Here is a 57671-nt window from a genome sequence, read left to right as displayed (position 1 = left end):
TGGTTCTCCTGCCAGGCGGCGTCCTTGAAGCGCTTGTCGGAGCGCGGCGTGGGCACCGCGTCTTCGACCTCCTCGCCCATCATCTTCTGCGCCGCATGCTGCCAGAGCTCCATGTAGCCCTTGAACAGGTTCATCTGCGCGTCGACCAGCTTGCCCGGGTCGGCCATCATCCGCGAGGTCATCTCCATGAACGCCTTGCCGACGTTCATGGGATCCGCCGGACCGGGCGCCGCCGACGCATGTTCCTGATGGCGCTCCAGGAAGTCGGCCACCAGGCGCTGGCTCTGCGCCGCCACCCTGGACATGTTCAGCGAGAACTCGTTCAGGTCGGGTGTCGGGAATTCCTCATTGGACTTCTCTGCCATCGCCTCCTCCCATGGTTCATGGCGGATCTGTCGTCCGTTGCCGCCATTGTGGGTGCGGCGCGGCGGAATGAACAGGGGGAGGTTAACGCAGCGTCGCTTTTGCTGCACCGCACAATTTGACGCAAGCCCTTCCTGCTGCCTCTTCTGCACATGCCCGATCGCCGGCCATTCCGGGGCAGACAAATCAATTCCGGCCCGCTAGATTGCCCGGGAATCTGCAAACCTCGGTCTCGTGGAGGAGATGGCGAGATGTCCGCATCGATGTCCGCGACAGCAGCAACCCGAACGCATCTGGCGCGCGCCGGACGGTTGGCCGCCGTCGCCGCCGCGCTTGCGCTGGGCGCCTGCTCGCTGCCCGACTGGGCCGATCCCGCCGGACTGTTCGAGCCTGACTACGGACCGGCGCCGCAGCCGGTGGCGCGGGCCGCAAGGCCGGCCTCGGCAATACCGATGCCCGCGGCCGCTCAGGACAAGGAGAAAGCCTCACCCGAGCGCGATGTCCAGATCGTTGCCGCGCCCCAGCCGCCGCGCCGCGTCGCTGCAGCCGAGCCTCGCCCTGTCACGCCCGCCAGGGCAGAGCCGCGCCGCGCGCCCGACCCGTCACCTGCCCGGCCCGCCGCCGAGGCGCCTGCCCAGGGCGAACGCGTGCGCGTTGTCCAGGCGCCCCGCGACGAGTCGCCGACGCCGATGATCGCGGCCATGACCCGCGGCGAGGAACCGCCATCCTTCTCGGAGGAGGGCACCCTTGTTCCCCGGCGCACCAGCATTGCCGCCGATCCCGAAGTGGAGCCCCGCAAGGAGGACTCCAGTCAGGGCGTCATCACCGACACCCGCACCAGCTTGCCTGCGCAGACCGCCATGGTCACGCCCGCGCCCACGCCCGACAGGACCCCCGATACGCCACAGCGGCGGCCGGCGGCAGTGACGCCGCAGCAGTCGCCGTCCTACAGCGAACGTCTGAGAGAAGCCGGCATCGAGCCGCGCAGCGCGGCGTCGGCGGGCGGTGGCCGGGTCGCGCCCGGACAGTTCCCGAACAGCGTTTCGCCGGTGGTACAGCAGACCTATCACGAGTCCCTGAACGCGCCGCGCACCTATGAGGAAGCGATCGCAGGCGCTCGCGGCGGCGGCGTGACGCGGGGGTCCGCCGCGCTCGGCGAACCCGTCGTGATTTCCGGGGAGGGCGTCTACCAGCCCGCGGCCTACGCCCCCGCCACGCGTGGTGGCCGGGCCCCGGACGAGGTGATCCTTTTCCGCCACGGTTCGGTCTCGCTTTCGTCCGATGACCACGCGACCATCCGCCGAATCGCGGAACAGGCGAAACGGACCAATGCGCGCATCCGGATCCAGGGACACGCTTCCAGCCGCACCGGCGAGATGGCGGTGGACAACCACCTGCTGGCCAATCTCAGGGTATCGGCCGCCCGCGCTGACGCCGTCGCCGACGCGCTGGCCCGGGAAGGCATCCCTTATGAGCGTCTCTATATCGAGGCAAAGGGAGACAACGCCCCCATCTACAACGAAGCCATGCCCAGCGGCGAGGCTGGCAACCGCCGCGCCGAAATCTATCTCGAGTACTAACAGCCCTGGGTTTGCTCGCCGCGTCGCGGGCGACAACCCCGGCCCGCAAGAGTCCCGGTAGCACGTCATGCAAGTCGACTTTCACCTGATCAAGCGCCTGCCCCCCTATGTCTTCAACGAGGTCAACCGCCTGAAGGCGGAAGCGCGCGCCGCCGGCCGCGACATCATCGACTTCGGCATGGGCAATCCCGACCAACCCACGCCCCGGCACATCGTCGACAAGCTGGTCGAGGCGTCCGCCAATCCGCGCACCCACCGGTACTCCGCCTCCAAGGGCATCCCCGGCCTCCGGCGTGCGGTCGCCGCCTATTACGAACGGCGCTTCGGCGTCTCCGTCGACCCGGAGACCGAGACCATCGTGACACTCGGCTCGAAGGAAGGGCTGGCCCATCTCGCCATGGCGATCACCACGCCCGGCGACACCATCCTGGCGCCGAATCCCTCCTATCCGATCCACCCTTACGGCTTCATCATCGCGGGCGCCGTGATCCGCCATTTCCCCGTCGGTCCGGAGCATGACTTCCTGGCCAGTCTGGAACGCGCGATGAAGCACTGCGTGCCGACGCCCGAGGTGCTGGTGCTCAACTTCCCGTCCAATCCGACGGCGATGGTGGTGGATCTCGATTTCTACCGGGAAGTGGTCGACTTCGCCCGGCGGCGCGGTCTCTACATCCTTTCCGATCTGGCCTATGCGGAGATCTACTTCGACGGCACGCCGCCGCCGTCCATCCTGCAGGTGCCCGGCGCGAGGGAGCGCGCCGTGGAGTTCACCTCCATGTCGAAGACATACAGCATGCCGGGCTGGCGCGTCGGCTTCGCCACCGGCAACAAGGACCTGATCGCGGCGCTGACGCGCATCAAGTCCTATCTCGACTATGGCGCCTTCACGCCGGTCCAGGTCGCCGCGACGGCGGCGCTGAACGGTCCGCAGGACTGCGTCGACGAAATCCGCGATCTCTACCGCTCGCGCCGCGACGTGCTGATCCGGGGCTTCGCCGACGCCGGCTGGGAGGTGCCTTCGCCGGCGGCGACCATGTTCGCCTGGGCACCCATCCCGGAACCTTATCGCAGCCTGGGCAGCCTGGAATTCTCCAAGCTGCTGCTGGAGGAGGCCGAAGTCGCCGTCTCCCCCGGCGTCGGCTTCGGCGAGTACGGCGACGGTCATGTCCGCATCGCCCTGGTAGAGAACGAGCAGCGCATCAGACAGGCGGTCCGCAGCCTCAAGCGCTTCATGCAGTCAGGCGACGAGCCCCTGGAACGGCGTCAGCGCCAACTCGCGGCCGAATAGCCGCCAACAGACACAAGACCAGGAACCAGACGATTGACCAATGACTTGCGCATTGCCGTCGCCGGTGTCGGCACGGTCGGCAGCGGGCTGATCCGGCTGCTGGAGGAGAACGCGGACGTGATCGAGGGCCGCGCCGGGCGGCCGCTCGTCGTCCGGGCCGTATCGGCGCGCAACCGCGGACGCGACCGCGGCGTCGACATCGACCGCTTCGACTGGGAGGACAACCCCGCCGCCCTCGCCCGCCGCGACGATATCGACGTTGTCGTGGAGCTGATGGGCGGCTCGGACGGCCCGGCGCGGCATCTGGTCGAGACGGCGCTGCAGAACGGCAAGCCCGTGGTCACCGCCAACAAGGCGCTGATCGCCGAGCACGGCGCGGCGCTGGCGCGGCTGGCCGACGAGAAGGGCCTGCCCTTCGCCTACGAGGCCGCAGTGGCTGGCGGCATTCCCATCATCAAGGCGGTCCGCGAGGGTCTGTCGGCGAACCGGATCAGCCGCGTCTATGGCATCCTGAACGGCACCTGCAATTACATCCTGACGGAAATGCGCAATTCCGGCAGAGACTTCGACGACGTTCTGAAGGACGCGCAGGAACTCGGCTATGCCGAGGCGGACCCGAGTTTCGACGTCGGCGGCGTGGACGCGGCCCACAAGCTGGCGATCCTCGCCTCGGTCTGCTTCGGCTCGGAGATCGACTTCGCCGCCGTCGGCATCGAAGGCATCCAGCGCATATCCTCGGTCGATATCGCCTATGCGGACGAGTTCGGCTACCGCATCAAGCTGCTGGGCGTCGCCGAATGGATCGACGGACAGGTGGCGCAGCGGGTCCAGCCCTGTCTTGTCCGCGCCGACACCCCGATCGCCAAGGTGGAGGGCGTCGACAACGCCATCGTGACGGAAGCGAATCACGTCGGCCGCACGATGTTCGAGGGCCCCGGCGCCGGGGCCGGACCGACGGCCTCCGCTGTCGCCGCCGATCTGGTCGACATCGCCCGCCGGCGCAACACACCGATGTTCGGCCTTCCGTCCCGCCGGCTGACCGCCGCGTCGGCCTATCCGCCGGAGAAGCGGCGCGGGCATTACTATATCCGTCTCAACGTGCTTGACCGGCCCGGCGTGATAGCGGATGTCTCGGCCGTGCTGCGGGACACGGAGATCTCGATCGAGCAGATGCTGCAGCGCGCCGATCACGACGATGGCGGCACCGCGCCCGTGGTCGTCATTACCCATGAGACGACGGAGGCGCGTATCATGGCGGCGCTGCAGCGAATCGAGGCGCTCGATTCCATCGTCGAGACGCCGCACCTGCTCAGGATCGAGAACTTCTGACCGCCGGAAGAACGGGTCGGAGGGAGCCGGAGGGAACCATGTCGAAGACCACCAAGCTGGACCGCAATCTGACGCTCGAAGCCGTCCGAGTGACCGAGGCGGGCGCCATCGCGTCCTTCGACTGGATCGGCATGGGCAACGAGAAGCAGGCCGACCAGGCGGCTGTGGACGCCATGCGCACGGCGCTGAACGGCATGGCGATCCGCGGCACCGTCGTCATCGGAGAAGGCGAGCGCGACGAGGCGCCGATGCTCTATATCGGCGAGGATGTCGGCAACGGCCACGCCGACGGCATCGGACCGGAGATCGACATCGCCCTGGATCCGCTGGAAGGCACCACCATCACCGCCAAGGCCGCGCCGGGCTCGCTCTCGGTCATGGCGCTGTCGGAGAAGGGCATGCTGCTCAACTCGCCGGACGTCTACATGGACAAGATCGCCGTCGGCGGCGGCCTGCCCGACGGCGTCGTCGACCTGGACCGCAGCGTGACCGAGAACCTGACCAGCCTCGCCGCGGCCAAGGGCTGCGCCGTGGCCGACCTCATGATCTGCATTCTCGACCGGCCCCGGCATTCGGACATCATCAAGGAAACCCGGGCCGCGGGCGCGCGCATCCAGCTCATCCCTGACGGCGACATCGCCGGCGTGATCGCAACCACCGATCCGGAGACGCGGATCGACATGTACATCGGCACCGGCGGCGCCCCCGAGGGCGTACTGGCCGCGGCAGCGCTCCGCTGCGTCGGTGGCCAGATGCAGGGACGGCTGATCTTCCGCAACAACGACGAGAAGGAACGCGCGCGCCGCATCGGCATCACCGATCTCGACCGGAAGTACGAGATGGAGGAGATGGCCGCGGGCGACGTCATCTTCACCGCCACGGGGGTGACCGACGGCGGCATGCTGCGCGGCGTGCGCCGCCACAGCGGCGTGATCGTGACGGATTCCGTCGTCATGCGCTCCAAGACGGGCACGGTCCGGCGCATCGAAGGCCGGCGCCGGATCGCCAGCTAGATCCCCTGGTGCCGGAGACGGACACCTTCCTTCGGGTCGAGCGCTCGCTGAGCGGCCAGCGCTGGCGGCGCGGCGCGGCCAGCGAACGCACCATCGAAGCCCTGCGCCAGCGCCATCAGCTCTCCGACATCCTGGCCAGCACCCTGGCCAACCGCGACGTGGGCATCGACGACGCGCCGGGATACCTGGAGCCACGGCTGAAGGATCTGCTGCCTGATCCCTCCAGCTTCGCGGACATGGATCGCGCCGCGGAGCTCATCGCCCGGCACGTGGCCGAGGGCCGGCGCATCGCAATCTTCGGCGACTACGATGTCGACGGAGCGACATCCTCGGCGCTGCTGATCCGCTATCTTCGTGCAGTCGGCGCCGACGCGGGCTGTCACATCCCCGACCGTATCGCCGAAGGCTATGGTCCCAACCTGCCGGCGCTGGAGAAACTTGCCGGCGCGGGCCATGAACTGATCGTCACGGTCGACTGCGGCACTGCGGCCTTCGAGGTGCTCGACGCCGCCCACGACCGGGGCATCAACGTCATCGTCGTCGATCACCACCTGGCGGAAAGCCGCCTGCCCAAGGCGGCGGCGGTGGTCAATCCGAACCGGCTGGACTGCACCGGAGGCCATGGCAATCTCGCCGCCGTGGGCGTCGCCTTCCTGCTGCTGATCGCCGTCAGCCGCACCCTGCGTTCCATGGGCTGGTTCCGCGAACGGCCGGAGCCCAACCTGCTGCAGTTCCTGGACCTCGTCGCGGTCGGCACCGTCTGCGACGTGGTCCCTCTGACCGGACTCAACCGCGCCCTGGTGGCGCAGGGGCTGAAGGTGCTCGCCTCGCGGCGGCAGACGGGCCTGACCGCGCTTTCGGACATTGCGCGCATGAACGGGCCGCCCGGCGCCTACCACGCCGGCTTTCTGATCGGGCCCCGCATCAACGCCGGCGGGCGGGTCGGGCTCGCCGATCTCGGCGTCCGCCTGCTGACCACCGACGACCGCGAGGAGGCTGTCGGCATCGCCGTCGAGCTGGACCGGCTGAACGCCGAGCGCCGGCGGATCGAGCAGACGGTCCTCGACGAAGCCTTCGCCCTCACCGGCCGGCAGGACAACCGCGCCGTGGTGGTCCTGGATGGCGAGGGCTGGCATCCCGGCGTCATCGGCATCGTCGCCAGCCGAGTCAAGGACCGCGCCGGCCGTCCGGCCTTCGTCATCGCCCGCGACGGCGAGACGGCCAAGGGATCGGGCCGCTCGATCCGGGGCGTCGACCTCGGCGCGGCGGTCACCGCGGCGCGCCAGGCCGGCCTGCTGATCAATGGCGGCGGCCACAGCATGGCGGCCGGCATCACCCTCCGCGCCGACGGCATCGGGGCATTCGCCGAGTTCATGCACGAACGGCTCGACGCCCAGGTCCAGAAGGCCCGCCAGGACCGCGCGCTCATTGTCGACGGCGCCATCGCCGCCTCCGGCGTGACCCTGGAACTGGCCGAGGAACTGCAGCGGGCCGGACCCTACGGGTCGGGCAATCCGGAACCGCGCATCGCCATCCCGGAAGCGCGGCTGGTCAAGGCGGACATCGTGGGCGGCCAGCACGTGCGCGCCCAGATCGCCGGCCGCGGCAAGGGCTGGGTCGGCGCCATCGCCTTCCGCACCGCCGAGGAGCCGCTGGGCCGCGCGCTTCTGGGCCGCGCCCGCGACAACCGGCCGGTCCACCTGGCCGGGCACCTGCGCATCGACCACTGGCAGGGCAGTCCGCGCGTGCAGTTCCAGATCGAGGACGCGGCGGACGTAGCGTAAGGCCCAAGTCCGCGACCGTGCGGCGAAAAATCCGTTCATCGCAGTTGATTTCGGCGGTGGGGACCGGTAAATGCGGAGGCCGTTCAGCGGTCCCTTCGTCTAGTGGTTAGGACGCGAGATTTTCATTCTTGAAACAGGGGTTCGATTCCCCTAGGGACCGCCACCCCGCCCCCTGTTGCTCCATCTGGGAGGGCGTATTTCCATGAAGATATGCATCTACGGCGCCGGCGCGATCGGCGGCTATGTCGGCGCGATGCTGGCGCGTCAGGGCGTCGACGTCAGCCTGATCGCCCGCGGGCCGCATCTGGCCGCCATGAAGGCCAAGGGCCTGAAGCTGATCAGCGCCGAAGACACTTTCGTCGTACGGCCGACGGTGACCGACGATCCGTCGGAGCTCGGCCCGCAGGATTATGTCCTGCTGACGATGAAGGCCCATGGCGTGCGCGCCGTCGCCGACGCCATGCAGCCGCTGCTGGGGCCGGAGACGGCCGTGGTCACGGCGCAGAACGGCATGCCCTGGTGGTATTTCTTTGGCCACGAAGGACCGTTCGAGAACCGGCGGCTGGAAAGCGCCGATCCGGGCGGCGAGATCTGGGAGAAGATCGGCCCCGAGCGCGCCATCGGTTCCGTCGTCTGGCAGGCCGCGGAAGTGCCGGAGCCAGGCGTTGTTAAACTCGGCTATGGCGACCGTCTGGCGCTGGGGGAGCCCGACGGCAGCCGGTCGGAGCGTATCCAGGCGCTGTCGAAGACACTGATCGCCGCCGGCGTGAAGGCGCCGGTGCGCCCCAATCTCCGCAACGAGATCTGGGCCAAGCTCTGGGGCAATCTCAGCTTCAACCCGGTTTCCGCACTGACGGCGGCAACCCTGGAAGCCATGGCCGGCGACGCCGGCGTGCGCGAGGTCATCGCCGGGATGATGACCGAGGCGCAGGCCATCGGCGAGAAGCTCGGCGTGCGTTTCCCCATGACCGTGGACAAGCGGATCGAGGCCGCCTCGGCCGTCGGCGCGCACAAGACCTCGATGCTGCAGGATCTGGAAGGCGGGCGGACCATGGAGATCGAGCCGATCCTGGGCGCCGTGGCCGAACTGGGCCGCATGCTGGAACTGCCGACGCCGACCATCGACATCGTCTACAGTCTGGTTGTGCTGCGGGCGAAGAGCGCCGGCTGTTATGCCGCCTGAGGGGGAGGATGCGATGACCTACTGGCAGGACTGGTCCGACGAGGAGATGGAGCGGAACTTCAATCCGCGCGTGGCCGCGCCCGATGCGGCGGACCTGCTCGCCGGCTTCGTCGAGAAGGCCGCCCAGGCGCGCCGCAACCTCGATATGCGCCGGAACATCGCCTATGGCGGCCACCCGCGCGAGGTCTACGACGTCTTTCCCGGCATCGTCGGCGGTCCCATGCACGTGTTCATTCACGGCGGCTACTGGCGGGCGCTGTCGAAGGACGAGCACAGCTTCGTCGCGCAGCCCTTAAACGGCGCCGGCGCGACTGTCGTGCTGATCAACTATCCGCTCTGCCCGGAAGTCACGCTGGAGAGCCTGGCGGATTCGGTGATGCGCGGGATCGCCCACGCCGCGAAGCGCGCCGCCGATTACGGCGCCGATCCGGCGCGGGTGCACCTGAGCGGCCATTCGGCGGGGGCACATCTCTCGGCCATCGCCGCCGCCCGCGACTGGACCGGCGACGGCCTGGAAGCCGATCTGATCAAGTCGGCGACGCTGCTATCCGGCGTCTTCGACCCGGCGGTCGCCATGCGCACCACCATCAACGCCGATATCGGGCTGGACGACGCCCAGGCGCGCCGCATGAACGTGCTGCAGGCTGGCTTCCGTCCCCTGCCCCATGTGGACGTTCTTCTTGCCGCCGGCGGTGCCGAGCCCGATGGCTGGATCCGCCAGTCCACCGACTATCGCGACATGTTCGACATCGAGCGCGAGGTGATGCTGCCCGAGGGCGCCAACCACTTCACGCTGCTCGATCACGTCACCGACCCGAAGGATCCCCTCGGCCGCGCGATGCTGGCTCTCATGGACCTCTGAGCACAAGGTCCAGCGCCCGCTCGCCTTCGATGCGCGGCCCGGCGGCCTCGAAATCGCCTTCGGCGGCCAGGGCTTCGTTCAGCCGCACCATGAAAGCGTGCCGCGGCACCGCTTCGACGCCGAACTGCTTCAGGTGGTCGTTGACGAACTGGCTGTCGAGCAGCCGGTAGCCGCCGGCGCGTAGACGCGCGACCAGATGCACCAGGGCGACCTTGGAGGCGTCGGTCTCGATCGAGAACATGCTCTCGCCGAAGAACGCGGCGCGGAGCGCCACGCCGTAGAGCCCGCCCACCAGCCGGCCCTCGCTCCAGCACTCTACGGAATGCGCCAAACCCAGGCGGAACAGTTCGCCATAGGCGCGCACGATTTCCGAATTGATCCAGCTGTCGAAACGCCCGCGGGTAAAGTTGAGCTCGCCGCAGTGGCGGATGACCTCGTCGAAGGCGACGTCCGCCGTGACCTTGAAGCGGTCCTGCCGCACCGTCTTCCGCAGCCGTTTCGGCACATGGAAACCTTCGAGCGGCAATACCCCGCGCTCGTCCGGATCGACCCAGAAGAGCTGGGAATCGTCCCGGGTCTCGGCCATGGGAAACAGGCCGCGCGAATAGGCCTGAACCAGCAGGTTCGGTGTCAGCCGGTCAGCCACCGACCAGTCTGTCGAGGTTCTGTTCCAGCCAGTGGATGTCATAGGCGCCGTCGATGAACGCCTGGTCGTCCACCAGGGCCATATGCAGCGGAATCGTCGTCGAGATGCCGCCGATGACGTATTCCTCCAGGCAGCGGCGCAGCCGCATGAGGCATTCGTTCCGCGTGCGGCCGTGGACCACCAGCTTGGCGATCAGGCTGTCGTAATAGGGCGGCACCGAATAGCCGTCATAGAGGCCGGAATCGACGCGCACGCCCAGACCGCCCGGCGGATGGTAGTCCGTCACCCGGCCGGGCGTCGGCGAAAAGGTGCGGTGATTCTCCGCGTTGATCCGGCATTCGACCGCATGGCCGGTGAACTCGACATCGGCCTGGGCGAAGCTGAGCGGCGCGCCGGAGGCGACGCGAATCTGCTCGCGGACCAGATCGATGCCGGTGATCGCCTCGGTCACCGGATGCTCCACCTGCAGGCGCGTGTTCATCTCGATGAAGAAGAACTCGCCATCCTCGTAGAGGAATTCGATGGTGCCGGCGCCGCGGTAGTTGAGATCGCTGACGGCCCTGGCCGCCTTGGCGCCGATATCGGCCCGCTGCGCAGCGTTCAGCGCCGGCGACGGCGCTTCCTCGAGAACCTTCTGGTGACGGCGCTGGAGCGAGCAGTCCCGCTCGCCCAGATGGACCGCGTGGCCCTGACCGTCGCCGAAGACCTGCACTTCGATATGCCGGGGCTGACCGAGATACTTCTCCATGTACATCCGGTCGTCGCCGAAGGCGTGCATGGCTTCCGCTCTCGCCTGGGAAAGCAGTTCCGGCAGGCGCTCCGCGTCCGGGATCACCTGCATGCCGCGCCCGCCGCCGCCGGCTGCGGCCTTGACCAGAACCGGATAGCCGATCTCGGCGGCGATGGCGCGCGCCTTGTCGATGTCCTCCAGCGCGCCGTCATAGCCCGGCACCACGGGCACGCCGAGTTCCTTCATCGAGGTCTTGGCCGCGATCTTGTCGCCCATCAGGCGGATATGCTCGGGCGTCGGGCCGATGAAGGCGATGTTGTGCGCCTCGACGATCTCCGCGAAGCGGGCGTTCTCCGACAGGAAGCCATAGCCCGGATGGATGGCGTCGGCATCGGTGATCTCGGCGGCCGAAATGATCGCGGGAATGTTCAGATAGCTCAGCTTCGGGCTGGGCGGGCCGATGCAGACGGATTCGTCGGCCAGGCGCACATGCATGGCCTCGGCGTCCGCGGTGGAGTGGATCGCCACCGTCTTGATGCCCATCTCGTGACAGGCGCGGTGGATGCGAAGCGCGATCTCGCCCCGATTCGCGATCAGAATCTTTTCGAACATGGCCCGGCCGTTCCTATTCGATCACGACCAGCGGCTGCTCGAACTCGACCGGCTGTTCATTTTCCACCAGAACCGCAACCACCTTGCCCGACTTCGGCGCGGGCACCGGGTTCATGGTCTTCATCGCCTCGACGATCATCACGGTCTGACCCTTCTCGATCGTGTCGCCGACCGAAACGAAGGGCCTGGCCCCCGGTTCGGGCGCCGTGTAGGCGGTGCCGACCATCGGGGAGAGCACCTTGGTCCCGGCGGTCTCGGCCGCGCCGCCGCCCTCCGCGCCGTGCTGCGCCGCCATCGCGGGCGCAGGCGCCGCGGCCTGGGGCGCGGTCGCCATGACCGGCGCCGGCGACTTGCCGAGGCGGACCTTGACGTCGCCCTCTTCCCATTCGATCTCCGTCAGACCGCTCTCGTTCAACAGCGCCGCCAGTTTGGCCAGCGCTTCCATATCGACGTTCAGTTTGGTCATGAACCCGCCATCTGCTGTTGTTTGGCCGCCTTCAGTTCAGCGGTCAGCGCCTGAATCGCAAGTATATAGCCTAGCGAACCGAAGCCGCAGATCACCCCCTTCGCGGCCTTCGACACCCAGGAATGGTGTCTGAAGTCCTCCCGCTGATGAATGTTGGAGAGATGGACTTCGATGGTCGGAATCTCAACCGCCAGCAACGCGTCCAGAATCGCGACCGACGTGTGGGAGTAGCCGGCCGGGTTGATGATGATTCCGTCCGCCCCCCCCTTGGCTTCGTGGATCCAGTCCACAAGTTCGCCTTCATGGTTCGATTGCCGGAAATCGATGCGCACGCCGAAGCCCTGGGCGATCTGCCTGCAGGAACCTTCGATATCGGCCAGTGTCTCGCGGCCGTAGACCTCCGGCTGGCGTGTGCCCAGCAGGTTCAGGTTCGGTCCGTTGAGTATCAGCAAGGTTTCGGACATGCGTGACGCGCACCCCTTTTTTCTTGATTGCCCGCGCGGTTATAGTGCCTTTACCGATCATGGGAAACCGTCGCCTGCGCGCCGGACGCGCCACGGACGGCCTCACCAGAAAAGACGCAGTGGAACGGCTGAGATGCGGATTACCGTCAATGGCAAGGAGCGCGATTTCGACGAGGGAATCACGATCCTCGACCTCCTGAGCCAGATGCGCCTCGATTCGCGCAAGATCGCGGTCGAACTCAACCTGGAGATCGTGCCCCGCTCCGCCTACCACCGCACGGCGCTGGAGTACGGCGACCAGATCGAGATCGTCCATTTCATCGGCGGCGGCGCCGATACCGCCAGCCGGCGCGACGAAGACAGCTTCACCGTCGCCGGCCGCACCTTCACCTCGCGTCTGCTGGTCGGCACGGGCAAGTACAAGGACTACGAGCAGAACGCCCGCGCCCTCGAAGCCTCGGGCGCGGAGATCATCACCGTCGCGGTCCGCCGGGTGAACCTCACCGATCCGGACAAGCCCATGCTGGTGGATTTCATCGACCCGAAGAAATACACTTTCCTGCCCAACACCGCCGGCTGCTTCACCGCGGAGGACGCCGTGCGCACGCTCCGCCTGGCGCGCGAGGCCGGCGGCTGGGACCTGGTCAAGCTGGAGGTTCTGGGGGACCAGAAGACGCTCTACCCCGACATGCCTGAAACCGTCCGCGCGGCCGAGATGCTGCTCAAGGAAGGCTTCCAGGTCATGGTCTACTGCTCCGACGACCCGATCCAGGCGAAGCGGCTGGAGGAAATGGGCTGCTGTGCGATCATGCCCCTGGGCGCGCCGATCGGCTCCGGCCTGGGTATCCAGAACCCGGTCAACATCCGACTGATCATCGAACAGGCCAATGTGCCGGTGCTGGTCGACGCCGGCGTCGGTACGGCCTCCGACGCGGCCATCGCCATGGAGCTGGGCTGCGACGGCGTGTTGATGAACACCGCCATCGCCGAGGCCAGGGATCCGATCCTGATGGCCCGGGCCATGAAGGCCGCTGTCGAGGCCGGCCGCATGGCCTATCTCGCCGGTCGCATGCCGAAGAAGAAATATGCCGATCCGTCCTCGCCGCTGGGCGGGCTGATCTAGGCACTCATCTGACAAGAAACGCATCCAGAGGGAGGGGTTAGCGCATGATGTTCGACCTGCGCGGCAAAACCGCGATCGTCACCGGTTCGACCAAGGGTATCGGCAAGGCCATCGCGGAGGCCTTTGCGAAGCAGGGGGCCAATGTGGTCGTCTCCAGCCGCAAGGCGGATGCCGTCGAGGCGGTGACGCAGGATATCAACGACAACCACGCCGCCCATGGCGGCCGCGCCGTCGGCATTCCGTGCAACATCTCCTACAAGGAACAGCTCGAGATGCTGGTCGAGGAGACCCGCAAGGCCTTCGACAAGGTCGACGTGCTGGTCTGCAACGCCGCGGTCAACCCGTTCTACGGTTCCTCGCTGGAAATTCCGGACACGGCCTTCGACAAGATCATGGACGTCAACATCAAGTCCAATCACTGGCTGGCCAACCTGGTGCTGCCGGAGATGATCGAGCGCAAGGACGGGACCATCATCATCGTCTCGTCGATCGGCGGCCTGCGCGGCTCCCGCGTGCTCGGCGCCTATGCCATCTCAAAGGCGGCGGACATGCAGATGGTGCGCAACATCGCCATGGAATACGGCAAGTCGAACATCCGCGCCAACGCCATCGCGCCGGGCCTGATCCAGACCGACTTCGCCCGCGCGCTCTGGGAGGATCCGGAGTTCCGCGCCCGCTCCGAGGCCCAGGCTCCGCTGAACCGCATCGGCCAGCCCGAGGAGATCGCCGGTCTCGCCGTCTACATGGCCTCGAAGGAAGGCAGCTTCCTCACGGGTCAGACCATCGCCGTCGACGGCGGTGTGACCATCTCGGGCGGCTGACGGCAGGCGCCAGAGACGCCCCGACGAACAAAGGGCGGCCGCTTCCGGGCGGCCGCCCTTTTTCTTCGCCGCATTCCCCTGACGGTCAGAAGGTGAAGTCGTCGGTTTCGTCGAGCGCCGTCGAGACCACGCCCTGCAGGGTGATCGACTGCCCGTTGAAGATGATCACCGTGTCGCCGCCGGTCTGCTGGATCGACAGATCGCCGAAGCCGATGCCCAGCGCCGACAGATCGATCACGTCCTCCGTGCCCGCGCCGGCGGTGAAGTCCTCGATCACGTCGTCGCCCCAGAGATCGTTGTCGAAGATGAACAGGTCGTCGCCGACCTCGCCGGCCAGGGTGTCATTGTCGCCGCCGCCGGAGCCGCCGTTCAGCGTATCGTTGCCGTCATCGCCGAACATGCTGTCGTCGCCCGTGCCGCCGAAGAGCTGGTCGTTCCCGAGACCACCGTCGACCACGTCGTCGCCCGCATTGCCCAGCACCGTGTCGTCGCCGTCCTCGCCGCGCACCGTGTCGAGGCCGTCGCCGCCCTCCAGGCTGTCGTTGTCCAGCCCGCCCAGCAGCGAGTCGTTGTCCTCCTCGCCGAACAGCACGTCCTGCCCGCCGGCGCCGTTCAGCTGATCGTCGCCGATGCCGCCGAAGATCGTGTCGAAGCCGACCAGCGTGTCGAGCGCCGGATCGTCGCCATTGATCGTGTCGTTGCCGGCGCCGCCGAACAGGAGGTCCAGATTGCCGCCGCCCAGGACCAGGTCGTCGCCGCCATCGCCGTTGATCGTGTCGTCGCCGAACTGGCCGCGCAGCGTGTCGTTCCCGAGGCCGCCGTCGATGGTCTCGTCTTCGGAGCCGCCCAGCACGCGGTCGTCGCCGTCGCCGGCGTCGATGGTGTCGTTGCCGGCCCCGGCGGAGATCGTGTCGTCGCCCGCGCCGCCGACCAGCAGATCGTCATCGTCGCCGCCATTCAGGCTGTCGGCGCCGTCGCCGCCGTTCAGCGTGTCGGCCCCGGCCGCGCCGATCAGCGTGTCACTGCCGCCATTGCCATCGATGGAGTCCGCGCCCGCGCCGCCGTTCAGGCTGTCGGCGCCGAGATCGACGCCGCCGTCGATGGTGTCGTCATCCGCGCCACCATTGATCGTGTCGTTGCCGTCCCCGCCGGTCAGGCTGTCGAAGCCGGAACCGCCATCGATCAGGTCGTCGTCCGCGCCGCCGTCGACGGTGTCGTCGCCGTCGCCGCCATCCAGCGTGTCCGCCCCGTCCCCCCCGGCGATGCTGTCCGCGCCGTCCAGGCCAAAGAAGTGGTTGTCCAGCGTGTCGCCTGTCAGCGTGTCGGCGAACGCGGAACCGATGGCGCCCTCGATCGCGGTCAGCGTGTCCCCCGTGGCGTCGCCGCCATTGGCCACGCCCAGACCGAGATCGATTTCGACCGCCGCGCCGGAGGTCGAGTAGTCGGCACAGTCCTCACCCGAATTGCCCTCCAGGCTGTCGGCGCCCGCTCCGCCGCGGAGCGTGTCGTTGAGCAGACCGCCGTCGACGGAGTCGTTGCCGTCCCCGGCGACAATGAAATCGTTGCCGTCGAGTCCCTGGATGATGTCGTTGCCGGCCGTCCCGTTCAGCGGGATGTCGTCGCCATTGGTCCCCTGGATGATGCTCGGGCCGCCGAATTCGAAGTCATCCGCGTCGAGCTGGCCGACAAGCACCCCGGTCAGGACCAGGCTGTTGCCGCCGCCCAGGTCTATCGTCGTGTCCGCGCCGTCGTCGGTGGCGTTCGCCAGCACGTCGGCGAAGTCGTTCAGCGCCGAGACGCCCTGGACGTCGATCACGTCGATGGTCCCCGCGCCCGGCGTGAAGTTGCCGATGGTGTCCTTGCCGTCTCCGTCGGCGATGACGAAGCGGTCGTCGCCCGCGCCGCCGTCCATGAAATCGTCGCCCAGACCGCCGATCAGCGTGTCATCGCCGGTGCCGCCGCCCAGCGTATCGGCCCCGTCGCCGCCCTCGAGCGTGTCCGCCCCGCCGTCTCCGGTCAGGAAGTCGTCGCCGCCGCCGGCCGAGATGGTGTCCGCGCCGTCGCCGCCGAAGAAACGGTTGGCTGCCGCGCCGCCGGTGAGCGTGTCATTCGCCGCTGTGCCGATGGCGCCTTCGAAGTTCGAGACCGTATCGTCGCCGGCCAGCGTATCCGCGGTGTCGAAGTCGACCGGACCCGCCTCGCCGGAGAAGTCCAGCAGGTCCAGCCCCGCGCCGCCGTCGAGCACGTTTGCGCCTGCACCCCCGGCGACCGTGTCGGCGCCGATTCCGGCGTCGACCGTATCGTCGCCGTCGCCGGCGGCAATGCTGTCTGCGCCAGCGCCGCCGAACAGGGTATCGCCCGTCGAACTGCCGGTCAGCGTGTCGGCGAAGGCCGAGCCGATCACCTGCTCGATGCCGGAAACCGTATCGTCGCCGCCGTTGGAGAGGTCGAAGCTGACGCCCGACGTCTCGCCGGAAAAGTCGACCGTATCCGACCCCGCGCCGCCGGTTACCGAGTCCGCGCCCTGGCCGACGAACAGCAGGTCGTCGCCGTCGCCGGCGTCAAGCGTGTCATTGCCCGCATTGCCGCCCAGCGTGTCGTTGCCGTCGCCGGCGGTGATGATATCGGCCCCGATCCCGCCCAGCAGGATGTTGGCGCCGGCCGTGCCGGTCAGCGTATCGTTGAAGTCCGAGCCGGTGATGTTCTCGAAAGCCGCGATCTGGTCGCCCGCCGCGTGGCCGCCGGAAGCGGTGTTGAGCGCGATGTTCACACTCACCGCCGCCGAGGAGCCGGCGTAGGAGATCGTGTCATTGCCCAGGCCGCCGTCCAGCGTGTCCGCGCCGGCGCGGCCTTCGATCAGGTCGTCGCCCAGCAGGCCCGAGAGCAGGTTGTCGAAGCCGTCGCCGCGCAGGATGTCGTCGAAAGCCGAACCGATGAGGTTCTCGATCCGGTCGAAGATGTCGCCCGTCGCCTCGCCGCCATTGGCGAAACCGCTATCGAGGTCGACAACCACGCTCGCAGCCGAGTTCTCATAGGTCAGCGTGTCGTTGCCGAGGCCGCCGCGCATGGTGTCCGCGCCGTTGCCGCCCTCGAACAGGTCGTCGCCGGTGCCGCCGACGATGGAGTCGTCGCCGCCCTGGCCGCGCAAGGTGTCGTTGTCGAAGCCGCCCAGGATCGTGTCGTTGCCGGTGCCGCCCAGCACACTGTCGAAGCCTTCGCCGGCGTCGATGAAGTCGGCATCCGCGCCACCGTCGATGACGTCGTCGCCATGGTCGCCCAGCAGCGTGTCCGCGCCGTTGTTGCCTTCCAGCGTGTCGTTGTGACAGCCGCCGTTCAGCGAATCTGCACCCTCGCCGCCCTGAACGAAGTCGTCCTCGTCGCCGGCATTCACCGTGTCGTCGCCGTCGCCGCCGACCACCGTGTCCGCGCCGGTGTCGGTCGTGATCAGGTCAGCGTCCAGCCCGCCATTGACGGAATCTGCGCCAGCCCCGCCGATGATCGTGTCCAGGCCGTCCTCGCCGAGCAGCGTGTCGTCGCCATCGCCGCCGGTGATGCGATCGTCACCCGCGCCGCCCAGAATACTGTCCGCGCCCGCGCCGGCCTCGATGGTGTCGTCGCCCGCATCGCCGAAGGCCTGGTCGTCATCGTCGCCGGTGCGGATCAGGTCGTTGCCGTCGCCGCCGCGCACCGTGTCGAAGCCGCCATCGGCGTCCAGCACGTCATTGCCGATGCCGCCATCCAGGGAATCATTGCCGGTCCCGCCGTCCAAGGTATCCGCGCCGTCATTGCCGATCAGCGTGTCGTCGCCATCCTCGCCGAACAGGCGGTCGATGCCGCCGCCGCCGGCGATGCTGTCATTGTCCAACCCGCCACGCAGCGTGTCGTCGCCGGCGTCCCCCAGCATGGTGTCGGCTCCGGCACCGCCCGTGACCGAATCCGCGCCAACGCCACCGTCCAGAACATCCGCGCCTTCGCCGCCGTCGATGCGGTCGTCGCCATCCTCGCCGCGCAGCGTGTCGTCGCCGTCGCCGCCGAACAGGCTGTCGTTGCCGAGCCCGCCGAGGAGCGAGTCCGCCCCCGCGCCGCCCAGCAAGGTGTCGAGGCCGTCGCCGCCGTTCAACTGATCGTCGTCGTCGCCGCCGTTCAGGTTGTCATCGCCGCCGTCGCCGGTGATCGTGTCGGCGCCCGCGCCGCCATTGGCGGTGTCATTGTCCGCGCCGCCGACAATGAGATCCGCACCCTCGTCGCCCAGCAGCAGATCGGCGCCGATCTGGCCCTGCAGCGTATCGTTGCCCAGCCCCCCGGTCAGCGTGTCCGCGCCATCGCCGCCGAAGATCTGGTCGGCGCCGTCGCCGCCGTCGATCTGGTCCGCGCCGGCCGCGCCCGACAGTGTGTCGTTGTCGGCGCCGCCATCCAGCGTGTCGTTACCATCCGCGCCGCTCAGATTGTCCGCGCCATCCAGGCCGAAGATCTGATTGTCGGAGGCGTTGCCGGTGACGACATCGTCGAAGTTCGAGCCGATCAGGTTTTCGAACGCCACGACGGTGTCGCCCTGGGCATCGCCGCCGGCGCCGACGCCGCCGGACATGTCGACCGTGACGCCGGCGGCCGAGCCCGAATAGTCGATCAGATCGATGCCGTCGCCGCCGTCCAGGTCGTCCGCGCCGGCCGCGGCGAACACCGTGTCATTGCCCAGACCTGCGCGGACCGTGTCGTCGCCGGCGCCGTCGCTCACGACGTCGTTGCCCTCGCCGGCGTCGAGCGAATCGCCGCCCGCGCCGCCGACCAGGGTGTCATTGCCATTGCCGGCCAGGATCGCATCCGCGCCCAGACCGCCGTCCAGGCTGTCATTGCCGCCCGCGCCTTCCAGGGTGTCGTCGCCGTCATTGCCGATCAGCACATCGTCGCCGCCCAGCCCTTCCAGCTTGTTGGCGCTGGCGTCGCCGGTCAGCGTATCGCCGAAACCGTTGGTGCCGACCGCACTCTCGATGGAGATCAGCGTGTCGCCTGCGGCGTGGCCGCCGGTCGCGACGCCGAGCGCGATGTCCACGTTCACCGCGGCGCTGGAGCCGCGATAGTCGGCGGAATCATTGCCGTCGCCGCCGTCGAGGATGTCGGCGCCTGCGCCGCCCTCCAGGCTGTCGTCGCCCAGCCCGCCGCGGATCGTGTCGTCCCCGGCCGCAGCCGAGATCAGGTCGTTGCCGCCGCCGCCGACCAGCGAGTTCTGCAGCACGTTGCCGGTAATGATGTCGTTATCGAAGCCGCCGATGACATTCTCGATATTGGCGTAGAAGTCGCCGGTCGCGTCGGAACGGTCGCCGATGCCGGTCGTCAGGTTGACCGTCAGCGCGCCGCCGGCAGCGGAATAGTCGACCGTGTCGACGCCGTCATTGCCGTTCATGACATCCGCGCCGCCGTCGCCCAGCAGCACGTCGTCGCCGGCGCCGCCGGACAGCGTGTCATCGCCCAGGTCGCCGGTCAGCGTGTCCGACCCGGCCTCGCCCAGCACGATGTCGTTGTCGGCGCCGCCGAACAGCAAATCGCCGTCCGCGCCACCGAAGATCGTGTCGTCGCCCGCGTCGCCCAGCAGGGTGTCGACGCCATCCTCGCCCAGGATCTTGTCGGCCCCGCCGCCTCCGATGGCCGAATCGTCGCCCGTCCCGCCCTTCAGCAGGTCGAGACCCAGATTGCCGTTCAGCGTGTCGTTGCCGGCGCCGCCGCTGACGGTGTCGTCGCCGTCATCGCCCTGCACCTGATCGTCGCCACTCTCGCCCAGGACGGCGTCATTGCCGGCGCCGCCGAGCACCGTGTCGTTGCCCAATCCGCCCAGGGCCTGGTCGGACCCGTCGCCGCCATTGACCACGTCATTGCCCGCGCCGCCGCGCAAGGTGTCGTTGTCGGCCAGGCCGGAGACGATGTCGTCGTCATCGCCGCCATCCAGAACGTCATTGCCCTCGTCGCCGGTCAGCGTGTCGTTGCCGCTGTCGCCGAACATGGTGTCGTCGCCCGCGTCGCCGTCGACCACGTCCGCGCCCGCGCCGCCACGCACCAGGTCGTCGCCCAGTTCACCGCGGACAGTGTCGTTGCCCGCGTCGCCCAGAACGGAATCGTTGTCGTCGCCGCCACGGATGGAATCGTCGTCGTCGCCGCCGAAAATGCGGTCGTTGCCCGTCGAACCGAGCAGGTTGTCGACACCGGCGCCACCCAGGATGACGTCGTCGCCCGCCTCGCCGTTCAGGCCGTCCGCGCCGGCGGCGCCGTCGAGTGTGTCGTTGTCCGCGCCGCCGAAGGCAGTGTCGTCGCCGTCGCCGCCCTCCAGGCGGTCATCGCCGGCGTCGCCGTTCATGGTGTCGTTGCCCAGGCCGCCCTTCAGGATGTCACCGGCGTCGCCGCCAAACAGGCGGTCGGCGCCGGCGTCGGCCAGGATCACGTCCGAACCGTCGTTGCCAGAGAGCGTATCGTTGTCGTCGCCGCCGAAAATGCGGTCGGCATCACCGGCGCCACTGATCGAATCCGCACCCGCCAGGCCGAACAGCTTGTTGGCCGCGTTGGAGCCGACGACCGTGTCGGCGAAGGCGGTGCCCACCACGTCCTCGATGTTGACATAGCTGTCGCCCTGCGCGTCGCCGCCGGTCCCGACGCCGAGGCCCAGATCCACGTTCACGCCCGCTGCGGAACCGGAGAAGTCCAGCCGGTCCACGCCGCCGCCGCCGTTGATGGCGTCGCCCCCCGCGCCGCCGACGATCGTATCCTCGTTGGCGCCGCCGAAGATGGTGTCGTTGCCCGCGCCGTCGGCGATCAGGTCGTCGCCATTGCCCGCAGTCAGCGAATCGTCGCCGTCGCCGCCCTCCAGCGTGTCGTTGCCGTTGCCGCCGTCGATGGTGTCCGCGCCGCCGCCGCCGACGATGGAATCCTGTCCGATGCCGCCCTGGAAGAAGTTCGCGCCCGCGTCGCCGATCAGCGTGTCGTCGGTGGTGGTGCCGATCGCGCCCTCGATGGCGGTCAGCGTGTCGCCGTCGGCATCGCCGCCGGTCGCAAGGCCGAGGCCGATGTCGACGCTGATGGGTCCGGCCGAGCCCGAATAGTCGGCCACGTCGATACCTGCGCCGCCGTCCAGGCTGTCGGCGCCGGCGCCGCCCTTCAGCGTGTCGTTGTCCAGCCCGCCCAGCAGCGTATCGTCGCCGCCCAGGCCGATCAGATTGTCCGCGCCCGCGCCGCCGTCGAGCACGTTGGCGTCGGCGTTGCCCTGCAGCGTGTCGACCTGCGAGGTGCCGATGACGTTCTCGATCCTGCGCAGTTCGTCGCCCTCGGCATCAGAGCGCTCGCCCTTGCCGTTGTTCAGGTTCACTGTCACGCCTGCGGCAGAGCCGGAATAGTCGGCGACGTCGATGCCCGCGCCGCCGGCCATGCGGTCCGCGCCGGACGCGCCGATCAGGGTGTCGTCGCCCAGGCCGCCGCGCATGTCGTCATTGCCGGAGCCGCCGAACAGCAGATCGTTGCCGCCGTCACCGTTGACGATGTCGTTGCCGCCCTGGCCGAGCAGCGTGTCGGCGTCGTCGCCGCCGCGCAGGACATCGTCGTCGGAGCCGCCGTCCAGGCTGTCGCTGCCCTCGCCGCCTTCCAGGATGTCGGACTCGGTGCCGCCGAACAGGCTGTCGCCGCCCTCCCGGCCGCGGATGATGTCATTGCCGGCATTGCCCGAAAGGCTGTCGTCGCCCAGACCGCCGTCGACCGTATCGCTGCCGGTATTGCCCAGGATGGTGTCGTTGCCCACGCCGCCGAACAGCTGATCGATGCCGCCGCCGCCGTCGATCGCGTCGTCGCCATCGTCGCCCTTGACCGTATCCTTGCCGTCATTGCCGAACAGCAGGTCCGCGTCATCGCCGCCGCGGATCAGATCGTTGTCGTCGAGACCGCGGATGGTGTCGGCGCCGGCCTCGCCGAACAGCTGGTCGCGCCCGGCCTCGCCGTGAATGGAATCGTTTCCAAGTCCGCCAAGGACGGTGTCGTCGCCGAGATCGCCGTTGAGCGAGTCATTGCCGTCCTGCCCCAGGATGCGGTCGGCCCCGAGACCGCCGCGGATGGTGTCCGCGCCGATGCCGCCCTCGGTGGAATCGTCACCGTCGCCGCCGAGTACGGAATCCGCGCCGTCGCCGCCGAACAGGGTGTCGTCGCCCTCGTTGCCGGCCACGGTGTCGTCACCGATGCCGCCGAAGACCCGGTCGTTGCCCTGTTCGCCCGACACGAAATCATTGCCCGCCTCGCCGTCGACGGAATCGCCGCCGAAGCCGCCGACGATGGTGTCGCCGTCGTCGCCGCCAAGCAGCGTGTCGACGCCGGAGCCGCCGAACATCGAATCCGCACCCGCTCCGCCATCCAGCAGATCGTCGCCGGAATCGCCCAGCATGGTGTCGTTGCCGCCGTCGCCCGCGACCGTATCGTTCTCTGAGCCGCCTTCCAGCAGGTCCGCGCCCGCGCCGCCGGAGATCGAGTCGTTGTCGGCGCCGCCGCGCACCGTATCGATGCCGTCGCCGCCGGTCAGCGTGTCCGCACCCTGGCCGCCGGCCACCTCGTCATTGCCGAGGCCGCCCGCGGCGAGATCGTCGCCGTCATCGCCGACTACGCGGTCGTCGCCTTCGCCGCCGTCAAGCGTGTCATCCGCCTCGCCGCCCACCAGTGTGTCGGCGTCGACGCCGCCCGACAGCGTGTCCGCGCCCTCCTGTCCGAACATCCGGTTGGCGCCGCCCGTGGCGCTGATCAGGTCGTTGCCGCGGCCGCCCTGGATATCGTCGTCGCCGTCGCCGCCCTCCAGCGTATCCGCGCCACCGATTGTGTCGCTGCCCAGATCCCCGCGCAGCGTATCGGCGCCATCGCCGCCGGCCAGACTGTCGCCGCCCTGGCCGCCGAAGACGATGTCGTTGCCCAGACCGGCGAACACGGTGTCGGAGCCCTCGCGGCTGCGCACCAGATCGTCGCCATCGCCGGCGTCCAGCAGATCGTCACCGCTGCCGCCATCCAGAAGATCGTTCTCCGAGCCGCCGAAAAGCACGTCCGCCCCGGTCTGGCCGAACAACCGGTCGAAGCCGGCCTCGCCGAGAAGCGTGTCGTCGTCACCGCCACCCACGAGGATGTCGTTGCCGTCCTGTCCGTTCAGCGTGTCCTGGCCCGCGCCGCCCGCGATCTCATCGGAATCCGCCCCGCCGTCGATCGAATCGTCGCCGATCTCCCCCGCCAGCGAATCCGCGCCGGCGCCGCCGTCGATGGTATCGTCGCCGTCCTTGCCGAAAACCGTGTCCAGACCGTCACCGCCGGAAACCAGGTCACCGCCTTCGCCCGCGTTGATCAGGTCGCCGCCCGTGCCGCCATCGAGCGTGTCCGCGCCCGCGCCGCCGAACAGCGTATCCAGACCATCGCCGCCTGAAAGGGAGTCGTCGCCGTCGCGGCCATCAATGAAATTGCCCGAGGCGTTGCCGGAGATGGTGTCGCCTCCGGCCCCGCCGATCACGTTCTGGATGGCGTCGAGCGTGTCGGCGCCGATGCCGGCGCCGCTGGCGAGTCCGAGACCGAGGTCCACCGTGACCGGCGCGACCTGGGCGGAATAGTCCACCTGATTGAGGTCCGCGCCGCCCAGATAGGTGTCGTCGCCCAGACCGCCCACGAAGGTGTCGTCGCCTGCGTTGCCGGTCACGAAATCATTGTCCGCCCCGCCGGTCAGCAGGTCGTTGCCGTCATTGCCCTGGATGGTGTCATCACCGCCGAGCCCCGACAGGGTATCGTCCAGCGGGCTGCCGATCAGGACATCGCCGCCCGACGTCCCCGTTTCATTGACGAACGTCAATCGTGCACGGGCATCAATCCGCAGCAACTCGCACAACAGCGACATGATCGCCCTCCTAACAGGCCATCAACAGAACGTACTTGCCGCAGCGGACCCTTGATTGTCTTGTTTTTCTTGTTCGCCAATCGGTTAAACCAGAAAGGTGCGGCGGGCGCAACTGAAATGCCCCCGGGCCAGGCCGTACCGCAGCGTCCATCGGATGCGGCCGAGGTATCCGGATCGTGCCGCCACGGCCCTGCGTCATCGCGGGAAATCAGGCCCTACCCCCAAAGGACGAATGCCCCTAGGATTGGCCGGTTGATTGAATCGGTAGTCAAGGGTTCTACCCGGTCCAGTTGCAGGGAGCACCAGGATGAAGGCTGGCGCGCCATGGAGCGTCAAGGGAGTCGAACTGGACGCCCGCGAAACCGCGAAGGCCAAGGCCAGGGCGGCAGGTATGACTCTCGGCCAATGGCTCAACCGGGCGATTGTCGAGGCTGACAAGCCTGCCCCGCCGGCGCCGGCGCCACAGGGTGGCGGTTCGCTGGAGACCGCGCGGGTGATGCGGGCGATCGCCGAACTGGCGCGCCGCGTCGATCAGTTGCGCGACGCCGGCGGCTCGGCCATACCCGAAGCCGCCCGGCTGGAGGCCGCGCTGGACGATATCGGCGAACGCGTCGACCGTATGGCCCGGGCGCTACCGGCGCCGGAACAGCAGATCGACCAGCCCAGGCTGGAACGCGGCCTGCTGACCATCGTGCGCCGTCTCGACGAGCTCGACCGCAAGACCTCGGAGCAGACCGACCTGACGCCATTGCGGGAGGGCCTGAGCCGGCTGGAACAACGGATCGGCGGGGCACCGGAAGACCGCGCCGGACTGGAAGATGTCCGCCGCGCCGTCACAGAACTCGCCGAGCGGCTGGACGCCCCGCCCGGCGCCGGCGGCGAGACCGCCGAACTCAAGGCGATCGTCGAGCGGCAGGCGGAAGACATCCGCAAGCTGATGAACGGCATGGTCAACATCGCCGCCAAGATCGACGAGGTCGAGGCCGCGGTGAAAGACACCGGCCACGGCCTGCCGGCCCCCCGCGACGCGGACGCGCGCCCGGACCAGTTCGCCGAAGAGCTCGCCGCGCTCCGCCGGGAACTCGCCGAACGCGACAGTCAGACCGGCCCGGCAGGCCGAGACGCCGCATTTGCGGCGATGCTCGCTCCAGTGACCGACGCCATCCGCGATCTCGAAGGCCGGCTCGGCGCGCGCGAGCGGGCGCAGGCCGAATCCGATGCGCTGCCGCCCCCGGCCGACGCCGCGGAACCGGCAACCGAGGATGCCGAGGCCGAGCCGCCAGCGCCCGAAGCGGAGGACGAACCTGCGGACGCGCCGCTGCCGGAAGCAAGTCCGGAACTGGCCGCGCTGCACGACCTGACCGCCCGTCAGGATGAACGGATCGCGCCCAGGCACGAGTCCGATGAATACCGCGATCCCCTCTTCCATGACCTGCCCCCCTTCGACGACCCGGACGCGGCGCCCGAGGAGGAGCAGGGGGAAGAGATCGCAGCCGATGCCGAGCCGGAACCCGAAGCGGCAGCCGCAATCGATCCGATCGAAACCGTTCCGCCGCGTTCCGATGGCGGCCCCGCCATGGCGACGGAAATCCCCGAAGACGCGACTCCCGACCGGCCACGGCGGCTCGTGCCGGTGGAATCGCTGCTCGGCGATACGCTGGCCGGTCACACGCCACCGCCGGATGATCGCGACGAAGGCGGTCTTGGCGGCGTCGGCGCATTCGGCGACGACGGCGGCTTCCAGAGCCCGGGCCGTGAAGAACCGGAAGCCACTCGCCGCGACGGCGGGATGCGGCTCGATCGGCCCATCGACATCGACCGGCGGGAACCGCCGGCCCCTGCGCCCTACCCGCCGCGCCGGCGCGGCCGGGGTTATCTCGTTGCGGCGGTGATCTTCCTCGCGCTGCTGCTGGGCGGCTACTGGTTCGTCGGAACGCCGGCCTTCCAGCAGGTCGCGGAGCGGGCCAAGGCGCTCTGGGAAGACGGCCTGACCGCCGTCGGCCGGTTCGAACTGCCTGCCGGCGGCGAGGAACCGGGCGCCGAGGCGCCAATGGCGGAGAGTGAAGCGACGGCGCCCGCAGCGACCGAGCGTGCGCCTGAGACCGCTTCTCCGGAACCGGCATCCGCGGCCGCGTCAGCGGCATCATCCGCCGCGACCGACGAACCGCCGCTGCAGATGGAGACCAGCGAGACCGACCTCGCCGCCGTGAAGCCGGAAGAGCCGGCGGCGCCCGCTTCCGCGCCGCAGGAATCCGAGGTTGATCCCGTTCTTGCCGCCGCTCGCGACGGCGATGCCGAGGCTCAGTACGAAATGGCCATCCGCTACCGCGACGGCGTGGGCGTCGACGTCAGCTATGGCGAGGCGGCGGACTGGTTCGACCGCGCCGCCCAGCAGGGCCATGTCGACGCGCAGGCCAATCTGGGCGTGATGTACCGTCAGGGCGTGGGCGTGCCGCGCGATATCGATCTCGCCAAACTCTGGCTGCACGCCGCCGCGCGGTCGGGACATGCGGATGCGCAGAAGTATCTGGGCGAGGTCTATGCGCAGGACGACCTGGGCACGCCAGACTACTTCCAGGCCGCGCGCTGGTTCCGCGAGGCGGCCGAACAGGGCCTGGTCGATGCGCAGTACAACATGGGCGTGCTCTACGAAGGGGGGCTTGGGGTCCCGCGCGACTTCGAGCAGGCCTATTACTGGTTCCGCCTGGCTGCCAGGTCGGGCGACGAGACGGCTGAAGCCGACGTGCGCCGCGTCATTCCCCTGCTGACCCAGGAACAGCGCACGGAAGTCGATGCCCGTGTCGACGCCTTTACGCCGGCCAGCGGCGAGAATGCCGCAACGGCGCCGTCGGACAGCGGCCAGACCCTGACTCGGCGCGACCAGATTCGCGAACTGCAGCAATTGCTCGTCGACCGTGGCTACGACCCCGGCGAGCCCGACGGCCTGATCGGCGCCCGCACCCGCGACGCAATCCGGCAATGGCAGGAGAGCCAGGGCCTGCCCGAGACCGGACAGGTCACGATGCAGGTGCTCGAAGGCCTGCGGTCGGGCGGATGACCGGCGATGCGGACAACCGCGGCGGCCGCTCCGGGAGCGTCTGGACCATCCGTGGCGTCGAGAGCGAAATCCAGGAGGCCGCGCGTCTGGCCGCGCGCCAGTCCGGCCAGACCCTTGCCGAATGGCTGAGCCGCGTCATCGGCGCAGCGGCGCTGGCGGAACTGGACGGCACCGCGGAGGACGCGACCGCGGCGGCAGCGGCCGACATGGCGGATTTCCGGGTCCTGCTGGACGAACGGACGCGAGATTTCCTCAACCGTAACGCAACGTCCACCGGTTCGCCCGATCCGGACGTTTCCGGGGACGAGCCCATGACCGCCGTGGTGGAGCTCGATGATCCGGCGCCTTCGGGCGGTCTCTCCCCCGAGATGCAGGAAGAATTCGACCGACTGCGGTTGCTGATCCATGAATATCTCGGCGCCATGCTTCCAGCGCTGGAGTCGGTTGACGACACGTCCCGGACCTTGCGCGATCTGTCCGCTCTGGCGCAGGATGTCCGCCGCTCGGCAGAGGAAGCGCGCCGCGCGGCGGAGCTGATCGGCCCGCTGGAGCGAACACTCGCGCGCCTCGCCGACACCAGGGGACAGGATTTCACAGAGGAACGGAATGGACGTCGGTCAGCAGGTATCGGAAAACTGTTCCGAGGCTGACCGCCTGCGCCGGCGCGTTCCTCCAGGCCCGACGAGGCGCTGAACCCGACGTGCAGATCTATCTCCCCATCGCCGAGATCTCCGTCAGCATATTCCTGCTGCTCGGGCTCGGCGCGGGCGTGGGCTTTCTCTCGGGCATGTTCGGGGTCGGCGGCGGCTTCCTGATGACGCCGCTGCTGATGTTCCTCGGCATCCCGCCGGCCGTGGCCGTGGCGACCGAGGCCAACCAGATCGTCGCCGCCAGCGTCTCCGGCGCCCTGGCCCACTGGCGGCGCAGGAACGTCGACGTGAAGATGGGACTGGTGCTGCTGTGCGGCGGCCTGGTCGGATCGGTCATCGGCACGGTGATCTTCACCTGGATGAAGACGCTCGGTCAGAGCGACCTGCTGATCAAGCTCTGCTATGTGGTCTTCCTGGGGATCATCGGCGCGTTGATGTTCATCGAGAGCGCAAGGGCGCTGTTCCGCCAGCGGCGCGGCGGCGCGCGCCGCAAGAAGCGTCAGCACTACTGGATCCACGGCCTGCCGCTGAAAATGCGCTTCAAGCGCTCCAAGCTCTACATCAGCGCCCTGCCGCCGCTGCTCATCGGCTGCCTGGTCGGCATTCTCGCCGCCATCATGGGTGTCGGCGGCGGCTTCATCATGGTGCCGGCGATGATCTACCTGCTGGGCATGCCCACCGCCGTGGTGGTCGGTACGTCGCTGTTCCAGATCACCTTCGTCACCGCTGCGGTGACCGTCCTGCATTCGGTCAACACCCAGACCGTGGACGTTGTCCTGGCGCTCCTCTTGCTGACGGGATCGGTCATCGGCGCGCAGTTCGGCACACGGGTCGGTCTCTATCTGAAGGGCGAACAGCTCCGCTTCCTGCTCGCCGCCATGGTGCTGCTGGTCTGCGGCAAGCTGGCCTACGACCTGATCGCGGTGCCATCGGAGCTGTTCAGCATCGCCATCGGCGCGGAGGCAGGACATTGATCGCCCGTCTGATCCTGCTCGTCGGACTGCTGACCGGACTCGCCGCCGAGGCGCAGTCACCGCTGGTCTCCGACATCTCCTCCAGACGAATCGGCATTGATTCCAGCTTCACGGGGACCGAACTTCTGCTGTTCGGCTCGCTGAGCCAGCCCGGCGACGTCGTCATCGTCATCAAGGGCCCGCCGCAGTCGCTGACCGTGCGGCGCAAGGAGCGCATCGCCGGCGTCTGGGTCAACGCGGACGCGGTCACCTACCGCAACGTGCCGGGTTTCTATGCGGTGGTTTCCAACCGGCCCTTGACAGAGATCGCCAGCGAGCGGGTGTTGCGCCGCCACGGCATCGGCATCGAGAACATCCGGGTCGAGTCCATCGAAGGCGGCGCCACCGAGGCCGGCTTCGACGCCGCCGTCAAGCGGTTGCGCCAACAGAACAACCTGTTCCACCAGGACACCAGCGGCGTCACCATCCTGTTCGACCGGCTGTACCGGTCCACCATCGCCTTTCCCGCCAACGTGCCGGTGGGTTCCTACACGACGGAAGTCTATCTGTTCCAGGACGGCAGCGTGGTCAGCGCCCAGACCAGTCCCATCCTGATCGACAAGTCGGGCATCGAGCGGGCGCTTTTCTCGTTCGCGCACCAGTGGCCGCTGTTCTATGGCCTGTTCGCGGTGGTCATCGCCGCCTTCGCCGGCTGGGGCGCGGCGCAGATCTTCCGGAAATCCTGATCCCTCAGAGATCCGAGGCCAGGCTGGCGGCGATCGCCCACATCACCAGCCCGATCACGATATCGAAGACGCGCCAGGCCGCCGGCCGCGCGAACAGCGGCGCCAGAAGACGCGCGCCAAATCCCAGCCCGTAGAAGAAGACGGCGCTGGCGACGGCCCCGCCCAGCCAGAACAACAGCCGTCCCTCCGCATCGTGGCGTGCGGCGATCCCGCCCAGCAGCACGACCGTGTCGAGATAGACATGCGGGTTCAGAAAGGTGAAGGCGAGCGTGGCGGCGGCGGCCGCGCGCCACGATGTCTCCGCGCCCCCGGCGGGCAGCAGCCGGCCCGGACGCAACGCCCGGCCCAGCGCCAGCGCGCCATAGGCGAACAGGAACACGGCCCCGCCCAGCGTCACCCACCAGACGAGTTGCGGCGCCTGCCCGATCAGCGCGCCCAGTCCCATGACCCCCGCCCCGATCAGCAGGGCGTCGGACAGCGCGCAAATGGAGGCGATCAGAAGCACATGGCGTCGCTTCAGCCCCTGACGCAGCACGTATGCATTCTGCGCCCCGATCGCCAGGATCAGGCCGAAGCCGAGCGCAAATCCCTCCAGTGCCGGCTCCAGCGTTTCCTCCTTCGGATGGCGATGGCGAACCGGCGGCGGATATAGCACGTCCGCGCCGGGGCGCCCGGGCGGAATGCCATGTCGCCGGCCTCGCACGTCTGCCGCATGGTCGGCATGCGCCGCACGGGCTGGACCGGCGCAGGCGCCCTACCTATTTTCCGCCGCTCACGAAGGTTTCCCCGTCAGATCAGGAGTATCCCGCATGGCGTTGAGCCAGCCTGTCAGGCGCAAGCATCGGCACACGAGAGGCATCGAGATCCGCGGCTACGAGCGCGAGGACGGCCTCTGGGACATCGAGGGCGTGATCTCCGACCACAAGCCCGAGGCCTATGGCCGGATGGAGGAGCGGCGGCCCGACGGCATGGTGCACAAGATGTGGGTGCGCCTGACCGTGGACACCGACTTCCTGATCCACGAGGCAGAAAGCTGGTCCGAGATCACGCCATACGGCATCTGCAAGGACGTCAATGCGAACTTCGACGCGCTGGCAGGCCTGAAGATCGGCCCCGGCTTCAACCGCAAGGCGCGCGAACGCATCGGCGGCACCCTGGGCTGCACCCATATCGTCGAACTGCTGCCGCAGATGGCGACGGCCGCAATGCAGACCATCTGGCCGATCAAGGACAGCATGGGCGGCGACGGCCGGCCGGGCGTCAAACCGCCGATCCTGAACACCTGCCATGCCTGGGCCGAGTACAGCCCGGCGGTCAAGGAGCGCTACCCGGCGTTCCACAACCCCGACAGCAAGCTGCCCCGCGCGGGCTGAGCCGTGTTGACAGGCGGCGGCGAGCGGCTATCGTCCGCGCGCTTCGACCGAGACGTCATCCGAGGGGAAGGGCCGCCGACCATGAGCCTGCACGCGCTGGAAGAGAAGATCGAACAGGCTTGGGAGAGCCGCGACAGGATCGGCCCGGCCACGACCGGCGAACTGCGCGAGGCTGTCAACCAGGCCCTCGACGCCCTGGATTCGGGCGAGACGCGCGTCGCCGAGAAACGCTCGGGCGAATGGGTCGTGAACCAGTGGCTGAAGAAGGCGGTGCTGCTCAGCTTCCGTCTCAACGACATGACGCCGATTACCGGCGGTCCGGGCGGCGATTCCACCTGGTTCGACAAGGTGCCGAGCAAGTTCGCCGGCTGGGGCGACACCCAATTCCGCAAGGCCGGCTTCCGCGCCGTGCCGAACTGCATCGTGCGCCGTTCCGCCTATATCGCGCCGGGCGTGGTGCTGATGCCGAGCTTCGTCAACCTGGGCGCCTATGTGGACGAAGGCACCATGGTCGATACCTGGGCCACGGTCGGTTCGTGCGCCCAGATCGGCAAGGAATGTCACATCTCGGGCGGCGCCGGCATCGGCGGCGTGCTGGAGCCGCTGCAGGCGAATCCGGTGATCATCGAGGACAACTGCTTCATCGGCGCCCGTTCCGAAGTCGCCGAAGGCGTCATCGTCGAACAGGGCTCGGTGCTCTCCATGGGCGTCTATATCGGCGCTTCCACCAAGATCGTGAACCGGGAAACCGGCGAGATCCATGTCGGCCGCGTGCCGTCCTATTCCGTGGTGGTGCCCGGCGCCATGCCCGGCCCCGTGATCGACGGCCGTCCGACGCCGTCGCTCTATTGCGCCGTGATCGTCAAACGCGTCGACGAGCGCACACGGGCCAAGACCTCGATCAACGAACTGCTCCGGACCTGATCAGTCCAGCAGCCGCGGCCTGACGAAACGCCTCAGACGTCCGCTGCCGGGCTGCACGCCGCTCCAGCCGTCATCGAAGACAATCTCGGTCAGGGCGCCGGTCGGGTATGACCCGGCCAGCGCCACCATGTCCGCCTGATCGCCGTCTCCGGTCAGGGCACGGGCGAGGGTTTCGATCCCCGGACTGTGGCCCAGCATCAGCACGCGGCCGACGCGGTCGGGCAGCGCGTGGAGTATCTGCAGATAGTCGCGGGGTTCGCCGAGGTAGAGCGATCGCTCGAAACGGGGCTCGTGATCATAGCCTGCTGCTGCCGACAGGCGCCGCCAGGTTTCCCGGGTCCGCGCCGAGGTCGAGGAACAGACCAGATCCGGCGTCAGGCCCTCTTCCGCCATGTAGCGGCCCATACGGTCCGCCGCCTTGCGGCCGCGTTCGTTGAGGGGCCGGTCGTGATCGCCGAGCGCGGGGTTGCTCCAGGCGGACTTGGCGTGGCGCAGCAGCATCAGCGTCTTCATGGAGACACTGTCATGCGACGGTCAAAATGATTCAAGAGAACTGCTATAAGCACTCAGCGAGGAAACGGGACCCGGACATGAACGATACCGCGATGACGACAGCGACGAAGCGGCCGCCCGAGCCGCCCAGTCCGGCGATCGAGACGATCGACATGACGTCGCCCGACCGGTTCATCAATCGAGAACTGTCCTGGCTGCAGTTCAACGCCCGGGTGATGGAGGAATCCCAGAACCCGCGCCACCCGCTGCTGGAACGGGTGCGCTTCCTGTCGATCTCCGCTTCCAATCTGGACGAGTTCTTCATGGTCCGTGTCGCGGGCCTCTGGGACATGGTGCAGGCCGACGTGAAGACGGTGACGCCGGACGGGCTGACGCCGTCACAGCAGCTGGAGAAGATCGACGACCTTGCCGGCCGGCTGATGCGCCAGCAGCAGAGCTACTGGAGCGCGCTGCAGAAGGAACTGCGCGAGAACGGCATCGCCATCGTCGAGGCGGACGAGCTGTCGGCGACGGAACGCGAATGGCTGGACGGCCATTTCCTCGACCAGATCCTGCCGGTCCTCACACCGCTGGCCATCGACCCCGCGCACCCCTTCCCCTTCATCCCGAACCTGGGCCTGGCGATGATCGCCCAGTTGAAGCGCACCGACGACGGGCGCCTGCTGGATGCGATCGTGCCAATCCCCCAGCATGTCGCGCGCTTCGTCCGGCTGCCCAGCGATTCCATCCGCTTCGTCGCGGTCAGCCAGCTCATCGCCATGTACATGTCGCGGCTGTTCCCCGGCTACGAGATCGTCAGCCGCGGCCAGATTCGCGCCATCCGTGATTCGGACATCGAGCTGGAGGAGGAATCGGAGGATCTGGTCCGCACCTATGAATCCGCGCTCCGCCGCCGCCGCCGCGGCCACATCGTGCGTCTGCAGATCACCGGCGGACTGAACGATCATCTCAAGCGCCTGGTGGTCGAGGAGACCGACACCCGACCGCAGGACATCGTCGTGGTCGAGGGCATGCTGGCGCTAGCCGACATCAGACGGGTGATCGTCGACGAACGCCACGATCTGCTGTTCAAGCCCTATCACGCGCGCTTCCCCGAGCGCATCCGCCAGTTCGGCGGCGACTGCTTCGCCGCCATCCGCTCCAAGGACATCGTCGTACACCATCCTTTCGAGAGCTTCGATGTGGTGGTGCAGTTCCTCCGCCAGGCGGCCGAGGATCCCAACGTGCTCGCGATCAAGCAGACGCTCTACCGGACCTCTGACAATTCGCCGATCGTCCAGGCGCTGATCGCCGCCGCCGAGGCCGGCATCTCGGTGACCGCGATGGTCGAGCTCAAGGCGCGCTTCGACGAAGCCAGAAACATCAAGTGGGCCCGCGATCTGGAGCGCGCCGGCGTTCAGGTCGTCTACGGCTTCGTGGAGTTGAAGACCCACGCCAAGATCTCGCTGGTAGTGCGCCGGGAGAAGGACGGTCTCAGGACCTACTCCCATTTCGGCACCGGCAACTACCACCCGATCACGGCGAAGATCTACACCGACCTCTCCTACTTCACCGCCGACCCGCAGCTTGGCAAGGAAGCGAGCGCCATCTTCAACTTCCTCACCGGCTATGCCCGGCCCGAGGGACTGAAGGAGATCGCCTATTCGCCGCATACCCTGGCGCCGAAGGTGCTGGCCGAGATCGAGGGCGAGATCGAGCACGCCAAGGCCGGCAGGCCGGGCTGCATCTGGGCCAAGCTGAACAGCCTGGTCGACCCCGACATCATTGACGCACTCTACCGCGCCAGCCAGGCGGGGGTGGAGGTCGAACTGGTCATCCGCGGCATCTGCTGCCTCCGTCCCGGCGTTCCCGGCCTGTCCGAAAACATCCGCGTGCGCAGCCTGATCGGCCGTTTCCTCGAGCATTCGCGCATCGTCGCGTTCGGCAACGGCGCCGCCCTGCCCAGCCGCCAGGCCAAGGTCTACATCACCTCCGCCGACTGGATGCCGCGCAACCTCTACCGCCGGGTGGAGAGCTTCGTGCCGATCAAGAACGAGACCGTGCACGCCCAGGTGCTGGAACAGATCATGGTCGCCAATCTGAAGGACGACCTGCAGAGCTGGATGATGCTGCCGGATGGAGAATATCGTCGCATTCCGGTGGACGGCGAGGGATTCAGCGCGCATGAATACTTCATGACCAACCCCAGCCTGTCGGGCCGGGGCAAGGCCATGGACGGCGACCGCGCGCCGCTGGAACTCAAACTGGACGACCACGACGACTGACGGAGTCGCATGCCGGACTCGATAACCGCCAGATCAAAGTCGGACAGGATCGCCGTCGTCGACGTCGGCTCGAACTCCGTCCGGCTCGTGATATTCGGCGATAGCGAACGCGCGCCGCTCGCCATGCTCAACGAACGCGCCTTCTGCTCTCTGGGCAAGGGGCTGGGCAAGACCGGCCGGCTGAACCCGGAAGGCGTGGATTACGCGCTGAAGACGCTGCGCCGCTTCGACTGGATGAGCCGCGCCGCCGGCGCCTCGCGCGTCTTCGCCTTCGCCACGGCAGCCGTGCGCGATGCCCGCGACGGGACTGAGTTCGTGGAGCGGGCACGCCGCGAGACCGGGATCGACCTGCGCGTGCTGACCGGCCCCGAGGAAGCCAATCTCGCCGGTCTCGGCGTTCTGTTCGGACTGCCCGACGCCCAGGGCGTCGTCGGCGACCTCGGCGGCAGCAGCCTCGAACTCGCCCCGATCAGAGACCGGAAGGTTCTGGAAGGCGCGACCCTCCCCGTCGGCCCTCTGCAGTTTCCCGCCGACAGTTTCCAGCCGGCGGCCATCCGGCGCACGGTGGACGCCCATCTCGACCGCCTCGACTGGCTGGCGGGCTGTACCGGCCAGGATCTCTATCTGGTCGGCGGCACCTGGCGCGCCGTCGCCAAGCTCGATATCGGCATGCGCAATTACGGGCTGAACATCATCCACGGCTACGAGATGACCCCGGACAGGGCCATCGCCATCGCCCGTCTGATTGCGCGCCAGAGCCCCGAATCCCTGGCCGGCGCAGAAGGTATCTCCAACCGCCGCCTGCAGGTGCTGCCCGCCGCCTCGCTCGTGCTGGAGGCGATCGTGCACCGCCTGGCGCCGCCGCGGCTGGTCTTCAGCGCCCATGGGGTCCGCGAAGGCGCCTATCTCGAATGCCTCAGCGAAGCAGCCCGCGACAACGATCCGCTGCTGGCGGGCGTGGAGGCTCTGGCGCGCCACGAAGCGCGGTTCAGTCCCACGGTCGGCAAGGAAATATTCGACTGGACCGGCAATCTGTTCGCCGGCGAGAGCGCCCAGGAAGCACGGCTGAGGATGGCGGCCTGTCTGCTCTGCGATGTCGGATGGCGAACGCATCCCGACTATCGCGCCACCCAGTCCTACCGCCGCGTGCTGCGCGCGCCGCTGCTGGCCGTCAGCCACGCCGACCGCGCCTTTCTGGCGGTGACGATGCTGCGGCGATATTCCCACAAGGCCGGCCGGGACGTGGTGGACGAAGCCCGCACACTGCTCTCCGACGATCAGGTGATGCGGGCGGAACGGATCGGCGGCGCGATGCGGCTGGCTCAGACGTTGACCGGCGGCGCCCCCGGCCTGCTTCCGGCCTTCTCTCTGGAGTTGAAGGACCGCAGGATCACCCTGGCGGGACCCGCTCCGCAGATCGGGGTCATCGGCGAGTCGGTGCAGTCGCGGCTGAAGCGCCTTGCCGGGCTGTTCGACGCCGACGACGAGATCGTCGCGCTCTGATGCCGCTTCAGCGCCAGAGCGGCAGAACGAATATCGCCGCGACCGTGCAGAGCGTCAGCGCGAAGGCGCGGAACAGCCGCTCGGAGGCGAAACCGAACAGGGCGCTGCCCGAATAGATCGCCACCGCGTAGGCCGGCGCGATGAGCGCGGCGAGCATGATCCGCTCCGGCGTGAACAGGCCGGCCACAAGGTGAGCGATCCCGGCCAGCACCCCGGTCAGGCCGAAAAAGGCGAAGGTGTTCATGCGCACCTGGGCGGGCGCGGTTTCGCTGCCGACCCAGAATACGATCACCGGCGGCCCCGTCAGGCCGGCGAGGCCGCCGCCGATGCCTGCGGCTGCGCCGACGGCCACGACGCCTGCCCGGTGGAGCGGCTTGCGGCGCCTGTAGCCGCTGGCGAGGCCGGCCACGGCGACCAGAACCAGAATGGCGATGGTCCAGCGCAGCGGATCCTCCGGCGCATTGGCGAGCAGCCAGACCCCCGCCGGCGCGCCGAACACCGCGCCCAGAAACAGCGGCCGGATCTCGGCCCAGGCGCAGTGCCTGAACCCCTGCACCACCAGCGGCAGGGTGACCAGATTGTCCATGATCCAGAGCGCGATCACGGCCGTGGGCGGGTCGACGATCACGCTGGCCAGCGGCACGAAGATCATCGCCGCTCCGAAACCGGAGAAGCCCCGGACGAAGCCCGCCGCCATCGCGGCCAGCGCCAGCATCAGTGTGTCGGCGGTGAGAAACCCGGCGGCCAGCGCCGCCAGTTCGTTCATCCCCAGCCGTCCGGGGCCGGCGTGATCTCGATGACCTCGCCGTTATGGACGGCCAGGCCGATCCGGCCGTGTTTCAGGTCCAGCGCCGCGTCGCCGAAGACGCCGCGCCGCCAGCCCTTCAGCGCCTGCACGTCGGCGTCGTCATCGGCGGCGATGCGCTCCAGTTCGGCCGAGGGACAGACCAGCTTCTGGGCCACGTTGTGCGTAGCGCAGCGCCGCTTCAGCAGGACCTTCAACATCTCGATCACCGGCGCCAGTGCCGGATCCGGCGGCTCCGTCCTGGGCAACTGCGGCCATTGCTCCTTCGGCTGCTTCAGGACTTCCTGGATCGTCGACAGGATGGCCTCGCCGAAGGGACCGTGCGCGACCTTCGCGTTCAGGCCACGCACGTGGGCGAGTTTCTCGGCGTCCTTCGGCGGATCGGCCGCGATCTCCATGATCGATTCGTCGCGCACGACCCTGTTGCGCGGCAGGTTGCGGCGCTGCGCCTCCCGCTCCCGCCAGGCGGCCAGGGCCTTCAGCATGGCCAGGAAGCGCGGCTTGTTGGAGCGCGCCTTGAGACGCCGCCAGGCATCCTCCGGCTGGACGATATAGGTCTCCTTCGCCGCCAGCGTGGCCATCTCGTCGGCGACCCAGCTGGCCCGTCCGGAGCGTGCCAGCTCCTCCTGCATCTTGCGGTAGACGACGCGCAGATGGGTCACGTCGGAGAGCGCGTATTCAAGCTGCCGGTCACTCAGCGGGCGGCGCGCCCAGTCGGTGAAGCGGCTTGTCTTGTCGATCCGCTCGCCCGTCATGCGCTGGACCAGCGCGTCGTAGGCAATCGAGTCCCCGAAGCCCATGACCATCGCCGCCACCTGGGTGTCAAACAGCGGCGTCGGCGTCTCCCCGCCCTCGTGGACGAATATCTCGATGTCCTGACGCGCGGCGTGGAACACCTTCACGATCCGCTGGTCGTAGAGCAGGTCGTAGAGCGGCTTCAGGTCGATGCCCTTGGCCAGCGGGTCGACGATGACGCCTTCGTCCGCCGGACCGGCCAGTTGCACCAGGCAGAGATTCGGCCAGTAGGTGCTTTCGCGGATGAATTCGGTGTCGATGGCGACGAAGGGCTGTCCCTCCAGGTCCTCGACATAGGCGCCGAGCGCCTCGGTATCGGTGATGATCTTCATTTGGCCCAGCCTCTACCATATTCGGCGCCCCGCAATGTAGTGTTGATCTTGACAAGCCCCTCCGGCGGCTGTTCGTTCCCGTCCACATTGCCAGCCCACTCCCGATCATGGTCGAGAACATGCACGCCTATCGCAGCCACACATGCGGCGAGCTCCGCCGCGCCAACGAGACCGAAACGGTCCGCCTGTCGGGCTGGATCCACCGCAAGCGCGATCACGGCAACCTGCTGTTCGTGGACCTGCGCGACCATTATGGCCGCACCCAGTGCGTGATCGAGAGCGGCGAGCCGGGCTTCGAGACCGTCGACAACGCGCGCTCGGAGAGCGTCATCACGATTACCGGGAAGGTCGTGCTGCGCTCGGACGACACCCGGAATCCCGACCTGCCGACCGGCGACATCGAGGTCCGCATCCAGGACGTCGAGGTCCAGAGCGCGACCGGCGATTTGCCCATGCCGGTCTTCGGCGACCAGGAATATCCGGAGGACATTCGCCTCCGCTACCGCTTCCTGGACCTGCGCCGCGACCGCATGCACCGCAACGTCACCATGCGCGCGAAGATCATCGCCGACATCCGCCGGCGCATGACCGAAGGCGGCTTCTTCGAGTTCCAGACGCCGATCCTCACGGCCTCCAGCCCCGAGGGCGCGCGCGACTTCCTGGTGCCGAGCCGGCTGCATCCGGGCAAGTTCTACGCCCTGCCCCAGGCGCCGCAGCAGTTCAAGCAGCTGCTGATGATCTCGGGCTTCGACCGCTATTTCCAGATCGCGCCCTGCTTCCGCGACGAGGACGCCCGCGCCGACCGGTCCCCCGGCGAGTTCTACCAGCTCGACGTGGAAATGAGCTTCGTCGAACAGGAGGACGTCTTCCAGGCCATCGAGCCGGTGCTGACCGGCACCTTCGAGGCCTTCTCCGAATGGCCGGTGACCACCAAGCCCTTCCCCCGCATCCCCTATGCCGAGGCGATGCTGAAATACGGTTCCGACAAGCCCGACCTGCGCCTGCCCGACGCCATGGATATCCGCGACGTGACGGAGGCCTTCCGCGGCTCGGGCTTCGGCCTGTTCGCCAAGGCGGTGGAGAACGGCTCTGTGGTGCGCGCCATTCCCGCGCCGGGCGCGGCGGCGAAACCCCGCTCCTTCTTCGACCAGATGAACGACTGGGCCCGCTCCGAAGGCGCCGGCGGCCTGGGTTACATCATCTATGGCGAGGACGGCCCGCGCGGCCCCATCGCCAAGAACCTGGACGAGGAACGCGTCGAGCGGATCAGGACCGAATGCGGTCTCTCCGCCGGTGACGCGGTCTTCTTCGCCGCCGACAGGGCCGATGGCGCGGCGAATCTGGCCGGCAAGGCGCGGACCCGGCTCGGCGACCAGCTCGAACTGCTGGAACGCGAGCAGTTCAGGTTCTGCTGGATCGTCGACTTTCCCATGTTCGAATGGGACGAGGACGAGAAGAAGGTGGAGTTCTCCCACAACCCCTTCTCCATGCCCCAGGGCGGCATGGAGGCGCTGGAGACCATGGACCCGCTCGAGATCAAGGCGTTCCAGTACGACGTGGTCTGCAATGGCGTGGAACTCTCTTCGGGCGCGATCCGGAACCACCGCCCCGACATCATGCTGAAGGCCTTCGAGATCGCCGGCTACCGGGCCGAGCAGGTGGAGAAGGATTTCTCGGGGATGCTCAACGCGCTGCGCTACGGCGCCCCGCCCCATGGCGGCATCGCGCCGGGCGTCGACCGCATCGTCATGCTGATCCTGGACGAGCCGAACCTGCGCGAGATCGTGGCCTTCCCCATGAACCAGCAGGCCGAGGACCTGATGATGGGGGCGCCTGCAGAGGTCTCGCCGAAGCAGCTCCGCGAACTCCACATCCGCACGGTCCTGCCGGAGCCGGAGAAGAAGTAACAGCGGCTCCACTTGGCGCGCGTGGGATGGCTCGGCCGGCCGGCGCGCCTTCTGCCGAAGAGCCTGGCAATAACGAAGCGGTGGCGGTACCGGCATGCCACCCATGCCGGACACACGCGCAAGTGGTCGGGCGGCGGCAAACGCGATATATGGTCAGACCATGAGCGAGATCGCGGCAGCACCGGCATCGGGCGCGTCCGAGAAGGCGCGGGACAGGATCGGGTTCTTCTTCCTGAACCTGGGCCATCTCTACGACCACATGTTCATGCTGATCTTCGCCACTGTCGTGGTGGCCCTCGTCGGCATGGACGGCATGAGCTATGGCGAGCTGCTGAAGCTGGCGACGCCCGCCTTCGTGCTGTTCGGCCTGGGCTCGCTCCCCGCCGGCTGGCTGGCCGACCGCTGGTCGCGCCAGGGCATGATCACGGTCTTCTTCATCGGCATCGGCGCGTCGTCGATCCTGACCGGGCTCGCCACCTCGACCTGGCAGATCGCTCTCGGCCTCGGGGCCATCGGCCTGTTCGCCTCGATCTACCATCCCGTCGGCATCGCCATGGTGGTCGACGGGCGCGAAAAGGTCGGCAAGGCGCTCGGCATCAACGGCGTATGGGGCAACATGGGCGTGGCCGCGGCGCCGCTGGTCGCCGGCTACCTGGTGCAGACGGCAGACTGGCGGACGGCGTTCATCGTCCCCGGCATCGTCTCCGTAGTGACCGGCATGGCCTATATCGTCTTCTGCCGCGACAGCGCCCGCCGGCCGAAGACGGCGAAGCCGCAGGTCGCCGACCCTCACGACAGCGATCTGACGAAGGCCGTCCTGATCCGAGTCGCCTTCGCGCTGACGCTGACGATCCTGTTCGGCGGCATCGTCTTCCATTCGGTCGCCATCGCCCTGCCCAAGCTCTACGCCGAGCGGCTGGCCAGCCTGACCACCGACCTCGCCAATATCGGCGTCATCGTCGCCCTGATCGTCGGCGTCGCCAGTTTCGCGCAGATCGTCGTCGGCCATCTGGTCGACCGCTTCCCGGCACGGCGCATCCTGTTCCTGATCGCGCTGCTGCAGGTGCCGGCGCTGGCCGGCGTCGCGGTGCTGTTCGACCTGCCGGCGATCTTCGTCGGCTTCGCCGCGCTGCTGCTGATCCTGGGCGAGGTGCCGATCCACGACACCATCGTCACCCGCCACACCAGGGCCGCCTGGCGCGGCCGCGTCTTCGCGGTGAAGTTCGTCATCGCCCTGCTGGTGGCGGCGGCGGTGCCGTCGCTGGTCGGCGGCGTGCACGAGGCCTTCGGCTTCGACGCCCTGTTCTACGTCCTCGCCGCGGCCGCGGGCGGCGTCGCGCTGTCGGCGCTGATCCTGCCGAAGGCCCGCAAGATCGCCCGTTGAACACCTGTATTACGGAGCGCCCGTCATGACCCAGCACATCATCACCTCCGCCGAGGAGCTCCGCATCGTCTACGGCAAGGTCAGCCCGCGCGCCGCGCAGAAGGCGATCCCGAAGCTGGAAAAGCACGCGCGCAACTTCATCGCGCATTCGCCCTTTCTGGTGCTGTCCAGCGCCGCCGGCGACGGCACCGCCGACGTCAGCCCGAAGGGCGACGCGCCGGGGTTCGTCCATGTCATCGACGACAGCACCATCGCCATCCCCGACCGGCCGGGGAACAACCGCATCGACACCCTGCAGAACATCCTCGAGAACCCGAACGTCGCGGCGATCTTCCTGATCCCCGGCGTCCGCGAGACGCTCCGCGTCAACGGCAAGGCTGAGATCTCCACCGATCCGGAGCTCCTGGCGGCCATGGCGGTGAACGGCAAGAACCCGATCACGGCCATCGTCATCCGCGTCGAGCAGACTTTCCTGCACTGCGCCAAGTGCATCATCCGCTCGAAGCTGTGGGACGACGACTACCGCCCGGAGAAGGGCGCCATCCCCTCCCTGTCACGCATGATCGCCGATCAGGTGGGCATGGAGATCGACGAGGCGGAATCCGAGAAGCTGCTTGAGCAGGCCTACCGCGATCGGCTTTATTGAGCCCCGCAAGCATCAGGCGTTTCAGGGGAGGAAGCGATCATGGCGAAGATCGGATTTGTCGGCGTCGGCAACATGGGCGGCCCGATGGCCATCAACCTCATCAAGGCTGGCCATGAGGTGACCTGCTACGACCTCTCCAGCGCCGCCGTGGACAAGGTGGTGGGCGCCGGCGGCAAGGCCGCCAGCTCGGCGACGGACGCCGTCGACCGGAAGGAAATCGTCATCACCATGCTGCCCAAGGGCGACCATGTCCGGGCGGTCTATCTGGGCGAGGACGGCCTGATCCAGGCCGCCGAGGAAGGCACGCTGTTCATCGATTCGTCGACCATCGACGTCGCCACCGCGCGCGACGTGGCGAAGGTCGCCCATGACGCCGGCATGATGATGATCGACGCACCGGTCTCCGGCGGCGTCGGCGGCGCCGAGGGCGGGACGCTCACCTTCATGTGCGGCGGCCCGGAGGCGGCCTTCGAGAAGGCGAAACCGATCCTCGACGTGATGGGCGGCAAGATCGTTCACGCCGGGGGCGCCGGCAACGGCCAGGTCGCCAAGATCTGCAACAACATGGTGCTGGGCATCTCCATGCTGGCCGCGGGCGAGGCCTTCACCCTGGCCGAGAAGCTGGGTCTCGACGCCCAGACCTTCTTCGACATCGTCTCGACCTCGTCGGGCTACTGCTGGTCGATCAACGTCTACTGCCCGGTCCCCGGTCCTGTGCCCACCAGCCCCGCCAACCGGGACTACCAGCCCGGCTTTTCGGCGGAGAACATGCTCAAGGATCTGCGTCTCTCCCAGCAGGCGGCCGAGCAGTCCGGCGTCGACACCCACATGGGCCACGAGGCGATGGAGCTCTACGAACGCTTCGCCGAGGCCATGAACCAGGGCGGCAAGGATTTCTCCGGCATCATCAGGATGATCCAGGAAAAGAGCGGCGGCTGATGAACTACTGGCTGTTCAAGTCGGAACCCGGGACCTGGGGCTGGGACGACCAGGTCGCGCGCGGCGACAGGGGCGAGCACTGGGACGGCGTGCGGAACTACCAGGCCTCCAACAACATGAAGGCGATGAAGGTCGGCGACCGGGGCTTCTTCTATCACTCGGTCAACGAGAAGCGGATCGTCGGCATCGTCGAGGTGATCCGGGAATACTACCCGGACCATACCGACCCCAAGGGCCGCTTCGGCATGGTCGACGTGAAAGCGGTGAAGCCCTTCGAGACGCCGGTGACCCTGGCCGACATCAAGAACGACGAACGTCTCGCCGACCTGCCGCTGATCAAGCAGTCGCGCCTGTCGGTCATGCCGATCCCCGAGGACGCCTGGAAGATCATCTGCGAAATGGGCGGGGTGGAGCCTTAGAGCGTTCCAGTGTTGATTGAACCGCTCGACATTGTCGCCCTCGGGCCGCGGATCCTGTCCGGGGCAAGCTTTGATCCGAGGTCCTGTGCGCCTGTAGCTCCAATGTTTGATAGAGCCACTCAAACCTGTCGCCCTTGGACTCGATCCAAGGGCCCAGTGAACCAAAGAACTGGGTCCTGGGGTCAAGCCCCAGGACGCCCAGTAATTATATCAACTAGCGTAACGCTCTAAACCGCTTCCTTGGCCTGCTTGACGAACTTGTAGAGCTGGCGGTCGACGGCTTCGACGTCCTCCTGGAACTTCAGCAGCACGTTGATCGTCCGACGCACGGTCTCGACGTCGAGTTCGCTGACGTTGAGCAGAAGCAGCGTCCGCGCCCAGTCGATGGTCTCGCTGATCGCCGGCACCTTCTTCAGTTCCTCGGCCCGCAGGGCATGCACGAAGGCCACGAGCTGCTTGCGGAGCGATTCGGCGGCGGCCGGCACGCGGGCGGCGACGATGCGGCGCTCCATCTTCTCGTCGGGGAACGGGATGTAGAGGTGCAGGCAGCGGCGCTTCAGCGCGTCGCCCATCTCCCGGGTGTTGTTGGACGTCAGGAAGACGATCGGCGGGATCTTCGCCTTGATCACGCCGATCTCGGGCACGCTGATCTGATAGGCGGACAGTATCTCAAGCAGATAGGCCTCGAACTCGTAATCCGACTTGTCGATCTCGTCGATCAGCAGGACGGCGCCGTTCTCCGCCTCCAGCGCCTTCAGCAGCGGCCTGGGCTCCAGGAAGTCGTGGCTGAAGAAGACATCGGAGAAGCTGTGAAGCTGGCCCATCGCCTCGGGCAGCGATTTCGCGCCCTGCATGACGTCGCCCAGCTTCTCCTTCAGCACCTGGGTGTAGAGAAGCTGCTTGCCGTACTTCCACTCATAGAGCGCCTTGGCCTCGTCCAGCCCCTCATAGCACTGCAGGCGGATCAGCGGGATGTCGAGCATTTCGGAGGTCGCGATCGCCAGCTCGGTCTTGCCGACGCCGGGAGGACCCTCCACCAGGATCGGCTTGGTGAGCTGCTGCGCCAGGAACACGGCGGTCGCGATCCGGTCGTTGGAGATGTATCCCAGCCGGTCGAATGCCTTGTCGATCTTCGACGGGTCCGACAGCTTTTCCTGCCACTCTGCGCTCACGAACACTCCCCTTCCGCCATCGTGTCATCTGCGGGGCCCGTCATAGCCCGCCCGGGCGGACGGCGAAAGCCGCCTTCGCGCATGGCTGCGTCATTCCGTGGCGGGCCGGTCAGGCAGCAGAGACAGGCGGAAGGCGGCGAGCGCGCCCAGCGCCGCGATGCAGGCCAGCGCGGCCGGCGTCAGGAGCGCGGCGGCCGCCACGGCTTCGGCGCTGTCGCCACCCGCCATTCCCGCAACATTGGCGGCCAGCCCGGCGAGGGCCGCACCGGTGGCGAATCCGGATTGTTGCACCGTGGCGATGGCGCCGGCAGCGATGTCCGCCTCTCCCTCGCGGGCGCCGCTCATCATCCGCCCGGCGAGAAAGGCCCAGCAGGAGCCCATGCCGCAGCCGACAACCATCATCGAGGCAATGATCCCGGGCGGCGGACCGGACGGCGCGAAAACCGCGACGCCCGTCAGGCCCACGGCCATCAACGATGGACCGATAACAATCAGCCTGCGCTGGCCTTCCGCCGAGACGCCGGAGACGAATATCGCCGTGAGCGTCCATGACAGCGAGGCACTCGCCACCGAATAGCCGGCCGACAGGGGGTCGAAACCGTGCAGCCGCTGCAGGAAGAGCGGTACGTAGGTCGGCATCGCGGTGAAGGAGACGGAAACCAGCAGCGCCGCCCAGATCGCCAGGCCGGTCATCGTCACGGGCGAGAACGCATCGCTCGGCAGCAATGGCTGCTTCGAACGCCGGTCGACGGCCACCATCGCCGCGAACATCCCGATCGCCATGACGATGAAGCCGGCCTTCGCACCGGAACCACCCGCGACGGCGGCCAGTGAGATGGCGGCAATGGCGGCGCAGAGCAGCGCCACCCGGCCCGCCGGGAGCCGGATCCGGTCCCCCTCCGAGGCTTCACGCCGGGGCCGCGGCAACACCCGCAGCACCACGAGGCTGAGAACAATACCGATGCCGGCGACGGTGTAGAACGCCCCGCGCCAGTCGCCCAAGCTGGCGAAAACGCCGCCGACGAGCGGCCCGACCAGGACCGAGATGCCCCACACGCCGGCCAGCAGGGCGAAGACCCGCGGCCAGAGCCGTTCAGGGAACGTCTGCCGGACGAGAACGTAGGAGACCGCGGCGAGAACGCCGCCGCCAAGGCCCTGCACCGCGCGGGCGGCGACAAAGGCCGGCATCGACGGCGCGAGCGCGCAGGCCAGCGTCGCCACACCGAAGATCGCCGCGCCGAGGGCGAATGCGCCACGGGCGCCCACCCTGGCCGTCACCGCGCCGGTACATGTCGCGGCAACGATGGAGGACGCCAGGAAGGCGCTCATGGCCCAGCTCATCAGGGGCGCGCCACCGACCTCCTCAACGATGCTTGGCAACACTGTCGCCACCAGCATCACGTTCATGGAGTGCAGCAGGATGCCCCCCAGCATCACCGTCAGCGACGGGATCCATTCGGGACGGATGACCTCGCGCCAGCCCACCCGGCCAGCGTCGGCGCTCACCCCGCGGCTCCGATCATTGCGGCTCCGCGTTTCGACAACTTGGCGGCATCGACGCGCAAAGCGATCTTGCCCATTTCGCTCATGTCGCGCGCGAGAAGATCGAGAAATGGATCGGCCCGGGCAGCAGCATCCTTCATGGCGTTGACCTCATTCTGGAGGCGCCGGCCGAGCCGGCGCAGCGCCAGCAGCCGCGCCTCGTGCTCGGGCGACGCCGGGTCGCCGCCACAGTCTGCCATGAGCTGACGCGCCGCCGCGTGATAGAGGTCACGGTCGGCCGCCAGGCCGCCAAGCGCCGCCGCCTGTTCCTTCTCCAGCAGCGGCGCCAGCCGCCGCAGCTCGACCGCCATGCCGCCGGCCTTGATGGCGAGGCCCATGCAGTCCTCGACCCGGCGGAAACGCTTCAGTACGGTTTCCACCGCGTCGCCGGCCTCCGCCAGCAGCGCCTCGCCGGGCAGTTCGACGTTATCCAGCTTCAGCCCGCAATGACCGGAGGGCTTCAGGAAGTCGATCTTCACCCCTTCGGTCCGCGTGACCCCTTCCGCATCTTCTGGTACAAGAAACGCGCCGAAGCTCTTGCGGCCATTCGCTTCTCCGGTGATCGCGACGACCACAAAGACACCGGCGATCGGCCCGTTGGTCAGCCATGCCTTCTCGCCGTTCAGGCGCCAGCCTTCGGCGCTCCGCTCCGCCCGGGTCTTCAGATGCTTCGGATGCGCGCCCGCGCCGGGCTCGGAGATGGCGATACAGGGAGAGATGCGCCCCTGCGCCAGGTCGGGCAGCCACGCTTCCTTCTGCGCCTCGCTGCCGAACTCGGCAATGACGCGGCCGGCGATCATGTGATGGCCCATCCAGGAGGAGCAGAGACCCACCACTTCCGCCGCCTCGGCGAAGGCGGCGGCGGTATCGAACATTTCCACCGGCGTGGCGTCGATGCCGCCCCAGTCCCCCAGGCCGAAGCCGAGCCAGCCCGCCTCGCCCAGTTCCTGCCAGATCTGCCAGGGGAAGTCATCGGAGCGGATCAGGTCGGCGGCCTGCGGCGCGATGACCTCGCGGGCGTAGTCCGCCAGCTCGGCCGCCGCGTCCACGCTTACCGGCCCTTCCAGTTCGGCTTGCGCTTCTCCGCGAAGGCCTTCGGTCCTTCGATGAAGTCCTCGGAATTGCGCAGCGCCTCGACGGCCGGATAGTCGTCGAGCATGGCGTCGGCGACGTCGGCGTGCTCCAGGCCCTGGCGCACCACTTCCAGCGTGGTCCGGAGCGACACCGGCGAGCATTCCAGCATCATCTCCGCCCAGCGCTTCGCCCCGGCCAGCGCCTCGCCCTGCGGCACGACCTCGGTGACGAAGCCCAGTTCCTTGCCTTCCGCCGCCGGCACGTGGCGGCCGGTCAGCATCATGCCCATGGCCTGCTTCAACGGAATCTGCCGCGGCAGACGGTGCACGCCGCCGGCCAACGCGGCGAGCCCCACCTTCGGCTCCGGCAGCGCGAAGCGGGCATTCTCGGAGGCGACGATGATGTCGCAGGCCAGCGCGATCTCGAAGCCGCCGCCCATGGCGACGCCGTTGACCGCGGCGATCACCGGCTTCCTGCGGTCGTGGCGGCTGGTCAGTCCGCCGAAGCCCATCGGCGCATACCATTTCGGATTGCCCTCGGCCTGGTAGACCAGGTCGTTGCCGGCGGAGAAAGCGCGCTCGCCGGCGCCCGTGACGATGGCGATCCAGAGGTCGTCATTGGCCTCGAACATGTCGAAGATCGCGCCCATCTCGGCATTCGCCGGCGGATGCAGCGCGTTCATGCGCTCGGGCCGGTTGATGGTGACGGTCAGGACATGGCCGTCCTGTTCGGTGGTGGTGAATTCGCCCATGGTTTCCTCCCCCGGCGGCTGACACCCGGCTAGTGCTTCGTGATCTGTTCGATGTGTTCGACGATCTCCTCCGGATCGGCGGGCTCAGTGCCGGGCAGCACGTAATCGCCGCCCAGCCAGCGGTTGAGATCGACATTGGCGCAACGCGTGGAACAGAACGGCCGCGCCGCCTCGCTCGCCGGCTTGCCGCAGATCGGGCAGTCTTTCGTTGGTATGCGTGACATGAGGTTATCTTTCGCGGCTGAGGCGGAATTCGTCAACGGTCAGCGCGTCATAGCCGAGCCGCACCGGCCGGCCGAGATATCGGTCCAGCCCACCCGACAGACGCGCCTCGACCACGGCCTCCAGATCCCGCGACAACATCAACGCCACCGGCACCGGACCGACACCAGCCAGCTCCGCCTCGATCCGGCGCAGCACCCGCGCCAGCGCAGCCTCGGGCCGCAGATGCTGCCGCGCCGGCGCCGTTTCGCAGAGTTGCGTCAGAAGCGCCGCGGCATCCCGGCCGCGTGTCAGCGTCAGAATGGAAAACCGGTCGATCCCGCCGATCTCCACCTGCGCCGGGTCGCGCTGAAATGCCAGGCGCAACGCCTTCTCGACCTTCCTGCGTTCCGGCGCACCGCGCAGCGAGATGAAATCCACGGCGACCAAGCCGCCGATGCGCCGCAGACGAAGCTGCCGCGCCAGTTCCCGGGCGGCGGCGAGGTTGGCCTTCACCGGATCGCCCGGCGCGTCGACATCGACCGTGGTCATTGCCCGGGTCGTCTCGATGGTCAGCCGTCCGCCGCCCGGCAGGGCGACTTCCGGCGCGAGCGCGGCATCGATCTCGTCGTCAAGTTCCAGCGAACGCGAAGCCTCGCAGAGCTCGATCCGGTCGGCGAGGTCCGGCGCAAGCGCCCTGGCGCGCTGCCGCAACTCGGCCAGCAGGCCGCGGTCCGGCGTCAGGACCGCCTCCGGCGACGGGCCGGCAAGGCGAACGAAGGCCTGCTCGATCAGGTCGGGCGCGGGACGCATCAGCGCCGGTCCCTTCGGCGCCGACGCCCGGATATCGGCCCATTCGCCCTGCAGGCGACGCAGCTCGGCCAGCACCACGTCAATTTCGACCTGCGACGCCGCCGGGTGCACCAGTATCCGGCCCGCATCGCCGGCATCTGTCAGCGCCGCACCGAGCGTCTCGCGCAGGTCGTGATCGGCGACGGCCTTCGGGAAGTCGAGGCCCTCGCGCAGCGGATGGATACTGAGATAGCGGCCGTGCAGGGCGATGTCGGCGCTGGCCCGGCCCTGCTTGCCGTCGAGTCCCTCTCGGCCGGTCTGCAACAGAAGGTCCTGGCCGCGCCGCACCAGTTTCGCGATGGGCAGCTTCCTGGCGCCGGCGTCGTCGGCCGCCAGCACCCGCGCATCCGCCGCGCGCACGAAAAGGCTCAGCCCCTCGCCCGCGTCGACCGTCGCCGCCTGCAGCTCGCCGGAGACATGCGTGACACGGCCCTTCCGGATCTCTCCCGGCCGACCCGGCCCGGGCTCCGAGCTTTCGATGTGAATCTCGGCGATGCGGGACTGCTCGATCAGTGCGGCCCGGGTCTCCAGCGGTCCCCGGTCGATGAAAAGGCCTCTATCCATCCCGCCCGCTCCAGACAGGATAGCCGGCGCCCGCAAGCAGCGCCGCGCAGTCGTGAAGCGGCAGGCCGACCACATTCGACCAGGAACCGTTGATCTGTCGGACGAAGGCGTCGGCCATGCCCTGGATGGCGTAGCCGCCGGCCTTCCCCTCCCACTCGCCGGAGGCGATATACGCCTCCCGCTCGGCCCGGGTCAGGCGTTTGAACGTCACGATCGTTGTGACCCGACGGCTGGACATCTCGCCCGACGGGCGGATCAGGGCCAGCCCCGTGGTCACGCGGTGACGGCGGCCCGAGAGCAGGTCGAGACAACGCCGCGCCTCGGCTTCCGAAGTCGGCTTGGGGAGAATGCGCCGCCCGCAGCCGACGACGGTATCCGCCGCCAGCACGAAATCGCCCGCATGGGCAGGCGCGACCGCGCGCGCCTTCTCCTCGGCCAGCCTGAGCGCCAGCCGGTGGGGAAGCTCGCCGCGATAGGGGGATTCGTCGATGTCGGCTGGAAAGATTCCGTCGGGCACGATGCCGATCTGGCGAAGCAGGTCACGCCGCCTCGGCGAGGCGGAGGCCAGGATCAGGCGCGGCACGCCGGTCCCGCTCCCGGCGCGCTATTTGAAGCGATAGGTGATGCGGCCCTTGCTCAGGTCATATGGCGTCATCTCGACCATCACCCGGTCGCCGGCCAGCACGCGGATGCGGTTCTTGCGCATCTTCCCGGACGTGTGCGCCAGCACCTCGTGTTCGTTTTCGAGCTGCACCCGGAACATCGCGTTGGGCAGCAGTTCCACCACGTGACCCTCGAACTCCAGAAGTTCCTCTTTCGCCATTCCGCACCAAGTTCCCTATTCGATCATTGGCGCGCAACATGATCAATCGGACACGCTTAATCAAGCCTCCCGCGGCGCATCAGCCCCTTGCGCGCCGCCACGCCCTCCGTTATACGCAGCCTCCGTGACCGGCGGTGCCACACGGCTCCGGCGGTACCGGCCCAGGTAGCTCAGTTGGTAGAGCAGTGGACTGAAAATCCGCGTGTCGGTGGTTCGAATCCGCCCCTGGGCACCATTTTACCACTCTATCTATTTGAAAAATATGGATTTTTGGGAGATCTCATCAATCCAATCCCCCTATTAATCCCCTTGGGCGAAGTCGTAGCCTCTCCACCATTGAGCCCACTGCGGCTCCGCCGTCAGAAACGGTAAAGATCGCCCTGCATGTCTCGGAAAGCGTCGCTGATTCTGGGCAGACCGCCGAGCTTCACCTTGGCTTCACCAACGCTTCCATACCTGGCGATCAGAAACTGACCCAGCTTTGTGGTTGCCAGTTCACCTTCGCCCTTGTCCCGATAGGCATCGAGTATCCGGATCAGGAGATCTTTCAGATCATCTTGAACGGTGCCCAAGCCTTCAGCCTTAACCTTCGCTGCACGATCTTCTCGGGTCTTGGGGCTGTTGGTGAAGAGCACATAGCCCAACACATCGAACAGATCGCTATCGGGTGCATCGACCAGCCTGCGAATATCATCGAGCCGATCAGCGTCGTAACCACGTTCCGACAGCTGGATCAGGAAAGTTTGACGGCTGTCAGGGTCACTCCAGACTTTCCGCAAATGGTCTTCGTCCGTGATCAGGCCTGACAGGTCGCCGAACAGCCTCTGCATGAACTCCTGTGCCGAAATCGGTTTGCCCTCAGGGCTCCAGTAGGTCGTCGTCGCGATGTACTGAATCGATCGCGTTGTGCCGTCTGACAGCGTGATTCTGATCTTCTCCGTCGGCTCATCCTCGCCGTCACCACCTTCGCCGGGTTCGTCCGGTGAATCATCCGGCTCCGGCGGTGGTTCACTTGGGCCCGGACGAGGCGGTTCCGGAGCGAGGGGCTCGCCGTCCCAATCCGGATCCCGGAAATTCTCATGCGCCTTCACGAAATCCCAGATCGTGAAGAAGTCCTTGCCTTCATATGTACGCGTCCCTCGCCCAATGATCTGCTTGAACTCGATCATGGAGCGGATCGGACGCATCAGCACGATATGGCGGATGTTACGGGCATCCACCCCCGTGGACAGCTTCTGGGAAGTCGTCAGGACAGTCGGGATCGTCTTGTCATTGTCCTGGAAATCACGCAGATGCTGTTCGCCAACTGCACCATCGTCGGCCGTCACTCGGTGGCAATAGTTCGGATTGGTGCTGTCCTTGACCTGATTGATCAGATCCCTGACCAGTGCAGCGTGATCCTGGGTGGCGCAGAAGACCAGCGTCTTCTGCCGCTGATCCATCTGCCGCATGAACTCCTTCACACGGCTCAGTTCCCGCTCCTCGATGATGATGCGGGTGTTGAAATCGCTTTCGGTGAAGGTCTCGCCATCTTCCACTTCGCCGGCGACCAGCTCGTCGGTGCCGTCATACACATATTCGTCGATAGTGCTGGCCATTTGCCGCACCTTGAAAGGGGTCAGGAAGCCATCTTCGATCCCATCGCGCAGGGCATAGGTGTAAACCGGTTCACCGAAATAGGCGTATGTGTCGGCATTGTGCTTTCGTCGGGGCGTTGCGGTAAGCCCTAGCTGGACGGCTGGCTCGAAATATTCCAACAACCGGCGCCACTCGCTTTCGTCCTTGGCTCCGCCCCGATGGCATTCATCGATCACGATGAAGTCGAAGAAGTCGGCCGGATATTGCATGTAGACCGGCTCGTCTTCTCCGGTCATGAAGGTCTGGAAGATCGTGAAGAACAGGCTCGCGTTTCTGGGCGGCTTCCCACCATTCTTGCGGATCGTGCCGGGGTCTATCCGGGTCACTGCGTCGTTCGGGAAGGCCGAGAAGGCGTTGTAGGCCTGATCGGCGAGAATGTTCCTGTCGGCAAGGAACAGGATGCGAGGACGGCGCACCGGCTCACCGGACAGGTTCCACTTCGCCTGGAAGAGCTTCCACGCTATCTGGAAGGCGATCGACGTCTTGCCTGTTCCGGTCGCAAGGGTTAGCAGAACACGCCGATCACCTTTGGCAATTGCCTCCAGTGCGGCCGTGATCGCCTTGTGCTGGTAGTATCGCAGCTCCCACTTGCCGCCATCGGTCTCGAAGTCGACCGCGCCGAACCGCTCACGCCATTCGTTTTGGTCAGCAAAGGTCCGGTCCCATAGTTCGTCGGGCGTCGGGAAGGGCAGATCCAACTCGCCCTCGGCCCCTGTGGCCATGTCGATCTGGTACCACTTCAGTCCATTCGAAGCGTAGGCGAAGCGCGATCCGAGCCGCGTGGCATAGTCCTTGGCTTGGCCGACGCCATTGCGGTGGCTGACGCCGGCGCGCTTGGCTTCAAGCACCGCGAGCTTCTGCCCCTTGTGGATCAGCACATAATCAGCAGAGAGCCCCTTGCCCCGCTTGCCGCCCGACTGAATGCGCCCGGGACAAATGACCTCCCGCCTGACCTTCGAACCGCCTTGGCCCCAGCCGGCAGCCGTCAAGACGGGGTCTATTCGTTCCGCCCGGGTATCGGCCTCGGTTTCATCCATGGGAGGCAAGATAGTTTGTTCTCAGATAGTCGCGCCAGGGACCCCTCTTTCCCGACATGAAGGCACAATCCACTTCCTCTGTGGAGCAGCGCAAATGGCTGGCGACACCTTCGATCTGCCTGCAAAATTCTTCGTACTCGTCAGCGGACGTCAGCTCTGAGACGACAGCCGAATGTTTCAACTCGGCGCGCTGTATCCGACTTTTCCAGAGCCACACCGAGTGCCGATTAATTCTGACCACATCTCGTTTGCAAATCATGTTGATGCTGGCGCCGGCCCATTGATCAAGAATGTAGCCGGGCGGGATTTCTGGGCGGTCCCGGGGCATCAGGAAGTGAATGAGCTTCGTCCAATATGCCGGCCCAACGCCAGGCAATCGGGACTGGCCGTTGCGCTTTCTGCGGAGTTCCTGAAAAGCACGGTAGGCTTCTACGCGGTTGAGTTTGCCATCCCTGATATTCTCGCAGACCGAGAGCCACCCTTTGCTCCGCTCCCCGAGGATTCGTCGCGCATTCTCCATGTGCATCCCGCCCCAGGAAAAGATCGAGACAGCCGCCCAATCAATAGGGGTAGCTCGCGAGGAAGAGAACTCGAGAACCCTCTCGTAGTCCTGCTTGACGTCCAAACTTTCGAATAGAGGCTCATCGGGCGGCGGCGTGCCCACACCGACCGCAGTCGCCATGTTCGCCGGGACCTTTGCACCAAGACGATCACTCAATGACCCCGGCAAGCAATTCCTAAACTCGTCGAGGTGCTTCTCACTCCAACTTGCAGACATTTCAGATGATCCTTGCCCCCTGACCCGACCTTGACGATCAAACTAGGCTCTCGATCTCCAAACCCGATGCGCCACCCTGGCACTTAGGACATTTCCGATGATGGAAGTCGGAACCGTTGGCGCCGTAACGGTGACCGCAAAGTTCTCCCTTTTTCGTGCGACGCGCACATACCAAGACCCAGACATATTGCAGGTGATCTGTGCCCGGTCGGTCGGTACGGGCAATCAGTATCTGTTCATTTCTGTTGATATCGCCGGGTCGGCGCTTGGAGGCCCTCACCATCGAGTCTCCTTTCTGTGCATCAGTGCCCCGGCAGCGTGGCCGCGGCAGAAAGGTCGGGCAAAGCCGTTGACACCACCGCGACCACCCGATCCGGGTCGCTCAGACCGGGGTTCACGACCAGTCCTCTCCGAAAAGCCCTTCGAGAGGCGCCATGCTCGCCGGCAGGTCATCCCTGCAGGTCATGCCCAGATACGTGGCCGCGCGCGTCGCGCCGACATAGAGATACTTGTCGAACAGGCCCGGCAGGGCCTTCGCGAGCTCGTCGATGCTGACGAAGAAGACGGCCTCGAACTCAAGCCCCTTGATATGTTCGACATGGAATACACGGACAGCACCATCACGGCCCTTGATCCTCCCGTCGTGACAGGCCTCGACACTGATATTGTAGTCCGCAAGCACATCACCCAATGCATCGGAAACTGGCCGCACTGCATCTTCGGTGTTCACGAGAACCGCGATGGACGGCAGATCGTCAAAATTGGCGTCGATCTCGGCAATACGCTGGGCCAGCCATGACGCGATGTCTTGATTGTTTTCCAGTCCCCTGGCCAGAACCGGGCGAACACCCTCGTTGTCGGCGAAATCCGGCAGGACTGCATCGTCCTCACTGCCACCTGAGACCGCCACCAGTTGCCGCGCAAGGTTGTGAAGTTGCTGGCTTTGCCGGTACGCCACCGTGACCCTGCGAGTATTCAGATCCGGCAGCACCCACTTCATGTCCTCATCCGATCGGGCCCCCCAACTCGTCACACGCTGATTGAAATCGCCACATGCGAAAAACGAGCGGGTGTCCGGGCGGGCGAGACTTGCCATGCACGCCAGCTGGATCGGAGAGAAGTCGGTCGCTTCGTCAACAAGCACCTGGGTCCGGTAAAGCTGCGTCATGCGCTCAAGGGTCGGGCGCGCCGATGTTTCCATATCGATCAGACTGCGCGCCCCGGTGACCAATTCATTGGTGGCCCGCATCATCGAGAGCAGGATCACGTCAACTTCGTGAGGATGGATGTCGGTCAGTGCAAAGCCGTCTGCCTGATACCATCTGCCTTCACCCTGGCGGGTCCGCCGAAAACGGCGGTACCGCGCCGGGATCCTGTCGACATAGCGGCGAACGGGATTGGTAAATGACCGAAGTGCGGTCTGGACAAGAAGGCTGGCGCCGACTTCCTGCAGGTCTTCGTCCGACATGGTTCGGTCACCCAGCCACTCGATCAGACGACCTGTCGGGCCCCTTCTGGAAACATTCCTTTTCCTGGCTCGGGCGCGAGCGAGAGAACGCATCGACCGCAGATAGGCCGCCATCGCGGCGGCTCGGCCGACGGGCGGCTGATTTTCGTCCTCGTCTTCGTCGGCATCCTGATCGATGTCATCATCGGGAAGCTCTTTCAGTTCCGAGATGAACGAAGCCATATCATCAAGAAACTCCCTGTCCCGATTGACCTGAAGGTTCAACGCGCCGCGGATCTTGCCATCCGTCAGGGCCTTCATGTCTGCAACCAGCGCACCGATGTCGCTGGCCACGGGCATCAGGGATACGAAGGCGCCAGCCTGAGGCATGCGCACTGCGTCGACAATGGTTCGGACCCTGCGGCCCAGACTGGCAACATCAGCAGATGGGTGCTCACTCAGGTTTTTCGCCGCATCCCGGAGCTCTTCCCAGAAGGTCACGCGCTGCCATTGATCGAAATCTTCGAACCATGCGCGCTGATCGAGCTCCAGCTTGTCTGCGAGCGTTGGTGCATCATTTTTCATAACGAGTGGACTGCGGTTCGTCGGCGAGCGCAGGAACCTGAAGTGGTTCCGGGCCAGGTCTCCGCGAAGTTCGGTCCAGGTACGGATGCGGTCATCCGGGGCCGGAATGTCTTCCCTGTTGAAAGCCTCCTTCACATAGAGCCGGAGCAACTCGGTCGGCGTGAACATGATCCAGCTATGCGCATGCTCCTCTTCCGAACTCCGGATTTCCCGCCGCTCATCTTCATCCAGATGGACGACATCAAGCTTCTGGCCCAGGCGGCGGATCAGTGTCGTTGTCTTGCCCGTCCCCGGCGCGCCGAGGATCAGGAGGCGGCTTCTCAGCGGCATACGAAAGATTTCGCCCTGGTACCGATCGAGGACCGGCTGGTCCCGGAGGCCCATTCTCAGAACGACGCCGCGCCGCACGCCATCGCGAACGTTTGCGGCGTCGCTTTCCTCACTGAGCAAGGCATCCAGCGCGGTTTCGTCGATCCGGTCAGCTGTCTCCAGAAGAGCGCGGAGCGAATCGACAGTCACTGGGCCGTAGGCTTCTCCTTCAAGCACTGCATTGCGGCCATCCCATTCCTGATTCGACAGGAACGGCTGAAAACGGGCTCGCTCAACGACTTCCAGGAATACGTCTTCGCCACCCCTTGTCACAAGAAACGTCTCGCCGACATCCAGTTCCGCGAGGCGCCCAACTGGCGACCGATAACTGGCGAACTTCAACCGTTCATCGGTCACTGGCGGCGCCGCTGCGCGGGCGAAGTAGTAAATCGCTTCCTGGCCGTCCTCATCGACCACGAGCACCCTTGCGATCGCAGGCTCGGCGGCCAATGACCTGTATTCGCCGTCGATTTCCCTTGTCAGCCTTCGGTGGTTGTCGACACCGGCCGTCTCATTCCAGGTGTTTCTCACGACCGCTTCGGGACCACTACGGGCCCGAAGGTCCTGCAGCTTCAAGCTTGCTGCGTCAGCCACCTTCGCAAACGTGGTCAGGCACTCATCCGCAACAGGGCGGATCTGCGCCTCGGTTTCCTGCATGTCAGACATAATCCCCCCTATGGCGACGACTTGCCGGCCCTGTGCTGGGATCTCGCCGTTCAGGCTGCCCGGATCGTCAGCGGAAAACGATAACCGCTGAAGCCCACACTTTCCACGTGTACCACGCGGGCACCGTCGCCTCAGAATATGAGGCGCCATGCTGCTATGTCCGCCGGCTCTTTCAGGCTCTTGCACCCGAATGATGCTGAACCGGATCACCGGGCCACGCCGTCGTCAGGTGTCCGTCGTCAGATAAAATGGGCGTCTTGACGTGATGTGCCTTTGGAGGATCTGGCTCATCGGTTTCGATTCTACGCGGCCTGTCTCTGGTTGAGCAAGCGGCGCTGTTTCAGGGTCTGCTCCTTGATCTTCCTCCTTTCCCGGAGCGTGTCCTGGCCGCGCCCGAGATAGACGTCGGCCGGGGTGAGATTGCCGATGCTCTCGTGGTATCGGCGGTGGTTGTAATGCTCGACGAAGGCTTCGACGGCCTGCTCGAGGGCACCCGGCAGATAGTAGTTCTCGAGCAGGATGCGGTTCTTGAGGGTCTGGTGCCAGCGCTCGATCTTGCCCTGGGTCTGCGGGTGGTTCGGGGCGCCACGGACATGTTCCATGCTGCGCTCGCCGAGCCAGTCCGCCAGGTCGTGGGAGATGTACGACGAGCCGTTGTCGCTGAGCAGCCGTGGTCGGTGTCCAACGGTTGCCGTATCACAGCCCGACGCCTCGAGCGCCAGCTCAAGCGTGTCTGTGACATCGCCGGCTTTCATCGTGGTGCAGAGTTTCCAGGCGACGATGTAGCGGCTGTAGTCGTCGAGGATCGTGCTCA

Annotated in this window: 44 protein-coding genes and 2 tRNA genes (1 of these 46 running past the window's edge); 24 read left to right on the top strand and 22 right to left on the bottom strand. The window is 67.0% G+C overall.

Annotated elements, in window-relative coordinates; all coding sequences use genetic code 11:
- Window positions 1-365, bottom strand: partial view of a PHA/PHB synthase family protein gene (locus tag CWC60_RS04710; RefSeq protein ID WP_109792843.1) — the beginning only. It extends 1447 nt beyond the left edge of the window; only the first 365 of its 1812 coding nucleotides appear in the window; it begins with the start codon at window positions 363-365; its stop codon lies off the left edge, out of view.
- Between the two features lie 249 nt (window positions 366-614).
- On the opposite strand from CWC60_RS04710, the gene CWC60_RS04705 reads away from it, so the two are divergent.
- The 8 genes from CWC60_RS04705 to CWC60_RS04670 all read left to right on the top strand — a co-directional run bounded on the left by CWC60_RS04705 (window position 615) and on the right by CWC60_RS04670 (window position 9402).
- Complete coding sequence (locus tag CWC60_RS04705; RefSeq protein WP_164516367.1) at window positions 615-1943, top strand: OmpA family protein; 1329 nt, start codon at window positions 615-617, stop codon at window positions 1941-1943.
- 67 nt (window positions 1944-2010) lie between these two features.
- A complete protein-coding gene (locus CWC60_RS04700) occupies window positions 2011-3231 on the top strand; it encodes an LL-diaminopimelate aminotransferase (protein ID WP_109792841.1) in 1221 nt (406 codons plus the stop codon).
- A 33-nt stretch (window positions 3232-3264) separates the two neighbouring features.
- On the top strand, window positions 3265-4560 hold the full coding sequence (locus CWC60_RS04695; protein WP_109792840.1) for a homoserine dehydrogenase: 1296 nt from the start codon (window positions 3265-3267) through the stop codon (window positions 4558-4560).
- A gap of 38 nt (window positions 4561-4598) precedes the next feature.
- The gene (glpX, locus tag CWC60_RS04690) at window positions 4599-5573 is read left to right on the top strand and encodes a class II fructose-bisphosphatase (protein WP_277422313.1); all 975 of its coding nucleotides are present in this window, start codon (window positions 4599-4601) and stop codon (window positions 5571-5573) included.
- A gap of 8 nt (window positions 5574-5581) precedes the next feature.
- A complete protein-coding gene (gene recJ, locus CWC60_RS04685) occupies window positions 5582-7357 on the top strand; it encodes a single-stranded-DNA-specific exonuclease RecJ (RefSeq protein ID WP_109792839.1) in 1776 nt (591 codons plus the stop codon).
- Window positions 7358-7445: 88 nt separating this feature from the next.
- Window positions 7446-7520, top strand: a tRNA-Glu gene (locus CWC60_RS04680).
- Window positions 7521-7559: 39 nt separating this feature from the next.
- Window positions 7560-8540, top strand: a complete 981-nt coding sequence (locus CWC60_RS04675; RefSeq protein WP_109792838.1) for a 2-dehydropantoate 2-reductase — start codon at window positions 7560-7562, stop codon at window positions 8538-8540.
- 13 nt (window positions 8541-8553) lie between these two features.
- Window positions 8554-9402: an alpha/beta hydrolase gene (locus CWC60_RS04670; RefSeq protein WP_164516366.1), complete on the top strand. Its 849-nt coding sequence runs from the start codon at window positions 8554-8556 to the stop codon at window positions 9400-9402.
- On the opposite strand, the gene aat is transcribed toward CWC60_RS04670, so the two are convergent.
- From aat to aroQ, 4 genes are read right to left on the bottom strand one after another with little or no spacing between them, the layout of a single operon-like run.
- On the bottom strand, window positions 9389-10048 hold the full coding sequence (gene aat / locus CWC60_RS04665; protein ID WP_206419765.1) for a leucyl/phenylalanyl-tRNA--protein transferase: 660 nt from the start codon (window positions 10046-10048) through the stop codon (window positions 9389-9391). The two genes, CWC60_RS04670 and aat, sit on opposite strands and share 14 nt — an antisense overlap.
- The gene (gene accC, locus CWC60_RS04660) at window positions 10041-11390 is read right to left on the bottom strand and encodes an acetyl-CoA carboxylase biotin carboxylase subunit (RefSeq protein WP_109792835.1); all 1350 of its coding nucleotides are present in this window, start codon (window positions 11388-11390) and stop codon (window positions 10041-10043) included. Before accC ends, aat begins: the two co-directional genes overlap by 8 nt.
- 13 nt (window positions 11391-11403) lie before the next feature.
- Window positions 11404-11856 (bottom strand): acetyl-CoA carboxylase biotin carboxyl carrier protein, encoded by a 453-nt coding sequence (gene accB, locus CWC60_RS04655; RefSeq protein ID WP_109792834.1) that lies wholly within the window; start codon window positions 11854-11856, stop codon window positions 11404-11406.
- Window positions 11853-12320 (bottom strand): type II 3-dehydroquinate dehydratase, encoded by a 468-nt coding sequence (aroQ, locus tag CWC60_RS04650; RefSeq protein ID WP_109792833.1) that lies wholly within the window; start codon window positions 12318-12320, stop codon window positions 11853-11855. The genes accB and aroQ overlap by 4 nt, the downstream gene beginning before the upstream one ends.
- 133 nt (window positions 12321-12453) lie before the next feature.
- On the opposite strand from aroQ, the gene thiS reads away from it, so the two are divergent.
- Both thiS and CWC60_RS04640 read left to right on the top strand, forming a co-directional pair.
- Window positions 12454-13443 (top strand): sulfur carrier protein ThiS, encoded by a 990-nt coding sequence (gene thiS, locus CWC60_RS04645; RefSeq protein WP_109792832.1) that lies wholly within the window; start codon window positions 12454-12456, stop codon window positions 13441-13443.
- Window positions 13444-13487: 44 nt separating this feature from the next.
- Window positions 13488-14264, top strand: a complete 777-nt coding sequence (locus CWC60_RS04640) for an SDR family NAD(P)-dependent oxidoreductase (RefSeq protein WP_109792831.1) — start codon at window positions 13488-13490, stop codon at window positions 14262-14264.
- An 85-nt stretch (window positions 14265-14349) separates the two neighbouring features.
- Here CWC60_RS04640 and CWC60_RS04635 read toward each other — a convergent pair whose 3' ends face one another.
- Window positions 14350-24147 (bottom strand): hypothetical protein, encoded by a 9798-nt coding sequence (locus tag CWC60_RS04635; protein ID WP_109792830.1) that lies wholly within the window; start codon window positions 24145-24147, stop codon window positions 14350-14352.
- A 307-nt stretch (window positions 24148-24454) separates the two neighbouring features.
- Here CWC60_RS04635 and CWC60_RS04630 point away from each other — a divergent pair, with 307 nt between their 5' ends.
- The 4 genes from CWC60_RS04630 to CWC60_RS04615 are packed head-to-tail and all read left to right on the top strand — an operon-like array spanning window position 24455 to window position 29554.
- Window positions 24455-27205, top strand: a complete 2751-nt coding sequence (locus tag CWC60_RS04630) for an SEL1-like repeat protein (protein ID WP_109792829.1) — start codon at window positions 24455-24457, stop codon at window positions 27203-27205.
- Entirely contained in the window at window positions 27202-27855 is a 654-nt protein-coding gene (locus tag CWC60_RS04625; protein ID WP_109792828.1) for a hypothetical protein, read from the top strand. The genes CWC60_RS04630 and CWC60_RS04625 overlap by 4 nt, the downstream gene beginning before the upstream one ends.
- Window positions 27856-27905: 50 nt before the next feature.
- Complete coding sequence (locus CWC60_RS04620; RefSeq protein WP_109792827.1) at window positions 27906-28829, top strand: sulfite exporter TauE/SafE family protein; 924 nt, start codon at window positions 27906-27908, stop codon at window positions 28827-28829.
- The gene (locus CWC60_RS04615; RefSeq protein WP_164516365.1) at window positions 28826-29554 is read left to right on the top strand and encodes a TIGR02186 family protein; all 729 of its coding nucleotides are present in this window, start codon (window positions 28826-28828) and stop codon (window positions 29552-29554) included. Before CWC60_RS04620 ends, CWC60_RS04615 begins: the two co-directional genes overlap by 4 nt.
- A gap of 4 nt (window positions 29555-29558) precedes the next feature.
- Here the strand turns inward: CWC60_RS04615 and CWC60_RS04610 are convergent, their stop codons facing one another.
- Window positions 29559-30209, bottom strand: a complete 651-nt coding sequence (locus CWC60_RS04610; protein ID WP_241147896.1) for a LysE/ArgO family amino acid transporter — start codon at window positions 30207-30209, stop codon at window positions 29559-29561.
- A gap of 154 nt (window positions 30210-30363) precedes the next feature.
- On the opposite strand from CWC60_RS04610, the gene CWC60_RS04605 reads away from it, so the two are divergent.
- A complete protein-coding gene (locus CWC60_RS04605; RefSeq protein WP_109792826.1) occupies window positions 30364-30927 on the top strand; it encodes a DUF2889 domain-containing protein in 564 nt (187 codons plus the stop codon).
- 81 nt (window positions 30928-31008) lie between these two features.
- The gene (dapD, locus tag CWC60_RS04600) at window positions 31009-31851 is read left to right on the top strand and encodes a 2,3,4,5-tetrahydropyridine-2,6-dicarboxylate N-succinyltransferase (RefSeq protein WP_109792825.1); all 843 of its coding nucleotides are present in this window, start codon (window positions 31009-31011) and stop codon (window positions 31849-31851) included.
- On the opposite strand, the gene CWC60_RS04595 is transcribed toward dapD, so the two are convergent.
- Window positions 31852-32364 (bottom strand): SixA phosphatase family protein, encoded by a 513-nt coding sequence (locus CWC60_RS04595; protein ID WP_109792824.1) that lies wholly within the window; start codon window positions 32362-32364, stop codon window positions 31852-31854. It abuts the gene before it with no gap.
- Window positions 32365-32441: 77 nt separating this feature from the next.
- Between CWC60_RS04595 and CWC60_RS04590 the strand changes: the two genes are divergently transcribed.
- Together CWC60_RS04590 and CWC60_RS04585 are read left to right on the top strand one after the other, a co-directional pair.
- Window positions 32442-34628 (top strand): RNA degradosome polyphosphate kinase, encoded by a 2187-nt coding sequence (locus CWC60_RS04590; protein WP_206419764.1) that lies wholly within the window; start codon window positions 32442-32444, stop codon window positions 34626-34628.
- 9 nt (window positions 34629-34637) lie between these two features.
- Window positions 34638-36131, top strand: coding sequence for a Ppx/GppA family phosphatase (locus CWC60_RS04585; protein WP_109792823.1), 1494 nt, complete (start codon window positions 34638-34640; stop codon window positions 36129-36131).
- 7 nt (window positions 36132-36138) lie between these two features.
- Here the strand turns inward: CWC60_RS04585 and CWC60_RS04580 are convergent, their stop codons facing one another.
- Window positions 36139-36897 carry a sulfite exporter TauE/SafE family protein gene (locus CWC60_RS04580; RefSeq protein ID WP_109792822.1) on the bottom strand — a complete coding sequence of 253 codons (759 nt, stop codon included), beginning with the start codon at window positions 36895-36897 and terminating at the stop codon, window positions 36139-36141.
- Window positions 36894-38063, bottom strand: a complete 1170-nt coding sequence (rnd, locus tag CWC60_RS04575; protein ID WP_109792821.1) for a ribonuclease D — start codon at window positions 38061-38063, stop codon at window positions 36894-36896. Before rnd ends, CWC60_RS04580 begins: the two co-directional genes overlap by 4 nt.
- A 119-nt stretch (window positions 38064-38182) precedes the next feature.
- On the opposite strand from rnd, the gene aspS reads away from it, so the two are divergent.
- The 5 genes from aspS to CWC60_RS04550 all read left to right on the top strand — a co-directional run bounded on the left by aspS (window position 38183) and on the right by CWC60_RS04550 (window position 43358).
- Window positions 38183-39970, top strand: a complete 1788-nt coding sequence (gene aspS, locus CWC60_RS04570; RefSeq protein ID WP_109792857.1) for an aspartate--tRNA ligase — start codon at window positions 38183-38185, stop codon at window positions 39968-39970.
- A gap of 160 nt (window positions 39971-40130) precedes the next feature.
- Window positions 40131-41354 carry an MFS transporter gene (locus tag CWC60_RS04565; protein ID WP_164516364.1) on the top strand — a complete coding sequence of 408 codons (1224 nt, stop codon included), beginning with the start codon at window positions 40131-40133 and terminating at the stop codon, window positions 41352-41354.
- Between the two features lie 25 nt (window positions 41355-41379).
- On the top strand, window positions 41380-42000 hold the full coding sequence (locus tag CWC60_RS04560; protein ID WP_109792819.1) for a pyridoxamine 5'-phosphate oxidase family protein: 621 nt from the start codon (window positions 41380-41382) through the stop codon (window positions 41998-42000).
- A gap of 39 nt (window positions 42001-42039) precedes the next feature.
- Entirely contained in the window at window positions 42040-42939 is a 900-nt protein-coding gene (mmsB, locus tag CWC60_RS04555; RefSeq protein ID WP_109792818.1) for a 3-hydroxyisobutyrate dehydrogenase, read from the top strand.
- On the top strand, window positions 42939-43358 hold the full coding sequence (locus CWC60_RS04550) for an EVE domain-containing protein (RefSeq protein ID WP_109792817.1): 420 nt from the start codon (window positions 42939-42941) through the stop codon (window positions 43356-43358). The genes mmsB and CWC60_RS04550 overlap by 1 nt, the downstream gene beginning before the upstream one ends.
- A gap of 227 nt (window positions 43359-43585) precedes the next feature.
- Here CWC60_RS04550 and CWC60_RS04545 read toward each other — a convergent pair whose 3' ends face one another.
- From CWC60_RS04545 to infA, 8 genes are all read right to left on the bottom strand, one after another.
- Window positions 43586-44530: an AAA family ATPase gene (locus CWC60_RS04545; RefSeq protein WP_109792856.1), complete on the bottom strand. Its 945-nt coding sequence runs from the start codon at window positions 44528-44530 to the stop codon at window positions 43586-43588.
- 90 nt (window positions 44531-44620) lie between these two features.
- Window positions 44621-46015, bottom strand: coding sequence for an MFS transporter (locus CWC60_RS04540; protein WP_125182721.1), 1395 nt, complete (start codon window positions 46013-46015; stop codon window positions 44621-44623).
- 17 nt (window positions 46016-46032) lie between these two features.
- Window positions 46033-47121 (bottom strand): acyl-CoA dehydrogenase family protein, encoded by a 1089-nt coding sequence (locus CWC60_RS04535; protein ID WP_164516363.1) that lies wholly within the window; start codon window positions 47119-47121, stop codon window positions 46033-46035.
- Window positions 47122-47123: 2 nt separating this feature from the next.
- On the bottom strand, window positions 47124-47897 hold the full coding sequence (locus CWC60_RS04530) for an enoyl-CoA hydratase-related protein (protein ID WP_109792814.1): 774 nt from the start codon (window positions 47895-47897) through the stop codon (window positions 47124-47126).
- 29 nt (window positions 47898-47926) lie between these two features.
- Window positions 47927-48121 (bottom strand): DNA gyrase inhibitor YacG, encoded by a 195-nt coding sequence (yacG, locus tag CWC60_RS04525; RefSeq protein ID WP_109792813.1) that lies wholly within the window; start codon window positions 48119-48121, stop codon window positions 47927-47929.
- Window positions 48122-48125: 4 nt separating this feature from the next.
- Window positions 48126-49514, bottom strand: a complete 1389-nt coding sequence (locus CWC60_RS04520; protein ID WP_164516362.1) for a ribonuclease E/G — start codon at window positions 49512-49514, stop codon at window positions 48126-48128.
- Window positions 49507-50097 (bottom strand): Maf family protein, encoded by a 591-nt coding sequence (locus CWC60_RS04515; RefSeq protein WP_109792811.1) that lies wholly within the window; start codon window positions 50095-50097, stop codon window positions 49507-49509. Before CWC60_RS04515 ends, CWC60_RS04520 begins: the two co-directional genes overlap by 8 nt.
- Window positions 50098-50118: 21 nt before the next feature.
- A complete protein-coding gene (infA, locus tag CWC60_RS04510; protein ID WP_109792810.1) occupies window positions 50119-50337 on the bottom strand; it encodes a translation initiation factor IF-1 in 219 nt (72 codons plus the stop codon).
- A gap of 159 nt (window positions 50338-50496) precedes the next feature.
- Between infA and CWC60_RS04505 the strand changes: the two genes are divergently transcribed.
- Window positions 50497-50572, top strand: a tRNA-Phe gene (locus CWC60_RS04505).
- Window positions 50573-50696: 124 nt separating this feature from the next.
- Here CWC60_RS04505 and hsdR read toward each other — a convergent pair.
- From hsdR to CWC60_RS04480, 4 genes are all read right to left on the bottom strand, one after another.
- Window positions 50697-53012, bottom strand: coding sequence for an EcoAI/FtnUII family type I restriction enzme subunit R (gene hsdR / locus CWC60_RS04500; RefSeq protein ID WP_109792809.1), 2316 nt, complete (start codon window positions 53010-53012; stop codon window positions 50697-50699).
- Window positions 53005-53694 (bottom strand): 8-oxoguanine DNA glycosylase OGG fold protein, encoded by a 690-nt coding sequence (locus CWC60_RS04495; protein WP_109792808.1) that lies wholly within the window; start codon window positions 53692-53694, stop codon window positions 53005-53007. Before CWC60_RS04495 ends, hsdR begins: the two co-directional genes overlap by 8 nt.
- Window positions 53695-54184: 490 nt before the next feature.
- The gene (locus CWC60_RS04485; RefSeq protein WP_109792806.1) at window positions 54185-56848 is read right to left on the bottom strand and encodes an ATP-binding domain-containing protein; all 2664 of its coding nucleotides are present in this window, start codon (window positions 56846-56848) and stop codon (window positions 54185-54187) included.
- A 311-nt stretch (window positions 56849-57159) separates the two neighbouring features.
- Window positions 57160-57671: integrase core domain-containing protein (locus CWC60_RS04480; RefSeq protein ID WP_164516361.1), on the bottom strand; the 512-nt coding region annotated here is incomplete at its 5' end.

Source organism: Minwuia thermotolerans (genome assembly GCF_002924445.1).
Lineage (GTDB): Bacteria > Pseudomonadota > Alphaproteobacteria > Minwuiales > Minwuiaceae > Minwuia > Minwuia thermotolerans.
Note: the sequence above shows the minus strand (reverse complement) of the source record. Positions and strands in the feature narration are given on the sequence as shown.

Excerpts from the sequence above, each read along its gene's own strand:
- CWC60_RS04705 (WP_164516367.1), top strand. The coding sequence starts at position 615 with ATGTCCGCATCGATGTCCGCGACAGCAGCAACCCGAACGCATCTGGCG.
- CWC60_RS04700 (WP_109792841.1), top strand. The coding sequence starts at position 2,011 with ATGCAAGTCGACTTTCACCTGATCAAGCGCCTGCCCCCCTATGTCTTC.
- glpX (WP_277422313.1), top strand. The coding sequence starts at position 4,599 with ATGTCGAAGACCACCAAGCTGGACCGCAATCTGACGCTCGAAGCCGTC.
- CWC60_RS04675 (WP_109792838.1), top strand. The coding sequence starts at position 7,560 with ATGAAGATATGCATCTACGGCGCCGGCGCGATCGGCGGCTATGTCGGC.
- CWC60_RS04670 (WP_164516366.1), top strand. The coding sequence starts at position 8,554 with ATGACCTACTGGCAGGACTGGTCCGACGAGGAGATGGAGCGGAACTTC.
- accC (WP_109792835.1), bottom strand. The coding sequence starts at position 11,390 with ATGTTCGAAAAGATTCTGATCGCGAATCGGGGCGAGATCGCGCTTCGC.
- accB (WP_109792834.1), bottom strand. The coding sequence starts at position 11,856 with ATGACCAAACTGAACGTCGATATGGAAGCGCTGGCCAAACTGGCGGCG.
- aroQ (WP_109792833.1), bottom strand. The coding sequence starts at position 12,320 with ATGTCCGAAACCTTGCTGATACTCAACGGACCGAACCTGAACCTGCTG.
- thiS (WP_109792832.1), top strand. The coding sequence starts at position 12,454 with ATGCGGATTACCGTCAATGGCAAGGAGCGCGATTTCGACGAGGGAATC.
- CWC60_RS04640 (WP_109792831.1), top strand. The coding sequence starts at position 13,488 with ATGATGTTCGACCTGCGCGGCAAAACCGCGATCGTCACCGGTTCGACC.
- CWC60_RS04635 (WP_109792830.1), bottom strand. The coding sequence starts at position 24,147 with ATGTCGCTGTTGTGCGAGTTGCTGCGGATTGATGCCCGTGCACGATTG.
- CWC60_RS04630 (WP_109792829.1), top strand. The coding sequence starts at position 24,455 with ATGAAGGCTGGCGCGCCATGGAGCGTCAAGGGAGTCGAACTGGACGCC.
- CWC60_RS04625 (WP_109792828.1), top strand. The coding sequence starts at position 27,202 with ATGACCGGCGATGCGGACAACCGCGGCGGCCGCTCCGGGAGCGTCTGG.
- CWC60_RS04605 (WP_109792826.1), top strand. The coding sequence starts at position 30,364 with ATGGCGTTGAGCCAGCCTGTCAGGCGCAAGCATCGGCACACGAGAGGC.
- dapD (WP_109792825.1), top strand. The coding sequence starts at position 31,009 with ATGAGCCTGCACGCGCTGGAAGAGAAGATCGAACAGGCTTGGGAGAGC.
- CWC60_RS04595 (WP_109792824.1), bottom strand. The coding sequence starts at position 32,364 with ATGAAGACGCTGATGCTGCTGCGCCACGCCAAGTCCGCCTGGAGCAAC.
- CWC60_RS04590 (WP_206419764.1), top strand. The coding sequence starts at position 32,442 with ATGAACGATACCGCGATGACGACAGCGACGAAGCGGCCGCCCGAGCCG.
- CWC60_RS04585 (WP_109792823.1), top strand. The coding sequence starts at position 34,638 with ATGCCGGACTCGATAACCGCCAGATCAAAGTCGGACAGGATCGCCGTC.
- CWC60_RS04580 (WP_109792822.1), bottom strand. The coding sequence starts at position 36,897 with ATGAACGAACTGGCGGCGCTGGCCGCCGGGTTTCTCACCGCCGACACA.
- rnd (WP_109792821.1), bottom strand. The coding sequence starts at position 38,063 with ATGAAGATCATCACCGATACCGAGGCGCTCGGCGCCTATGTCGAGGAC.
- aspS (WP_109792857.1), top strand. The coding sequence starts at position 38,183 with ATGCACGCCTATCGCAGCCACACATGCGGCGAGCTCCGCCGCGCCAAC.
- CWC60_RS04565 (WP_164516364.1), top strand. The coding sequence starts at position 40,131 with ATGAGCGAGATCGCGGCAGCACCGGCATCGGGCGCGTCCGAGAAGGCG.
- CWC60_RS04560 (WP_109792819.1), top strand. The coding sequence starts at position 41,380 with ATGACCCAGCACATCATCACCTCCGCCGAGGAGCTCCGCATCGTCTAC.
- mmsB (WP_109792818.1), top strand. The coding sequence starts at position 42,040 with ATGGCGAAGATCGGATTTGTCGGCGTCGGCAACATGGGCGGCCCGATG.
- CWC60_RS04550 (WP_109792817.1), top strand. The coding sequence starts at position 42,939 with ATGAACTACTGGCTGTTCAAGTCGGAACCCGGGACCTGGGGCTGGGAC.
- CWC60_RS04530 (WP_109792814.1), bottom strand. The coding sequence starts at position 47,897 with ATGGGCGAATTCACCACCACCGAACAGGACGGCCATGTCCTGACCGTC.
- yacG (WP_109792813.1), bottom strand. The coding sequence starts at position 48,121 with ATGTCACGCATACCAACGAAAGACTGCCCGATCTGCGGCAAGCCGGCG.
- CWC60_RS04520 (WP_164516362.1), bottom strand. The coding sequence starts at position 49,514 with ATGGATAGAGGCCTTTTCATCGACCGGGGACCGCTGGAGACCCGGGCC.
- infA (WP_109792810.1), bottom strand. The coding sequence starts at position 50,337 with ATGGCGAAAGAGGAACTTCTGGAGTTCGAGGGTCACGTGGTGGAACTG.
- hsdR (WP_109792809.1), bottom strand. The coding sequence starts at position 53,012 with ATGGATGAAACCGAGGCCGATACCCGGGCGGAACGAATAGACCCCGTC.
- CWC60_RS04495 (WP_109792808.1), bottom strand. The coding sequence starts at position 53,694 with ATGGCGACTGCGGTCGGTGTGGGCACGCCGCCGCCCGATGAGCCTCTA.
- CWC60_RS04485 (WP_109792806.1), bottom strand. The coding sequence starts at position 56,848 with ATGCAGGAAACCGAGGCGCAGATCCGCCCTGTTGCGGATGAGTGCCTG.